The sequence below is a fragment of the Microbacterium sp. Au-Mic1 genome, assembly GCF_021341785.1.
Classification (GTDB): Bacteria; Actinomycetota; Actinomycetes; order Actinomycetales; family Microbacteriaceae; genus Microbacterium.
On sequence record NZ_JAJTTF010000016.1, the window covers coordinates 57,672 to 102,540 of the forward strand.

Consider the following 44,869-nt stretch of genomic DNA (forward strand, 5'->3'; position numbering starts at 1 on the left):
GTGCCGCCCACAGGGGCGACGTTGTTGAAGGTGACCTTGACCTGGTTGCTCGTCGTGGCCGTCACCTGGAAGATGACGGGGCCGCCGGTGGCCGGGTCGCCGCTGACGAACGTCAGGCCGGAGAGCCCGGAGTACGACGCCGCCGCCGCACCGTTCGCGAAGATGAAGGTGACCAGCGTGCCAGCCTTGAGGGCACCGTCCACGTAGTTGGCGCCGTCGGTGTACTGGCCCTGGATCTTGAAGTTCGGGTTGGTGCCGACCTTGGGATTGGCGGTGGCCGTGACTTCCGCGTAGTTCGCCTCCGGTGCCGTCTCGCTCGCGGCCGCGAGCGGCGCCGCCGCCGCCGCGGCGATGACCGGCAGCGACCACGCGGCGCCCTTGACGATCGTGCGGCGAGGGAAGCCGCGCTCGGAACGGATCTCGGTCATGGGGATGCTCCAGTTCGTTATCGCCTCACGCATACGGACATGCGGGAGCCGTTGAGACCGCTCCCGCGGGTTCGGGGCGGTGGTCCTCCGGTATCCAATCGACCCCGCTCCGCGCTCCCGCCCGCGTTCCCCGACCCGGTCGACCCACGTGCGAATCCGGTCGCGTCAGGTATGAAGACCGTCGGCGACTCCCCCACGTCTTCCGCCGGCCCGCAGGCGCGAGGGCGACGCGAGGCCCTCCGCCGAGATCGCCCGGGCGAGGCTCGAGCCGTTGCTGAATCCGACCCGCGCGGCGATCGCGTCGACGGTCTGCGCCGTGGAGGCGGATTCCTGCAGCAGCGCCACGGCGGCGGCGACGCGGATGCGGCGGATCTCCTGGCGGATCGTCCGACCCGACGGCTGGAACTCGCGTTCGAGGTGACGCAGCGAGACGCTCATCTCGGTGGCCACCGCGGATGGGGTGAGGGCCGCCTCGGTGTACCGCCGCTGGAGGATCGCCAGGGCGCGCAGATGCAGGGAGTGCACTGACGCCACTCCCGCTCTGCCGACCCCTCGCCGGATGGCGACGAGGATCATGTCGCGCAGGATCGGGGCGAAGCGCTCCCGGGAGAGGAGGTCGAGCGGGCCTCCGCTGTGGAGCGTGTGCACGAACGCGGCGATCGGGCCCAGCAGCACCGCGTCCTCGAGGAGGATCGCCGAGTTCCGCGGCAGCGACAGCTCGGGAAACGCGTCCACCGGCATGCCGACGGCGATCACGTCGCTTTCGTGCGATGTCGATATCCGCACCGATGCGGTGCCGGTCACGAGGACGCCCTGGGCGTCGCCGATCTCGACGGGCCCGCTCCTGGACGGGATCCGCACGGGTCCGCCGCGCACCAGAAGCAGCCGCATGCGACCGGCGGCGACGCCCGATGTGCGGTCGGCACCAGGAGGGAGCGCGTGCGCGGCGATGGTGATGTCGCCGAGGATCAGGCGAGGCGGAGATCCGGTGGGAGCGGACCGGGTCGGCTGATCGCCGGGTTCCGCGGCCCACGCCGCATCGCTCTTCGCCCCCGCGGAGCGCAGCCACGCGACGGCGTCGCCGGACGGCGATCGCTGCACCAGCATCTCGCCTCCCCAGGCTCCCCAGCGCCGGTCCGGATCCGCCGCAGACGTGCGTTCGCATCGTGCGGATCGACTCGACCGGTCGGTCTTCGACTCCCTGCAGACGTCGCGTGCGGAGCTTCGGGTCGCTCGTCGACGCATCGTCACATCGAAGGAGCGACCCGCGGGTGAGAAGTGACGCGGACCTGAGGCGGCGCGTCAGGGCACGTGGATCGTGTCGGTGCCGGGGTTCGACTCGTGGACCGTGCCACGGCCGGATCGGATGCGGCGGGCGGCGAGCGCGAGGTCGATCAGGAACACGGCGATCGCGACCCACACGATCGCGAAGCCGATCCACCGTTCGGTCGGCATCGGCTCGTGCATGACGAGCACGCCGACCAGGAACTGCATGATCGGGGTGATGAACTGGATCATGCCGATCACGGTCAGCCCGATCCGGCGGGTTCCCGCGGCGAACAGCAGCAACGGCACCGCGGTGGCGACACCCGCGAAGGCGAGCAGGCTCGCATGCAGCGCACCGTTCGCGCCCATCGTGATCCCCGTGGTGAGACCCACCGCGATCAGCTGCACGACAGCGACCGGCAGCAGCCAGAACGACTCCAGGGTGAGTCCGCTCACGGCGTCGACCGAGGGGCCGATCTTCTTCTTGACGAGCCCGTAGATGCCGAATGAGGCGGTCAGCGAGAGCGCGATCCACGGGAACGTGCCGTGGGCGAAGACGATCACCAGCACCGCGACGGTCGCGATCCCGATCGCGACCCACTGCAGCCGGCGCAGCTTCTCCTTCAGCACGAAGACGCCCAGCAGCATGGTGCCGATCGGGTTGATGAAGTAGCCGAGGCTGGTCTCGACGATCTCGCCGTTCAGGGTGGCGAGGACGAACACCTGCCAGTTGATGTAGATCAGAACCCCGGCGAGCGCCGTCAGCGCGAGCAGCCGCGGCTGCCGGACGATCGCCATCAACGGCTTCCAGCCGCGGGTGATCGCCAGCAGGATGAGGCAGAACACGAAGGAGAGCGCGACCCGCCAGGCGACCAGCTCCCAGGGGCCGGTCGGCGCCAGCAGCAGGAAGTAGAGCGGCAGCACGCCCCACAGCAGGTATGCGCCGATCGCGGAGGCGACGCCCACGGTCTGGGCGCTGCGCGGGGTGGTGGTCACCGGTCAACCCTATTGCCGCAGGAAGGACGCGCGGCCTGCCGAATCCGATCCGCACGCGGATCCGCCTCCGGTCCCCGCCCACGACGAAGGCCCGGATGCACAGGGCATCCGGGCCTTCGAGACGTCAGTGGGCGCTCAGCGCACCACGACGGCGAGCACGTCGCGCGCGGACAGCACGAGGAACTCCTCGGCGCCGAACTTCACCTCGGTGCCGCCGTACTTGCTGTAGAGCACGCGGTCGCCGACGGCGACGTCGAGCGGAACGCGGTTGCCGTTGTCGTCGATGCGACCGGGACCCACGGCCACGACCTCGCCCTCCTGGGGCTTCTCCTTGGCAGTGTCGGGGATGACCAGGCCACTCGCGGTGGTCTGCTCGGCCTCGACCTGCTTGATGACGATGCGGTCCTCGAGCGGCTTGATGGAAACCGACACGGTCTACCTCTTTCTTGACGGTTCAAGACTGATTAGCACCCTCAGCCCGAGAGTGCTAACGACAGTCTAGGCGCATCGCTGGCACTCATGCAATCAGAGTGCCAGTCGCGTGACGTCTCGAGGGGGCAGACGCCGGTCCGCCCACGGCGGACGGATAGCCTGGACCGCGTGGATATGAGCGAACTGCGAACGCTGCTGACGCCCGAGGCGCTGCGGGCGATCGACGAGCTCGGCGAGATCGGATCCACGGATGCGGCCGCCCGCGCTGTCATGCGCCTGCGGTCCGAGGGGCACTCCCCGGAATTCGTGTCCGCCGTGGTCGGCCAGGCGCGGCTGCGCACGAAGGCGGCGGCGAAATTCGGCGAGTTCGCGGACCGGATGCTGTTCACGCGCGCCGGCCTGGAGCAGGCGACCAGGCTCGCGGTCGCCGCACGTCATGCCGGTCGGATGCGCGCCGCCGGGGTCGCGCACGTTTCCGACCTCGGCTGCGGGATCGGCGGCGACGCGCTCGCCTTCGCCGGCGCAGGACTGCGGGTCACGGCCGTGGACGCCGACGAGGTCACGGCCGCGCTGGCGGCGTACAACCTGGCGCCGTTCGGATCCGACGCCGAGGTGCGGCACGGATTCGCGGAGGATCACGCGCCCTCCGAGGGCACCGAGTCGGCGGCGGTGTGGCTGGATCCGGCCCGGCGCACGGCGGGGCATTCCGAGACCCGTCGCGTGGCCGCAGACGACTACTCCCCCTCGCTGGACTGGGCGTTCGCGCTCGCCGCGCACATCCCCACCGGCATCAAGCTCGGGCCCGCCCACGACCGCGACGCGATCCCCGCCGATGTCGAGGCGCAGTGGGTGAGCGCGGACGGCGACGTCGTGGAGCTCGTGCTGTGGTCGGGCGTGCTGGCACGCGAGGGCGTCCGGCGGGCGGCCCTCGTGATCCGCGGCGACCGGGCGCACGAACTGACCGCCCCGGCCGACACCGAGGACGCGGAGGTGCGCGAGCTCGGCGCGTATGTGCACGAGCCCGACGGCGCCGTGATCCGCGCACGCCTGATCGGCGACCTCGCGCGCAGCATCGACGCCGGCATGCTGGATCCGCACATCGCGTATCTGACGTCCGACGCTCCAGCCGACAGCCCGTTCGCGGCGTCGTTCCGGGTGCGCGAGGTGCTGCCGATGAACCCGAAGGCGATCGGGGCCGCCCTCAAGACAGCCGGAATCGGACGCCTGGAGATCAAGAAGCGCGGCGTGGACGTGGATCCGGCCGCGTTCCGCAAGAAGCTGAACCTGCGCGGGGCCGCCGAGGCGACCCTGATCCTCGTGCGCATCGGCGACAGACGGCACGCGATCCTCGCAGACCGGGTCTGACTCAGTTCGCGGCGCCCGCGTTCATCCAGAAGCCCCGGTCCTCCGGGGTGACCACCAGATACTGGCCCGCATAGGGCGGCGCCCAGAATTCGAGGCGCACTGCCGGATGCGCTGCGGTCTGCCCCAGGCTCATGCTGAGCGACGGCTGCTCCTCGCCTGAGAACGGATCCACGGTCACGTCGCTGCTCGGCGCGCAGGTCTTCTGCATGCCGCCGTCCTCCACGACGAGGCATCGGCCGCCGGTCCCGTCGTCGCCGAGCCACACCGGGATCTTTCCGACCCGTCCGACGATCTGCGCATAGACGAGATGGTTCGCCGAGACGACCCTCTTCATCATCGCGCGCTCATCCGCGCTCATTCCCGAGGCGCCGTCGTACATCATCTGGTAGCGGTTCAGCACGGCGAGCGGCTGACCACGCGCGGTCAGGATGATCGTGCCTGCGTAGCCGTCTCCGGATGTGACTCCGGTCAGCTGAGGGGACGCTCCGTCCTGCTGACTGGAGACGTAGAGTGGACGCTCGCCGACCTGCTCGCGGGTCTGGCACTGCTTCTGAGAAGGCGCACCGCTCACATCGAGGATCCCGCAGATCAGGTTCCCGTTCGCCTGCGAGGCGTACCACAGCAGGCCCTCGTGCTCTCGGGCGAGCAGGAGCAGCGACCCGGGGTCGAAGTCGTCGTTCGCAGCCGCGACAGCCGCCTCGCGCGCCCCCTCCCCCTCCCGCAGGGCAAGCCCGATGTCGGGGGGCCTCGGGATCGCGACGCCGATCAGCACGCCGACGAGGAGCAGCCCGGCCAGGCCGCCGACGAGGTAGCGCGGACGCTTCCAGCGGCCCGTCGCGAGCCAGGCCCGGATCCCGGCACGACCCGTCTCGAACAGCCGACGTTGTCCCGTTTCACCGACGACATCGCCGGATCCGTCGGAGGAACGGGACATCATCGGCGGAGCGGGGGCGGCGTGCGGGGGTCCCTCGTTCCGCTGCGTTTCGTCTCGGTCGGCTTCGCCGTCCTCGCTCAACGACCCCGTGGGGAGGGACACAGCGGCCTGCCGCTGCACCGACCCTGTGGGGAGGGGAAGGGCGGCTCGCCGCAGCGCCGTCAAGCGCGCGGCCTCGTCCCGGCTCAGCCCGGAACCGTCCCGGCCGAAGGCACGGCGTTCCAGTTCGCGCCGTTCCTCCTCCTGCGCCGGATCCGTCATGGCGCTATCCGAACCAGCCGAACCGGTAGGCGGCCCAGAGCAGCCATCCCGCGCTGTACAGCGTGGCCACGCACCCGAGCACGAGCGCCCAGACCGCGATGACACGGTTCTCCTCCGGCCGGCGCAGCGACATGATCGCGGCGATGACCGAGACGATCGCGACGGGGATCCCCCAGCCGACGAACAGCGCGGCGAACAGCGCGACGATCGCGGACAGCAGCGCCCACGGCGCGAGCCGGGGCTCGGCGGGCGCCGGCACGGGTGCTTCGGTGCCGTCCGTGGGGTGCCACTCCTCGTGCGCCACCGCCGCACCGTCGCGGTCGAGTTCCATTTCCTCGGGCTCGATCCCGCCGTCCAGCTGGGGCCCGCTCTCCACGCCCACGGGCACGGGAGCCGTCGGCAGCCGCGTGTAGCGCTGCGGATCCTTGCCGTCCGCGGTCGCCATCATCCGACCTCGGCGCCCGCGCGGACGAGTGCGTCCTCCGCGCCGGAGGAGTCCTCGGCGACCTGGATCTCGGTCACCGGCAGCGTCGAGTCGGCGCCGAACGCGAGCGTCGAGGGGCGCCGGCCGGAGACGATCAGCTCGGCCGCGAGCCCCGCGATCATGGCGCCGTTGTCGGTGCAGAGCGGGAGCGGAGGAATGCGCACCGTGACGCCCGCCTCTGCCGCCCGGGCGAGGGCGACCTCGCGCAGTCGACGGTTCGCGATCACGCCGCCGCCCAGCAGCAGCCGGGGCACGCCCCGGTCGGCGCAGGCCGCCAGTGCCTTGGTCACGAGCACGTCCACCACGGCCTCGCGGAAGCTCGCGGCGACGTCGGCGACGGGGATCGGGTTGCCCGCGGCCTCCTCCCGCTCGATCCAACGGGCGACCGCGGTCTTCAGCCCGGAGAACGAGAAGTCGTAGCGGTGCCTGTCCAGATCCGACGCTCGGGACAGTCCGCGCGGGAACCGGATCGCGGCCGGATCCCCTCCCACGGCCGCCCGGTCGATCTCGGGCCCCCCGGGATACGGCAGGCCGAGGATGCGGGCGACCTTGTCGAAGGCCTCGCCGGCGGCGTCGTCGACGGTCTCGCCGAGCAGCTCGACGTCGGTGGTGAGGTCGCGCACGTGCAGCAGCGAGGTGTGCCCGCCCGAGACGAGCAGCGCGATCGTCGGGTACTCGAGGGGCACGGAGTCGGGGGTCAGGATGTCGGCGGCGATGTGTCCGACCAGGTGGTTCACGGCGTAGAGCGGCTTGCCGAGCGACACCGCCAGGCCCTTCGCCGCGCCGATGCCGACCATGAGCGCGCCGGCGAGGCCCGGCCCGCTGGTCACGGCGACGGCGTCGAGGTCCTCCAACCGCACCTGCGCCTCGGCGAGAGCCCGCTCGATCGCCGGCTGCATCTCCTCGAGATGCGCCCGTGCGGCGACCTCGGGCACGACGCCGCCGTAGCGGGCGTGCTCGTCCATGCTCGACGCGATCGTGTTGGACAACAGGGTGCGACCGCGGACGATCCCGATCCCGGTCTCGTCGCAGCTCGTCTCGATACCGAGCACGAGGGGCTGGTCAGTCATCGGATCCCTTCCCGTTCTCAGGATCATTTCGCGAATCTTCGGCGGACCCGTCCGATTCGCGCGGATCGGCGGAATCCGTCCTGAAAACGGACACGGCGCGTGCGGTCAGGTCGAGCTTCATGATCACGGCGTCCACGTCGTCGGGCTGGTAGTAGCCGGCGCGCCGGCCGATCTCCGCGAACCCCTCGGAGAGGTACAGCCCCTGGGCGACCGGGTTGTCGGCGCGCACCTCGAGGAACACCTCCCGAGCACCGCGCTCCGCGGCCTCCGCGAGGAGCGTGCGCAGCAGCGCCCTGCCCCGACCGGATCCGCGGTGCTCGGCGTCGAGGGCGATGGTCTGGATGTCACTGTCGGCGGATCCGCGCAGCGCGCGCACTCCCCCGTATCCGACGATCACCTCGGCACCAGCGCTCTGCGCGGCGGAACCGGTGGCCGGCTCGACGTCGACGAAGTATCGGCCGTGCGGGCTCGCGAGCTCGGCCGCCATCATCTCCGCGCTCCATGCGTCGGTCGGGAACGAGCGCTGTTCGATGAGCATGATCGCGTCGAGGTCGGCCGTCGTCGCGGCGCGGATCACGGCCCGACCCGCTTGGGCGCAGCGGGCACGCGGGCATCCGGCGGACGCAGGTACAACGGCTCGGATCCGGTGAGGGTGCGCCCGGCCGCGACGGCGCGACGAGCGACGCGCGCGACGGCGGCGCCGGAGATCGCGGCGACCTCGAAACGGCGCAGCGCCCCGAGCTTGCGATCCACGTCGGCCTGCGGCACGAGCACGGTGTCGACGACGGCGTGCGGGATGCCGTCGACGTCGATCCCCTCGTACACGGTCACCGCGGTCTCGCGGCGCCGGGCGTCGGTGAGGATCGCGAACGGCTCAGCGGGAGCGCCCGCCTCGATGATCGCGAGGGCGGCGGCATGATGGCTCGGCACGGCGATCACGGGGACGCCCCGTCCCAGGGCGAATGCACGCGCGGCGGCGATTCCGATCCGCAGCCCGGTGAACGGCCCCGGCCCCATGCCCGCCGCGACATGCGTGAGCGGATCCGGATCCGACGCCGGCGCGGCGGCGATCACCTGCTCCAGCAGAAAACCGATGGCCTCGGCGTGTCCCAGGTGTCCCTCCCGCGCCACGTCGGCGACAGTGCGCCCGTCGCGGCCGATCAGGCCGACGGCCGAGCCGAGTGAGGTGTCCACGCCGAGAATCACCCTTCCAGGGTAGCCGCCGCGGCCCTCGGCCGGTCCCTGCACGCGGCCCGCCCCGGATCCGCCCGTCAGCGCGCGGAGACCCCGGCGCGCTCCCAGCGGTCGCCGCCGCGGTCCTGCGCGAGGGTCGCCGCATCGGCCGCGACGGCCGACAGCGCATCGAGGTCGTAGTCCGCGGCTGCGGCACCCGCCCAGCCGACGCTCGCCGAGACGCGCACCGACGCCCGGGGCCCGGAGTCCTCGATCGTGGAGACCCGCTGCAGCAGCACACACAGCTCGCGTCGTACGGCGTCCTCGGCGCCGGGCAGCAGGGCCAGCGCACGCACGTCCGAGATCCGCTCGACGTCGGCCGCGGCGGGCAGCGCGTCGAGCACGTGCGCATGGAACGCATCCACGATGCTGGCGAACACGGCCGGCCCCGAGGCCTCCGCCAGATCCGCGGGATCGTCCAGCCGGATGTCCAGCAGCGACCAGGCCGGCTCCTGCACCTGCCGGGCCCGGGCGAGACGTGCCCGCAGCGCTGCGCGGCTGTCCGCGCTGCTGCGCCCGCCGCCGCGCAGCAGCGCCTCGCCGCGGGCGAGCAGGACGATCGTGACGGCCGCGCACTGGCTGGTCAGCAGTATTCCGACGCCGTTGATGTCACGCAGCATGCGCAGTTCGTCGCCGGGAGCGGATCCGATGCCCGTGATGCCGGCGATGACGCCGAACACGGCCACCACGACGAACGCCGATGACACCAGCGCCAGGGGCAGCACCACGTCCCGGGCGCTGATCCGCAGCCGGAACAGCTCCCACGCCGCGAGCCCCGCGAACACCGCCGCCGCGGAGAACACGACGCGGAACACGGTCGGATACGCGGCGGTGGTGCTGCTCGCCATGAGCAGCGTCGGCGCGATGAGGACGAACGCCGCCGCCGCAGGCCAGAGCAGCCGCTTCCCCGCATAGGCGCGGATACCGAGCCATAGCAGCGGCTCGAAGCACACGATCAGCCCCGACGACAGGGCTCGCAGCGGAGCGCTGTCGAACTGGTTCGCCGCCACCCACACGTAGGTCGCGAGCATGGCGATGCCGAAACCCACCGACCAGGTCACGGTGGCTCTGCTCGGACGCGGCATGAGAGCCAGTCCGAACACCAGCGCGGCGGACAGCGTCACCATCGCCACGAGCGTGACGGATGTGTTCACGGTGATGCCGACGGGGGCGGTGAGGGTGGTCATGCGTCGTTCCTCTCGGGGCGCCGAGGCAGCAGCACGCGCATGCGCGTGCCTTCGCCGAGCCGGCTGCTGACGTCGATGGTGCCGTGATGCGCGGTCACGATGTCGCGCGCGGCGACGAGGCCCAGGCCGGTCCCCGGCACTCCGCTGCGCTCGGCCCGTTCGCCGCGGAAGTACGGCTGGAAGAGCTGGTCCACGTCCGCGGGCGCCATGCCGGATCCGGTGTCGGCGACGACCAGCTCCGCGCGCGTGTCGTCGGTGACGCCCAGCGAGAGCAGGATGGAGCCGCCGGCCGCGGTGTACTTGACGGCGTTGCTGAGCAGGTTGTCGATCACCTGCCGCAGCCGGAACGCGTCCCCGTAGATGAGCAGGGTCGGCTCGCCCGTCACCTCGACCCGCAGCCTGTTTGCCGTCGCCGTCGGCAGGAACGACGACACCGAGGCCTGCACCAGGGCATGCAGATCGACCGGCTCCGACAGCACCCTGGAGCGGGGACGGGAGGAGTCCAGTGCCGTCGTGACCAGATCCTGCATGCGCTCGGCGGCCCCGGCGACCACACCCAGCTGATCGGCGGCACGGGCCGGCAGATCCTCGCGCTCGAGCAACAGATCGACGTGCCCGACGATCGCGGTGAGCGGGTTGCGTAGCTCGTGCGTGAGGATGGCCGACATCAGGCGGCGTTCCTCGGCCGCGGCGAGCCGGGCGGTGACGTCGTCGATCTTGACCAGCACGACGGCGCCCTGATCGGCGTCGCTGGCGATCGGCTGCGTGTCGACCTCGAGCGCCCGCCACTCGCCGTCCGCGCCGTAGAGCCACACCCGCTCTCCCGCGAGGTGCTCGCCGCGGGCGGCCCGGGCGAGCACCGTGCGCTGCACCGGAATCGGCTCGCCCTCGCGGTCGTCGTACTCCACCGCGAGCGCGGGCAGCGCGATGCCGTCGGCGTCGCGGCCGTACAGCCGGCGATAGGCGTCGTTCATCTTGAGGATCTCGCCGTCGTCGCCGACGGCGACGAGTGCCGTGTCCAGTGCATCGATGATCTGGGTGACCCGGCGCTCGTGCGTCTCGGCCCGCCGCGCCACCCGGTCGATCTGCTCGGATCGGCGTCGCAGCAGTCTTCGGGACGCCCGGGAGCGCCGCACGCCGATCCGGATCGTGGTGCCCAGGAAACCCAGCCCGAACGCGGTGATGAGCACGCGCAGCACCACATCCGAGATCAGTCCGGTCTGGTTCGCGACCGTGAACAGGAAGGCCGTGATGAGGGCGATGCCACCGAACACCGCGATCATCGAGTAGTACGTGGCGATCCACGTGATCGGGATCACCCAGAGGAACCCGAGCCGGATGTCCGGCGCCTGCGTCGTGAGGCCGATCGCGCAGATGTCGATCATCGGGACGGCGAGGATCCCCGCGGGCGGGATGCGATCCCACGGCAGCACCAGCACCACGGCCGTGGTCAGCACCGACAGCGCGAGCCCGGCGGTGAACAGCGGCGTCGCGAACACGGTCGGCTTGAGCGCCGCGACGAGCACGGCGATCGCAACCGTGGTGCTGACGAAGATGAGCTGCCAACGCCAGATCGACGCCCTGCGGGACATGCCGATCCTCTCTCCGCGTCGGCACGGAGCCGCCGCGGGACGCGTCGCGCGCACCGGGGGAAACCCTGACGCTCAACGCTTCCGCAAGGTTATCCAAAGAAGCGCCCAAGGCCCTTCAACGGATATATCGCCCCGCCTAGCATCGCAGCATCGAAGGTCCCCACCCGACCGGATCCGCCGCCCGCGCATCGGATCCGTCCACCGCCATCGACGGGCAGAAAGCGAGCGTGCTGCGATGACCGGCCCCTCTGCACCCCCGTCCGGCGGACGCCTGTCCGCCTGGCGCGTGCTGGTGGGCGTGCTCGTGGCCCTCACCGTGGTGGCCGGCATCGTCGTGGTGCCGTGGTTCCTGCTCCGCGATGAGGCGGCTCCCGGAGCGGCGCCCGGTCCGCGCTGGTTCGGCGGCTACTACGACATCACCGCGACGGATCCGCCGAAGGACGTGCTGTCCGGATCCGGCTCGGATGCGGTCGTCCTGGCGTTCGTCACCGCCGGCCCCGGCGACACCTGCCGTCCGACCTGGGGCGGCGTGTACTCGCTCGCCGAGGCGGGCGACGCGCTCGACCTGGACCGCAGGATCGCGCAGAAGAGGCAGGACGGCGCGCCGGTGACGGTATCCTTCGGCGGCACCAGGGGCGCGGAGCTCGCCACCGCCTGCGCGTCGATCGGCGACCTGATGAACGCCTACGCGGCGGTGCTGGAGCGCTACACGGTCACCGCGATCGATCTCGACCTCGAGCACCCCGCCCTCAGCGATGTGGTCGCCGGCGACCGGCGCGCGGAGGCCGTGGCCCGGCTGCAGGAGCGGCAGCGTGCGAAGGGCTCGGAGCTGTCGGTCTGGCTCACGCTGCCGGCGGGACAGGACGGGCTCGGCACCGACGGGCTGCGCTCAATCCGCCAGCTGCTGCAGGCGGGCGTACAGCTCTCCGGGGTCAACGCGATGACGATGGACGACAGCGCACCGCTCGCCGGCCGATCGATGGCGGCGGCCACGATCACGGCGCTGACGGCCGTGCACGACCAGCTCGGCCGCCTCTATGACGACCTGCATCTGGCGCTCCCCGCGGGCGGCGCGTGGGCGGTCATGGGTGCGACGCCGATGATCGGCCGCAACGACGTGCACGACGAGGTGTTCGCCCTCGACGACGCCGCGACGCTGAACGCCTTCGCCCAGAAGCAGCGGCTCGCCCGCCTCTCGATGTGGTCACTCAACCGCGACCGCGCCTGCGATGCGGATCAGCAGGATCCGGCCTCCGCCTCCTGCAGCGGCGTCGCGCAGGGCGACTCCGCGTTCGCAGCGGTGCTGGGCCGCGGCTTCGCCGTCGCGCCCACGACCGCGGCCGAGCCCGGCCCGACCGCTTCCACCTCCGGCAGCGCGGCGGCGCCGTACACCGGTTCGCCGGCACCGCCGCCGGCTTCGACTCCCACTCCGACCAGGGACCCGTAATCCGGGACGGAGTGGGCGGCGCCCCGGGGACAGGGCGCCATCCCGCTCCCGGGACCCTGCCCGGGAGCGGGAACCCGACACCGATGGGGACTCGGTGGCGGGTCGCGGAGTCCGGGGGCCGATGGGGATCGGCACCCGGGGCTCCGCGGAAGGCGCGGGTTCGGACCCGCGCTGCACGGGGCGATCAACGGGATCGCCGACGGGGCGCCGACATCGGGATCGGCGCCTCCGTCTGCCGCTCGCCGCTCGCCGAGACTGGCTTCACCGATTTCGGGGAGCGATGTTTGCTCGGTCATCCCGGATCCGAGAGCAGACATTGCTCCCTGAAGCGCGATCTTGACGGCTCCCGTGCGGCGTCCTCGCTTGATGCCGCCGAGACCAGCTGACCGGTCAGACCTCGGCGGACGCCTCGTCCGCATGCGCGGTGAGACGGTAGCCCACCCCGCGCACCGTCTCGATGTAGCGGGGATCGGCCGTGCTGTCGCCGATCTTGCGCCGGAGGTTCGCCATGTGCGCCTCGATCGCCCGCTTGTCGGGTTCGCCCACATAGGACGCGGATCCGAACGCCTCACCGCGCAGCACGAGTGCCAGATCCGCCTTGCTGCGCACCCGGCGCTTCGACTCGAGCAGGGTCGCGAGCAGATCGAACTCGGTCGGTGTCAGCTCGACCTCGCGCTGCGCGACGACCACCGTGTGCGTGACCGGATCGAGGCTGATGTCGCGGTGCACCCGCCAATGCCCCGCCGTGCCGGGCAGGGCGACCGCCGGCGCGACCGAGGGGTTGCGGGCCGGGGTCTGCTGCCCGTCGGCCGAAGCCCCCGTCGCGGATCCCGCATGTGCTGCACGCGCGGGCTGCGGCGCCCGGTCCGTCTCAGCTGCACCCGCGGCAGCCGGGTGCGCGTTGCGCGGCCGACGCAGCAGTGCCTCGATGCGCGCGCGGAGCTCACGGGGGCGGAACGGCTTGACGAGGTACTCGTCGGCGCCGGAGGTGAGGCCGAGCACGACGTCGGACTCCTCGCCGAGGGCGGACAGCATGATGATGAACGTCGCGCTGACGGCGCGGATCCGTCGTGCCGCCTCGAAGCCGTCGATGCCGGGCAGGTTGATGTCGAGCGTCGTGATGATCGGCTCGTGGGCGACGACCGCGGCGACGCCCTCCAGACCGGTGCCGGCGAGCACCGTGCGGAATCCGGCGGCGCGGAACACCTCGTCGAGCAGGGACCGGACGTCGGGATCATCCTCGATGATGACGGCGGTCTTCGTGTCGTCTTCGCTCATGCTCTTCCCTGCGCTCGGTCGTCAGCATCATATCGATATGCCCGCGACGCCCATCCGAGCGCGGATCCTCGGCCGGTCCGACGATCGGAGATCGGCAGCGACCCGGAGCCTGCGATGGATGCAAGGGCCGCGCGACGTCTGCAGGCAGAATTCGGCGTCGCGCGCCTGCATCCGTCGCGCGCGCCCTGCAGGCGTCGCGGCTCAGCGGGCGGTCTTGCGCGTGATCGTGACGACGCGGGGTGCGTCGGCGTCGAGCTCCTCCGCGGAGAGCTCGTCGGCGACGGCGCCGACCGGACGCTCCAGCTCGATGTCCCACCAGGCGTCGGCGAGCTCCTCCGCCATGCCGCGCCCCCACTCCACCACGACGACGGATCCGGGCACGTCGACGTCGAGATCGTCCAGTTCGGCCGCAGATCCGAGCCGGTACGCATCCATGTGCACGAGCGGCGCACGGCCGACCAGCGACGGGTGCGTCCGGGCGATCACGAATGTCGGGCTCTGCACCGGGCCGCGCACGCCGAGTCCCTCGGCCAGCCCGCGCGTGAACGTGGTCTTGCCCGCGCCGAGCGGGCCGGTGAGGATCAGCACGTCGCCGGCGACGAGGTCGGCCCCGATCCGGCGGCCGAGCTGCTCCATGGCCTCAGCGGTGCGGATCTCCAGCCGGCCCGCGAGGTCGTCCAGCGCAGTCACGACACGCTCCGGCGCGGCACGCGGGGGCCGATCCTGGTCACGATCTCGTAGTCGATGGTGTCCGCTGCATCGGCCCAGTCCCGGGCTGACGGCACCCCGAGCGTCGGATCGCCGAACAGCACGACCTCGTCGCCCACGGCGACCTCCTCGTCACCCACGTCGACGAGGAACTGATCCATCGCGATGCGGCCGGCGACCGTGTACCGACGGCCGCCGATCTGCACGGGACCGCGTCCGGAGGCATGCCGCGGCACGCCGTCCGCGTAGCCCAGCGGCACCAGAGCGAGCGTCGTCTCCGCCGCAGTGCGGTGCGTGTAGCCGTACGAGACGCCCGTGCCCGCCGGCACCCGGCGCACGGCGGCGATCGCGCCGCGCAACGTCATCGCGGGGCGCAGTCCGAGATCGCTCGGGCTGCGGTCGTCGAACGGGCTGACGCCGTACAGGCCGATCCCGATGCGCACCGCGTCGAGCCGGGTCTGCGGCAGGTCGATGGCCGCGGCTGTCGCGGCGAGGTGGCGCACCTCGGGGTGGATCCCCAGCGAGGCCGCCTCCGCGCACGCGGTCTCGAACGCGGCGAGCGCGGCGAGGTCGTCCTCGGGCGAGGTGTTGGACACATGACTGAACAGGCCGACGATGCGCACGCGGCCGATCCGCTCGAGGCGTGCGGCCTCGGCGAGCAGGCGGGAGCGGTCGCCCGGCGCGATGCCGTTGCGGCTCAGGCCCGTCTCGAACTTGAGGTGCACCCGCACCGGATCCGCACCCCGGCTGGCGTCGGCGGCGGCGAGCAGCTGCTCGAGACTCGAGATGCCCAGGTCGAGCCCGGCCTCGGCGGCATCGTCGAAGCGACGTCCGGGCGCGTGCAGCCAGGCCAGGATTCGAGCGTTGATCCCCTGGCGGCGCAGCTCGAGCCCTTCCTCGACCGTGGCGACGCCGAGGCTGGTCACCCCGCCCGCGAGCGCGGCGACAGCCGCATCCGCCGCACCGTGTCCGTAGGCGTTCGCCTTGACGACGCCGATCACGTCGACCCCGGTCAGCCGGCGCAGGTGCCGGGCGTTGTCGCTGATCGCGTCGAGGTCGATCGTCGCCTCGCGGAACGGGGCGGTCATCCCTGGTCCTCTCTCATCCCCCGCGCCTCGGCCACGACGTAGGCGGCGGCGAGCCCCGCATCGTGCGTGAGGGAGAGGTGCAGCGTGGTGATGCCGCGCTCGGCGACGGCGGCCTCGGTGCTGCCGCTGAGCACGAAGTACGGCCGGCCCGACGGCTCCGACGCGATCTCGATCTCGGTCCAGTGCACCCCGTCGGATCCGCCCAGCGCCTTGATCAGCGCCTCCTTCGCCGCATACCGCGCGGCCAGCGACGGCAGCCGCAACCCCTGCTCGGACGGCGCGAAGAGCCGATGCATGAGACGGGGGGTGCGGGCCATGGTCCGCTCGAATCGCGGGATGTCCACGAGGTCGATGCCGGTGCCGATGATCACCGATTCAGCCTACCGGGCGGGATCCGCGGGGCCGGATCCGCCGGCGGTCCGCCCGGGCGCCGGTGGACTGGCCCGGTCCGGCCCGGGCGCCGGTGGACTGGCCCGGTCCCGCCCGAGCGCGTCGACAAGCCGTGCGCTCGGCGACATGTCTCCCGACTGCACCGGATCCTGTCGAGTGCACGGCTTCTTCATGTCAACGACCCGTGCACTCGGCGACGACCCGTGCACTCGGCGACGACCCGTGCACTCGGCGACGACCCGTGCACTCGGCGAAACCACACCCCGGGCCACGCCGAAGCCCGGACGCCGGGCACCCCGCTCGGGGCCCTCGTCTCGCTCGCTCGCCGACCGGCCAGGCCCGAATGGCCCGGTCCCGCCTCGGCTCACTCCACGGTGACGGACTTGGCCAGGTTGCGGGGCTGGTCGACGTCGAGGCCCTTCGCCGTGGCGAGCGCCATGGCGAAGATCTGCAGCGGCACGACCGCGAGGATCGGCTCGAACAGGGCGCCGGCGAGCGGGATGCGGATGACCTCGTCGGCGAACGGCAGCACGGCCGCATCGCCCTCCTCGGCGATCACGATCACGCGGGCGCCGCGGGCGCGGATCTCCTGGATGTTGGAGACGACCTTCGCGTGCAGCAGCGCGGAATGCCGCGGCGACGGCACGAGCACGAACACCGGCTGGCCGGGCTCGATCAGCGCGATCGGGCCGTGCTTGAGCTCTCCGGCGGCGAACCCCTCAGCGTGGATGTAGGAGATCTCCTTGAGCTTGAGCGCGCCCTCGAGCGCGATCGGATAGCCCACGTGGCGACCGAGGAACAGCACCGAGCGCGTGTCGGCCATCCAGCCGGCGAGCTGCGTGACGTGCGCCTGCTCCTCGGCGAGCACCTCGGCGATCTTGGCGGGCAGGCTCTCCAGCTCGGCGACGGCGGCCGCGCCGTCGGCGGCGGAGAGCGTCCCGCGCACCCGGCCCGTGTGCAGGCCGAGCAGCAGCAGCGCGGTGATCTGCGCGACGAACGCCTTGGTCGACGCGACGGCGACCTCGGGGCCGGCGTGCGTGTAGACGACAGCATCCGACTCGCGCGGGATCGTCGCGCCCTGCGTGTTGCAGATCGACAGCGTGCGCGCACCGCGCTCGCGGGCGTACTTGACCGCCATGAGCGTGTCCATGGTCTCGCCGGACTGGCTGATCGAGACGACCAGGGTGTTCGCGCCGATCACCGGGTCGCGGTAGCGGAACTCGTGCGCGAGCTCGACGTCGACGGGCACGCGCGCCCACTGCTCCAGCGCATACTTGCCGACCATGCCCGCGTACGACGCGGTGCCGCACGCGGTGATGATGATGCGGTCGATGTCGCGGAACAGCTCATCGGATCCGTCCAGTTCCGGGATCGCCACGGCACCGTCCTGCACGCGACCGCGGATCGTGTTCGCGACGGCGTCGGGCTCTTCGGCGACCTCCTTGGCCATGAAGCTCGGCCAGCCGCCCTTCTCGGCGGACGTGGCGTCCCAGGAGACCTCGAACGGCTCGGGGGTCACGGTGTTGCCCGCGAAGTCGGTGACGGTGACCTCGGACGGCGTGATCGCGACGATCTCGTCCTGACCGATCGCGAGTGCACGGCGGGTGTGCTCGACGAAGGCGGCGACGTCCGAGCCGAGGAAGTTCTCGCCCTCGCCGAGGCCGATCACGAGAGGCGAGTTGCGGCGCGCGGCGACGACGAGTCCCGGCTCGTCCTGATGCACGGCGAGCAGGGTGAAGGCGCCCTCGAGGCGGTTCACGACGGTGCGGAACGCCTCCGTGAGGTCTCCGGTGCGGCGGTACTCGCGGCCGACGAGGGCGGCGGCGACCTCGGTATCGGTCTCGCTGCGGAACGTCACGCCCTCCGCCTCGAGCTCGGCGCGAAGGGCGGCGAAGTTCTCGATGATGCCGTTGTGGATCAGCGCGAGCTTGTCGTCGTCGGCCAGATGCGGGTGCGCGTTCGCGTCGGTCGGGCCGCCATGCGTGGCCCAGCGGGTGTGCCCGATGCCGGTGCTACCGTCGGCGAGCGCGGCGTCGGCCAGGGAATCGCGCAGCATCTGCAGCTTGCCGGCCTTCTTGCGCATGCCGAGAGATCCGGCCTCATCGATGACGGCGATGCCGGCCGAGTCGTATCCGCGGTACTCCAGGCGCGCGAGACCCGCGAGCAGGATGTCCTGGCTGGGGCGCGGCCCCACGTATCCGACGATTCCACACATGGATTCCAGGGTAGAGCGGCTGTTTTGCGCGGGTCCCGAACGAATCCTTCGAGACCTCGGGACGGTCAGAATGCGCCCGATTCCTGCGAGCGCCTTCCGACCCCAGCTCGCACTTAGCACTGCGTGCTTGACTGCGCGTATGGGGACTGAGCAACCTCTCGTGCTCGGCCGACCGGGGCCGGTCGCATGAGCCGCCGTGGTCGGCGAGGCAACGACCGGGACTACCGGACACCGTGGATCCTTCGGGAGATCTACGGTGCGCCGGTGTGGGCGATGATCGCGTTCGGCGTCGTCATCGTCGGGATCGGGGCCTTCGCCCTCCTGCACCGGTAGCGCCACCGCGGTACAGCGCGTTCAGGTCAACCGCACGATGCGGTCAGGCCCGGACCGCGCGTCGCACGATCCGCGGCGAGGGCAGCCCTGCGAGCGAGAACGCGCGGCGGAGCCCGGCGGCGTCCGCGAAGCCGGAGTGCTCCGCGATCTCCGCGATGCCGAGCGGCGCGTAGTCCGCGTCGCCCATGAGCTCCCGGGCGAGTTCGACGCGGATCCGGCGCAGCTCCTCCGCAGGGGCGCTGCCCTCCGCCGCGAACAGCCGCTGCAGCTGCCGCACCGACATGTGCATGTCGCGAGCGAGCGCCGCGACATCGAAGTCGCGTTCCCCGCGTCGCACCAGCATGAGCGAGCGCGCCCGATCGATCCCTGAGCCCTTGCGTCCCTCGACGGCGACGCGCGGGGCGGCCTCGACGAGCACGCTGAACACCATCTCGACGATCAGCCGCTCGACCAGGTAGTCGGTGTAGACGGTCGGATCCGACGGCTGCGTGAGCAGCGAGGTGAGGAACGCCTGCAGGCCGCGACCCAGCACGCTGCTGGCGACGACGTCGCTCGGTGCGCCCACCCCCGACTGGATCTCGTCGACCGCGTACCACGGCACCCAGGCGCACATCGCCGTGCCGGACCCGGCCGCGACCACCTTCGTGTCGCGGTGCGGATGCAGGAAGCACAGCGATCCCGCCGGAGCCTCCTTCGTCTCGCCGTCGCTGCCGAGGATCGTGAGCGGGACCGCGGCGATCAGCATCACCGCGACCTCGTCGCCGTCGGCCGGCTGCGCGGACCAGGTCCACGGCGCCGCGGCCTCCAGGGCGTGCTGGGTCGCCAGAACACTGCGATATCGGCGGGCGACGAGCGGATGCTCGTGCCTCTCCCCCAGCAGTCGCATGGCGGTGCGAGCGTCGATGACGATCCCCATGGACGACCTCCCCAAAAAGGCCTCACGGGTGCAGCTCCCCAGCCGCATGAGCCCGCTTGACGGTCAGCATACGCGATGAAACGCGTCATGGTGAGCATCGGATTCGCGACATCTTCCGCCCGTGCGTCGCCGTGACCCGGGCGGTCCTTCGTCGCCCGCCGCGGCGCCCGGGAAGCGGACCCAGCACACGCGGCCCACGCGCCCTCGCGCGGGCCTTGCGAGCGCTCAGCGTGCGGGCGGGCGCTCCCCGTGCAGGCTCTCGTAGATGTCGTCCACGAACTCGTCGATCGAGGACCGCCCCGCCACGGGGCCGCCGGCGAGCAGCCCGTCGGCGCCGAGCAGGACGGCGGTCGGCGTGAACCAGTGGTCCGCGAGCGACGGCCCGACATACCGGTTCGGGTCGTGCAGGGTCTGCGGCTCCTCCGTCGAGGCGAGGCGGCTGTCCCCCGGCGCGCTCTGCAGCAGGAACCGCACCGACACCTCGGGCAGCAGTGCGCGGTACTCGTCGATGCTCTCGATCACCGGAGTGCAGGAACCGCAGGTCTCCGAGACCGCCAGCAGCAGCACCGGCTGACGCTCGGACAGCATGCGCAGCGTGGTCGTCTGCCCGTCGGCGAGCTGCACCGGGACGGCGGGGGTGCGCGAGCGCAGGTAGTCCTCGAGTTCGTCCTCGCCACCCGCGGCCGGAGCGCCCGCGGAGGCGCGATCGCCGACCTCTGCGGATCCGCTCTCCTGGACCAGCACGAACGTCACGGCGACAGCCGCGAGAGCGAGCGTCCACGGCCAGAGCACGACGGCGAGCGTCGCGACGCCGCCCCACAGCGGCAGGGCGCCGATGGTGACCGCGGAGACCACGGCCATCAGCACCAGCCAGCCGTTGCGCAGCAGCGTACGGCCGGTGATCCGGCGGCGTTCCCCGAAACAGGCACACGAGGCGTCCGGCGTCTGCCGCTTCGCACGCCAGACCATGACGAGGTAGGCCGCGAACAGCAGCACGGCCACGACCGCCGCGGCGATGCCGAGCACGCCGCCGAGCAGCAGCAGTGCGGCGGCGAGCACGAGCTCGGCGATCGGGTGCAGGCGGATCAGCCAGTCCCGGCGCAGAGCCGCGGGGATCCCCAGGGCCTCCCAGCCGGCGGCGTCATCGGGCGTGCGGAGCTTGGCGATCGCGCTCGCGACGAGCACCCCGACCAGGATGAGCGTCGACGCCATGGCCGTCGCCGGGAGAAGAAAGGCGATGAGAGCGGTCCCCATGCTGTCAGTATCCCAGTCGCTGCGCGGCACGGCTCCGGGCCGTGTCAGAGCTTGCGCAGCAGCACCGACTCCACGGCGTGCGAGGCGCCCTTGTTCAGCACGAGGGTGGCGCGGTGCTTCGTCGGCATCACGTTCTCGATGAGGTTCGGCAGGTTGATCTCGTTCCAGTACCCCATGGCCGTGGTGACGGCCTCCTCGTCGGTGAGGTGCGCGAACACGCTGAAGTATGACGAAGGGTTCGTGAACGCGCCCTGCCGCAGGGCGAGGAAGCGGTCCACGTACCACTGCGCGATGTGGTCGAGCTCGGCGTCGACGTAGATCGAGAAGTCGAACAGGTCGCTCACTGCGACGTCGTTCGGAGCGGGCGGCGGCTGCAGCACGTTCAGGCCCTCGACGATGACGACGTCGGGACGACGCACCACGACATGCGCGTCGGGCACGATGTCGTAGCGGATGTGCGAGTAGAACGGCGCGCGCACCTCGGCGGCGCCGCTCTTCACCTTGGTGAGGAACTCGATCAGCGCACGCCGGTCATACGACTCCGGGAAGCCCTTGCGGTCCATGATGCCGCGGCGCTCGAGCTCCGCGTTCGGGTACAGGAAACCGTCCGTGGTGACCAGCTCGACCCGCGGGGTGCCGGGCCAGCGGCTCATGAGCTCCCGCAGCAGGCGGGCGATCGTCGACTTGCCGACCGCGACGGATCCGGCCACGCCGACGACGAAGGGCGTGGTGTCGTCGTCCTCGCGGAGGAACTGGTTCGTCGCCTCGCCGAGTCGCTTGGTGGATGTGGCGTACAGGCTCAGCAGCCGGCTGAGCGGCAGGTAGACCTCTTTGACCTCGGTGGGATCGAGCCGATCGCCGATGCCGCGGATTTCGACGACCTCGGTCTCGCTGAGCGGCTGGTCGAGGTCGGCGGCGAGGCGCGCCCAGTCCGCACGGTCGATGCGACGGTAGGGCGACAGCGACGGCAGCGTCTGCGATGCGAGGGGATCGGGGCTCACGGATCCCATCGTATCGGCGTGCTGCGGCGGAGTCCGTGACGTCGGAGTCTCCACCGAGAGGGAAGCTCCTGATCGGATCACGACCACCGTGGATCATTTGGCGACCGCGTCGTCCCGCGTCGTCCTGCGCGCCGCCAGTCTGACGCTAGCAACAACCGGCCGCACCCGCCATCCCCGCGGGTCGGTCCTGCTGCCTGAGGAGGCCTCTCCTCAGTGAAGTCCCGCATCAAGACACCGGAGTTATGCATGGAAGACACCACCTCGTCCCCCGCCCGCAGCGTCAGCCGCCGTAGCCTCGTCAAGGGCGCCGCCTGGTCCGTCCCCGTGATCGCCGTCGCCGCTGCCACCCCGCTCGCCGCGGCCTCGACCGCCACCAACGTCGGCAACTTCGCCCTCAACGGAACCTGTGGCGTCCTCGGCGTCCTCGGCCCCGGCTTCACCCTGACCGCCGGCGCGGCTCCGCTCCCCGTGGGCACCATCATCAACATCACCGGCACGGGAATCGCCAACATCGGCGTCTTCTCGGTCACCGGCGGTACGGCGACCGTCAACGTCCTGTCGCCGACCTCGCGCCAGGTCACCCTGACCGCCCCGCTCGCCGCGGGCGCCACGATCGACTTCCGCACGACGCTGTCGATCTCCGTCGCGTTCCAGCTGTCGGCCGCCACCACGCTGCCCTCCGGCTTCGTCGCCGGCGCCGGTGCCAAGCAGAGCGGTGGCGTCAACGCCACCCTCGTGCTCTGCAGCGCCAGCTGAGCGAAACCACTGCGCCGGCTCCCGCCGGCCGAGGGGGCCGGGTCTCGCACCCGGCCCCCTTCCCTTTTCCACCCGAGCCCTCGTAGGAGGGGTTCACACGCACCGGGTATTCTTCGTCCGTGCGTCTCGGAGTGCTCGACATCGGATCCAACACCGTCCACCTGCTCGCCGCCGACGTGCACCCGGGCGGCCGGCCGCTCGCGACCACGAGCGATCGCACGGTCCTGCGGCTTATGCGGTTCCTCACGCCGTCCGGAGCGATCAGCGAGGAGGGCGTGCAGGCGCTCGAGGCCGCCGTGACTCAGGCTCGGACGGTCGCCGCGCAGCAGCGGGTCGACGCGCTGCTCGCCACGGCGACGAGCGCCGTCCGTGAGGCCGCGAACGGCGTCGAGGTGATCGCCCGGGTCGAAGCCGCGCTCGGGCAGCCGCTGCAGGTGCTCGACGGCGAGACCGAGGCACGGCTGACATTCCTCGCGGTGCGACGCTGGTTCGGCTGGGCGGCCGGGCAGATCCTGCTGTTCGACATCGGCGGCGGATCCTTCGAGATGGCGGCCGGATCCGAGGAGCTCCCCGACATCGCCGCCTCGGTGCCGCTCGGTGCCGGACGCTCCACGCTGATGTTCCTGCCCGACGACCCGCCCGGCGAAGACGCCGTGGAGCGCCTCCGCGAGCACGCGGCCGACGTGTTCGCGCCCGTCGCGGCCCGGTTCTCGACGCTCCCCCGCCCGGAGCATGTGGTCGGCTCGTCCAAGGCGATCCGGTCGCTCGCCCGCCTCGTCGGCTATCAGGCACCGGGCTGGTCGGGATCCGAGCGGATGCTGCTGCCGCGTCAGGCGCTGGGATCCTGGATCCCACGTCTCGCGCGCCTGCCCGCGTCCGCGCGGCAGGAGCTGCCTGGTATCACCCCGGACCGCACGTTCCAGATCGTGGCAGCCGCGGTCGTGCTGCACACCGCGATGACGGCGATGCAGGTCGACGAGCTCGAGGTCTCCCCGTGGGCCCTGCGCGAGGGCGTGCTGCTGCGCTACATCGAGGATCGCGCCCGCGACGGCGACGCCTGAGAAGCCGGTCCCCGACGGATCCGGATCCCCTACCCTGGTGTCATGAACGACGCGAGTGATCTGGGGACACCGCGCGGCGAATCGCCGATGCCGCTCTCCCGAAAAGAGCTGCGACAGCGCCGCGAGGCCGCCGCCATCGCCGGGGCGTCCGGCCCGCACGTCGATCAGGCGGCGGATGGAGCCGGGCAGTCTCCGACACCGCACGCCGCAGGATCCCTCGCGGTACCGGCCTCGACGGAACCCACCCCGACCGAGGATCCCACGAGCCCCCCGGGCGGTGTCTCATTCGGATCGCTCGCCGGCATGTTCGCCGCCCCGGCCGAGGAGTCGTCGCCGCGGCCCACCGTCCTCACCGTCTGCACGGGGAACATCTGCCGCTCGCCGCTCGCCGAGTCGCTGCTGCGCACCCGGCTCGCCGAGCTCGATCTGCGCGTGCACAGCGCCGGCACGCACGGCATGGTCGGGCACGCGATGACCGACCCCGCCCAGAAGCTCGCGCACGATCGCGGCGTCGACGCCGGCGTCACCGCCGCGCATCGCGCCAGGCTGCTCACCGAACCGCTGCTCGACGACGCCGATCTGGTGCTCACGATGACCTCGGAGCAGCGCGACTACGCGGTGCAGATGCTGCCCCGCCGCCTGCACCGTGTCTTCCCGGTGCGCGAGTTCGCCCGTCTCGCACAGGGAGTCACCGATGCACAGGTGCGAACCATCGCCGATCGTGCCGGATCGGATCCGCGTCGAAGACTGGTCGCGGTCGTCGAGACGATCTCCGATCGCCGGGGCGGATCCGCGCCGAAGGACGAGGACGTGATCGACCCTTACCGGCGCTCGACCGAGGTGTACGAGGAGTCGGCCGCGCAGCTGACGCCCGCCCTCGCCGAGGTGGAGCGCGTCATCCGGGCGGCGCTGGCGTAGGCGCGGACGAGGCCGGCCGGCGGATCCTGCGGGCGCGGGAGCCTCCGGGCGATTCGAACTCGGGTCACGGCTGACCGCTGCCCCCGCCGACCGACTCGGGCCGCGCCGGTTCGACGCCGAATGTGCCGACCCGTCATACTGGTCTACTGGGGGCGGTACTATGTCGGCACTTTCACGTTCGAAAGGGCACCTCTCCCCTGTGTCATCTTCTCCCCGCCTGCTCGAGTCGCACCTGGGCCTCACCTCGCACCACGCGGGATTGATCAGCACGCGCACCTTCCGCTCGATCTATGTCACCGTGCATCGCCCGCAGCGCCTGCACTGGACGTGGTCGGCCGTCGAGCCGGCGGATCCGCACGCCGTCGTGCTCTTCCCGAGCGGCGAGGGACCCGATGGATCCGCGCTGCCGGTCGGCCGCTTCGTTCCTCCGCAGGCGGACGAGACGATCGAGTGGAACGCCTCGAACGACGTCGTCGCGGTGTGGGTGCCCGTCGAAACCTTGCGGGACTTCGTGCACGATGCCCCCCTGCGACCGCTCGTGCTGCAGCCGACGCCGATGGTCCTGGCGTTCCGCGCGTTCACTCTGGCGATCGCACGCAATGCGGAGGACACCACGTCGATCTCGCGGTACGCGATCGAGCGGCTGCTCGCCGAGATGGTGTTCGGCACGCTGCTGGAGCTGTACTCCTCGGATCTGCCCGAGCGCGGACAGCCTCCGCTCACGGACCGGGCGCGCTCGGCGATGCTGCTGCACCGGGAGGATCCGCAGTTCACGATCGCGGAGCTCGCGGCCGAACTGCATGTGTCGCTGCGGCACCTGCAGCGGGCCTTCGCCAAGGTCGGCACCACGCCGGGGGACGCCCTGCGCCGGATGCGCGTGGAGTTCGCGGAGTCGCTGCTGCGCAACTCGGACTACACCGTGCTCACGATCGAGGAGATCGCGGCGCACTCGGGATTCTCCAGCGCGCTGCAGCTGCGCCGCGCCCTGCGCGCCGAGGGCATGCCGTCACCGACGATGATCCGACCGTCCCGCTGAGGCTGACTCAGGCCTTGCGGCTCAGCACTCCGGAGTCGACCAGCTGGTCGATGGCGGCGAGGACCAGCTCCCGCGGATCCCCCTTGTCCGGCCGGCCGAACTCGGCGATGACGTCCTCGACGATCCGGTCGAGACCTCGCCCCGCACGCAGCGAGTCCCAGATGGTCGGGGCGATGCCGTCGAGCACGTGCACCCAGCGCTGAGCGAGCACGACCACACGGTCGCCGCAGCGGATGGCGTCGGACACCGCGGACAGGTCGTACTCGGGGTTCTCCCCGTCCACGGCAGCCGGCTCCCACTCCTCGTGCACCCGGGTGTGGTCGAGCAGCTGCGGCACGATCGGCGGCACGGTGGACGCATCGGGGTAGGTCAGCCGCACGACGCCGCCGATGCGGTCGCACAGCGCGGCGACGGTCTGCAGCGGGCGCGGCAACTCGGCGAGGTAGCTCATCTGCGGAGCCAGCTCGGCGATCGCGTCGGGGAACGACACCTGCTCGATGCTCGGCGACGGGTGCTCCGCATCCCGTGTGATCAGCACGAGCGCCGTGAGGACGAGGGGCGCGTCCGGCACGGGCTTGAGGCCCGCGGCGTCCGGTGAGAGCTGCTCCTTGGGGCGCCCTTGCCGCACCACGGACAGCGGCTTGCGGTAGGGCTCGACGGAGAGGTCGGTGCTCAGCGCGATCGTCTCGTCCGAGACGTAGCCGTGCTCGGCGCCCAACGCCCGGCTGAGCGTGGTCTTGCCGCGACCGGAGGGACCGACGAAGGCCGCGACACGACCGGCCGGATCCGCGACGCCGCAGGCGTGGAACATGAGCATCTCGCCACTGCGCCGGCCCAGGGCGGCGAGCGTCACGCTGACGGTCAGCGTCTCGGCGAGCTGGTCGGGATCGAGCGTGGCCGAGACGGGCACCGTGTCATCCGGCTCGATCGTCTCGTCGAACGGCAGCCGCGCACCCTGCCACGAGGCGCGGATCGCGTCGACCGTCGCGTCGTCCAGGTCGTCCGCGAAGGTCACCCTGATGCGGGCACCGAGGGCGCTGACGTCGAGCGGGGTGCGAGCGGCGCCGTCCTGCGCGCTCGCCGCCGACACGGTCACGCCGCCTCCGCGTCCCCCCGGCGACGGGGCTTGTCTCCGCGCACAGCGCCGGCCGGCAGCTCCTGGTCGTCGTTGCGGTAGTACTCGCCGTGGTACTGGTAGCCGTAGTACGCCGCACCGCTGCCGCGGCGCGGCACGCGGTTCAGCACGAGGCCGAGCGTGCGGGCGCCGGCGCGCTCGAGGTTGCCGATCGCCTTGCCGAGCACCTCGTAGGTGGTCTTGCCGACCGTGCCGACGATGACCGCGCCGTCAGCGCTGTGCGCGAGCACGGCGGCATCGGTGACGGGGATGAGCGGGGGCGCGTCGATGATGACGATGGCCTCGCGGGCGATCGACTTCAGCAGTTCGCGCATACGGGCGGATCCGAGCACCTCGCTCGGGTTCGGCGGCACCTTGCCCGCCGCGACGACGAGCAGCTGGCCGTTGCCGAAGCGCTGCGCGACTTCGGCGATCGTGGCGCGGCCGGCGAGCACATCGGAGATGCCTGCCCCCTTGGGCAGGCCGAAGACGGTGTCGATCATGGGCCGGCGCAGGTCGCCGTCGATGAGGACGACCGGCTGTCCGCTGGAGGCCAGGGTGACCGCGAGGTTGGAGGAGATCGTCGACTTGCCGTCACCGGGCAGCGGGCTCGTGACCACGATGATGCGCGGCGGGTTGTCGACGTCCATGTACTGCAGGTTGGTGCGCAGCTCGCGCATGGCCTCGCCGATGCCGAACAGGTGCGCGTTGTCGCTGGCGCTGCTCGTGCCACCGTCGAACGGCAGCAGGCGGTTGTCGGCCGTGAACGTCTTCTCTTCGGGGATCGTGCCGACGACGGGCTTCCCGGTCTCGCGCTCGACCTGCTCGACCGAGCGGACGCGGCGATCGAGGGTGTACCGCAGCAGACCGTAGCCGACGGCCAGGGCGAGGCCGATCAGGCCGCCGAGGGCGAGCGCGAGCTTGGTGTTCGGCGACGAGGGCGAATCCGGCAGACGCGCGGAGTCGATCGGGCTGAGGAAGACGGCGCCCTTCTTGGCGGGGTCGGCGGTCTCGAGCCTGTTGACCTCCGCGCCCATCGAGCGCACCCAGGCCTCGGCGATGTCACGGGCCTTCTCGGGGGTGGCCGCGTTCGCGCTGACCTTGAGCGTGGTCGTGTCGACGGTGTTGGTGACGGTGACCTGCTTCACGAGCTGATCGGCGCTCGTGTCGAGGCTCAGATCCTTGATCACGCCGTCCGCGACCGCGCGCGACGCACCGAGCGCCACGTAGGTCTTCACGCGACCGGAGGTGAGGGAATTGCCGAGCATGGCGGAGCTGAGGCTGCTGTCGCCCGAGTCGCCGGCAGTGTTCGCCTGCACGATGGCGGAGGCGTCGGCCGTGTAGACCTTGGGCTGCAGCAGGGTCCATCCGAAGGCGACGGCAACCCCGAGGAGCGTGATGAGGACCATCCCGAGCCAGTGCGCGCGGAAGACCCGAAGATACTCACGCAGATCCATACGGACTGTTCCCCCTCGCTCCGCTCACCCGGCGAGGGCGATAAATCAACGGCCTTTCGATGCTACCGGAAGCGCATTCCCAGGCGCGACATGGTGATGGGCCACCCGCGCGACGCGGATGGCCCATCATCAAAGCTGTCAGGCCGGGGTCGCCGTGCCCGTGAAATTGACTGTTCCCGCCCCGAGGACGACGGTTCCGGTGCCGACTCCGTGGAGATCCCAGTCGAAGCACAGGGAGCACGTGACGGTGCCTCCCGGCGAGCCCGCGCCGAGGTCGATCGTGAGGAAGACGTCCATGCAGATCTGCAGATGGGTCGGCGCCGGCGAGTAGTCGCCGAGGCTGATCAGCTTGTTCGGCATCGACACGTTCAGGAACGCGGGAATCGCCGTCAGGACGTTCACCAGACCCAGCGTGCCTGCACCGACCAGGTTCGTCAGAGTCTGCGTGTACGTCGTCTGGGGCACGTTGTTTCCGGCGCTCATCGTCAGCGCCGCACTCCTGAAGGTGTAGGTGTACGCCGAGAGGAATCCGGTGGTGCCGCAGTGGGAGGTGTCGATCCCGAAGGCCGGCACGAGAAGGATCGCCGCCTTGTTGTTGAGGACGACGGCCTGGGAGGTCCACGCTCCGATGATCGGAAGGCCCAGCACCTGGACGATCCCGGCCGTCATGCACGTCGGACACTGCGGGTTGTTGCTGGCCGCAGCGAGCGGCATCGCAGCGGCAGCCGCCACGACCGGCACGGACCAGGCGGCGCCCTTCAGAACAGTGCGACGGCCGACCTGCTTGGTGGTCTCGATCTCGGACATGCGTCCCCCCAGGAGTGACGAGTAGATTCGGAGCGGACCGAGGCATCTGCGCCTTCTCGTGCACTGCTTCGTGACCGCACTTCGAGACTGTCGACTCCCTCAGGGTTCTCGCAGGTTGACGTCGCGAGAACGTGCAAAGGCGTCGTCGGAGCGACGAAACGGAAGCCGGCCGGCCTCTGCGCTCCGGATGCGGCGTCGCACGCCGGGCATGATGGACGCATGGCATCCGACACCGCGGCGCCCGCGCCCGAAGCTGCGCACGTGACGCGGCGTCCGCTCTGGCGACGGATCACCGGCAGCTTCCTGTTCCAGCTGTGCGCGGCGTTCGTCGTCTTCGGGCTCATCCTGTCGTTCGTCGCGAAGCCCTACTGGGTCCCGTCCGGATCCATGGAGGAGACCCTCCAGGTCGGCGATCGCGTACTGGTGAACCGGCTCGCCTACCTCGGCGGGGCGACACCGCACACGGGCGACATCGTCGTGTTCGACGCCGACGAGGCCTGGGACGGCGGCGTCCGTGCACCCGGGAATCCGATCAAGGCCGCGCTGAGCTGGATCGGCGAGGTGACGGGGTTCGGACCCTCGGGCCCGCACACGCTCATCAAGCGCGTGATCGCCGGCCCCGGGCAGACCGTGAAGTGCTGCACCGCCGACGGGCGGCTCATCGTCGACGGCAAGCCGCTGGACGAGCCCTACGTCTTCCAGGACTTCCCGTTCCAGGCAGGTTCGCTCGACTGCACGACGACCCCGGCATCGACGCGCTGTCTTCCCGAGGTGACCGTGCCGAAGGACTCCTACCTCGTGATGGGAGACCACCGCTCGAACTCGTCCGACGGCGCGATCCGTTGCCGTGGCCGCACCGCTCCGGATGCGGGCTGCTGGCGATGGGCCCGCTCCGAGGACATCGTCGGCAGGGCCGCCGTCATCCTCTGGCCGGTAGGCCGGTGGTCGGGGCTGTAGCCTGCGCGCGCCGACCCGCGAGCAGCGGCTTGGGCCGGCCCGAGACGGCGCCCATGATCCACTCGACCGGACCTGTCCCGACGAAGCGTCCCCACAACCACGCGACGACGAGAGGGAGGACGACAATCGTCACCCAGCCGATCGGCACGTTCTGCGCGGGGTAGCCCCCGATCCCCCGCGCCCACAGCGACACGATCCACACATGCAGCAGATACAGGCTGAGCGCGAGCCCGCCCCAGACGCGCAGGGGGGCGAAGATCGCCTCGACGACGGGCTGCCGAGCCGGAAGCGTCGCCAGGATCACGACGATCGCGTACGTCACGAAGACGAGCCCGACATCATGAAGCGTGTCCGGATACGTCCCTGAGACGAAGCCCGTCAGATGCAGCCCCTTCTCGAGCACAGGGAGAACGACGTATGCGAGCGGCGCGACCGCGAGCATGATCCACATCGTGCGGTCGCGGCGCAGCCCACCGCGCAGCAGCAGGGCGCCGAGCAGGAAGAACGGCAGCAGGTTCGTGAGCCGATAGGAGTGCCCGAGCACCGTCCAGTCGGCCAGCCACTGCACCAGGACGTTCTGCGTCAGGATCTGGGCGACCTGCTCCCGTGCGAACTCGTTCAGCGGTGCGCCGACCGCGACGATCACCGCAAGCACGACGACGAGCGCGCGCGAACGGAGCAGCAGCATCGGCACCCCGACGATGAGCAGCAGCCCGAGCTGGGGCAGCACGATCACCACCCAGGATCCCCACGTCAGCATCCACAATCCCAGCGCGATGAGCACGATGCCGCGGATCGCCTGCTGCAGCAGGGTCGCACCGACCCGTCGGGATCCGTTCCAGATCAGCTGCGCCGACATACCCATCACCAACGCGAACAACGGCGACGCGACGTCGTTGACGTTGCCGATCACGAACCGCACCGCGAGCGGGAGCTGAGGCAGGAGCGGGTTGGCGTGCGCGATCAGCATGGCCACGATCGCGACGCCACGCAGCACGTCGGGAACGATCAGCCGTTCGGACCGAGTCACAGGCATCGCGTCTTCTCCTCCGACGGCACGCTATCGCATCGTCGGAGCGGAGGTCCGATCCGACGATGCGGGCCGAGCGGTTCGGGCGTCCCCTATCGAGCGTCCTCCTGCGCGTCGAGACCCTCTTCGTCCATCTCCGCCGCCGCGGCGAGGATCACGGGCAGGCGCCATGCGGCACCGAGCCGCACTCTGCGCGGAGGCAGCTCCTCATCGGGCTGCTCCTCGTCGGACTGCCCTTCTTCGGACTGCTCTCGACCGGCATCCGGATCCGACTCGTCGTTCGTTCGCGCCGGTTCGGCGTCCTCGGGCCCCAGTTCGTCGGCGCGACGATCGTCCCAGTTCATCTTCATCAGCAACGCAGACTTCCCCTCAACAGCTTCCCCTCCCCAGGGGATCCACCGCGGCCCGCCGGGTGACCGGTGCACGCGCGATGAAATCGATGCCGACGACTTCGGGTCGCCGCCGACGATTCATTCAACGCACGAAATCTGGGAGCTTGCCCTGATCCAGAAGAATTCACCCTCCGCGTCACCCGAAGCGCGCGATGCGGATCCCGCGGCTCAGAGGTACCCGGCCTCCGTCGCGAGGCGCACCGCGTCCGCCGCGGCGGACACGCCGAGCTTGCGGTAGAGCGAGGCCTGATGGCTCTTCACCGTGTTGGGCGAGCGGAACAGCGCCTTCGCGATCTGGTCCCTGGTCTCGCCCTGGGCCAGCCGGACCAGCACGGCGAGCTCGCTCTCCGTGAGGGACGGCGTGTCGAGGACGCCCCTGTCGCCGCGGGTCTTCACCTCCGGCAGCAGTTCGGGGATCCGCTCGGCGACCAGCTCCAGCAGACTCGGAGCGAGTATTCGCATCACCGCGATCTCATGCGGCCCCGATCGACGGTTGAGCTCTTCGAGCTGGTCCACGGCGGCCCTCGCCGCCGCGGAGTCGCCGCTGAGGTAGTGCGCGAGCCCGAGGACGAGACTGCGCTGCCGTTCGGCCTGCCGCAGCCCCTCGGTCATCGGGCGGGCGGCATTGAGCTCACGGATCGCCGCCTTGGGTGCGCCGCTGGCGATGCCGATCATGCATCCCACGATGACGGCGGGCCAGCTGCGATCCTCCACGGCCTTCATCTGATTCTTGGCGCCGGGCACGTTCCCGTTGAGCAGCGCCTCGAACGCGAGCGCCACGTGCGGGACGGAAGAGTTGAGGGCGGTGCCGTTGGTGCCCATGCCGGCGGCGACGAGCGCCTCGATGCGCTCCCTGGCCTCGAGACGGCGCCCGGCGAGCACCCCTTGGCGTTGCAGCCCGAGAAGATACAGCGGCCACAGCTCTCCCATGGATCCGTACGTCAGCTGCAGGATCCGGGTGAAGGCCCCGACCGGATCCTGCTCGGAGATGAGCGCCTCGACGAGAACCTGCTCCGGGTCGAGCTGCGACTCCATCCAGCTCTGGGTGCGGGGCGTGCTGCGTGCCTCGGCCAGATGCGCGCGCGCCGCCGCCGGATCTCCGTACAGGACGTGGATGAGCGCCGAACGCAGGTGCGCCTCGCGCAGATAGAACCGCAGCGCCGCAGGCGTCGGCACGCACAGCGTCCGCCCGTACAGCGAGAGCGCCTCGCGGAACCGTCCGAGCAGCAGCGCGGTGACGGCCGCCTGGGTGAGGAACAGACTGCGGATGCCGTTGGTCGGATCCAGCACCGAGGGGACCGCGGCTTCGATCTCGGGCAGCCGGATCAGCACCTCATAGGCGCGGGCGACATCGCCGTGCAGCCGGGCGTGCCACGCATCGGTCACGACCAGCCAGCGCCGCAGATGCGCGGGCAGATGCGGTGAGCGCGACAGCGCCCGATCCTCGGTGAGCGCCTCGGCACCCTCCGGAGCGAGCATGCGGGCGACGAGCGCCACCTCCGCGCTCGCACGGACGGCGTCAGCGGGGAGCCCCACGATGATCGCGGTGAGCTCTTCGGTCGGCAGCGTGAACCAGGCCTCCACCGGGCGAGTGGCGAGCAGGTGGACGACCGCAGCGTGGTCGCCCGCCGCTTCGGCATCGCGAATCCTCTGCGCGATATCCGGCATCTGACACCATCCCCGCTGGCTATCCCCGTGCGACGAGCATACGATCCAGACCTCGGATCGACGGCAGGAAGGCGCGCTATGACGCGGATACTCAGGGATCCCGCTCAGATGGTGCAGCAATAGGGTCGTCCTGCGCTCGTCGGAGCAGTCCTCGAGCCACCAGATCGGCGACGAACCCGTCCACGGCGTCGGTGATCGCCGCACTGTCCCGGTCGACGCTGCCGGCGGCGCGATGAGCGACCGTGCCCGCCCCCGCGTCACACGCGGCGCGCCAGATCACGGCCGCGGTTCCCGCCAGCACCACGATGGGCCCCTGCGGAAGCCGGGCCACGTACACGGCGTCGTCCTGGTCGATCACGCCGACGTCGGCCGCCGGCCGATAGCGGTTCACGCCTCGCCCCCGTTCGACGACCGATCCGTCGGCGTCGGATCCGTGGCGGGTGCTCGCGGCGCCGACCTCTCACCGGGTGCCGCCCCGCCGCGGAACCGGGTCGCGACAGCGAGGGTCACCTCGCGCGCACCCTGCGACGTGCGCACCAGGAACTCGCGTGCGATCTCCGCGGGCCGGGGCCGGCGTCCGAGCTTGTGCGTGAGGCGCTCGGTGTTCACGAGCGGCGCCCGCAGCACCAGCCCGATCCTGTCCCGCAGGGTGCGGCCGGCGCGCACCCTCCCCATCCAGTCCTGCGTGCGCGTCCCTCCCTGCGAGGCCACCTTCCACAACAGGTACTCGCGCCGGTGGGCGTAGCGCTCGAGCTCGCCGTGCGCGGCGGCGAAGGCCACGGCGGCGTCCAGTCGCTCGACCAGCGCAAGGCAGTCGCGACGCGCGGGCTCGTCGAGCGCGTCCCATACTCGCGCCGCCGTGTCCCCCATGCCCCCGGCGCGTGCCGCGTTCAACGTGAGCAGCATCGCCTGCGCCGTGATCGAGGGCACCGCGCAGGGCAGCCCGGCCGCCCTCGCCTCGGCACGGTCGGCCCAGAGCACCTCGAACGCCCGGTCATCGGCGATCCCGACGCCGGGGAAGCGCCGGTGCAGGTCGAGGTGCCCCCAGTCCGGGTGGAAGTAGGTCTGCGCGTGCTCGAACGAGGAGTTGTTGCGGAAGGTGCTGTACACCGTCCACCCCTGGGCGAGCAGTGCTCGATGCAGCGCGGGGATCCCGGCCGGTTCGACGAGCACGTCGACGTCGGTGCCCACGAAGCGCGGGCCGAGCAGTGCGGGGTCGGTCATGCTCCCCTTGATGTGCAGCAGGCGTGCGCCGACGCGCTCGGCGATCACCTGCACTCCGGCGCGCGACATCTCCAATCGCACCCCCGGCGGGATCCGCTCGACGATCTCCGCTGACACGGCGCCAGCCTACGGCACCCCGGACGGCGGCGCGCTGGTGGGCGCGGAGCGATCGGCGCGAAGCAGCGGTGCCTCCCCCGCCGCACGATCTCGGGCTGCAGCGGATGGGCCGACCGACGGCGGCTCCGAGCTCCGGAATCGGATTCTCGTCGCTCGCGTCACTTTCGCCGCCGCCCGCACTCCTTCACTCATGGGGACGGTGGCAACCCGGCCACCGCGGAATCTGGGGAGTAACAAAGCATGGAACAGCTCGACAACGAGCAGGGCCCGAAGAAGGTCATCTCACGGCGCACGATCGTCAAAGGGGCGGCATGGTCCCTGCCCGTCGTCGCCGCAGCGGTCGCCGTGCCGGCACACGCCGCGTCCAACGGCGTCGTGATCAACCCGAGTGCTCAGCCGGTGCCGACGGGCGTCTGCACGCCGCTCGGCAACATCAGCTTCACCATCACGAACAACGGCGCGCCCGTCGCCGGCCAGGCCATCATCGTCACGCTCCCTCCCGCCGCACCCGCGGGTCAGTCGTCCTTCCACTGGGACGACAACACCACCGGGCCGAAGACCTTCACCTCGGATGCGAACGGTGTGGTCGACCTCACGAACCACATCGTCACGAGCTCGACCCCCGGCACCTACACCGTGCTCGGTCAGGTCGCTCCGAACGGCGCCACGTCGAGCATCCAGGTCATGGTCTCCGGGATGTGGATGAGCGGCCTCCAGCAGGGATACGGCGGAACCGGGATCCACGGGGTGTACAACAGCACGCCGGCGGACCCGAGCAACCCCGGCACCCCGGACTACTACTCGTACTGCGTGGAGCACAACGTCTCGGCGAAGTCGAACATGGCGGCGACGGCCGGGGGCCTGAGCACTTTCCTGGGCAGCAACTATCTCACCGGCAGCGCAGACATCTACAGCAAGGTGCTGTGGATCATCCAGAACAGCTACCCGGGGATCACCCTGAGCGCGTTCTCGGCGACGGTCCAGGCGGCGTCCGCCGCAGCCAACCCGGCGCGCCCCTTCACTGCGCCGCTCAGCGCGAACGATGCGATCGAGGCGACCCAGTACGCCATCTGGCGCTACACCGACCTGGACTTCGACGCGAGCTGGAACTTCCAGACGCCGAACTCGGAGGCCGCGTACTGGTATCTCATCGATCAGATCAACGCCGGGCAGCGCGGCACGCAGTCCGGCACCACGGGCCTGATCACCGCGGAGGCGACGACGGTGTGCGGCAGCCCGACCGGCGGCAGCCACGCCCAGTGCCAGATCCTGGTCGTCCCGGCCTGATCGACACAGGAATCGGATCCGCCGCCGGTCCTGGGAGCGCAGCTCCCGGGCCCGGCGGCTCTCGCATTTTCCGTGCACTCTCGCGGATCGATCCGATAGCCTGACCAGATCCTGCGTTCACCCGAAGCGCAGAACAGCTATCGGCGTTGCGGGACCGGCGCCGGTCGAGCCAGGTTCCTTTGGGAGGAGTCGCGGTGGACGTACGCACCGATGCAGAACTCCTGCGCGCGCTCCGCGACGGAGACAAGCGCGCCTATGCGGCGCTCTGGGAACGCCACTCCCCCGCCGCGCAGCGCTACGCGCAGCGGCTCACGTCCGCGCGCGCGGACGATCTGGTCTCGGAGTCGTTCCTGGCGATCTACCAGCAGGTGACGCTGACCGATGCGGGACCGCAGTTCGCCTTCCGGTCGTATCTGAAGACCGTGATGCGCAACACCGCGATCCGCTGGTCCAAGGAGTCGGATCAGCTCATCCTCACCGACGAGCTCGACGTGGTCGACGAGCGCGATGCGCTCAGCATCGCCGAGACCGACAGCGACGCCGGCGACGTCCTCACCGCGCTCCAGGCTCTGCCCGAGCGGTGGCAGCGGGTCCTGTGGCTCGCGGAGGTGGCGGAGGCGGGGCGCCCCGAGATCGCCCGCGAACTGCAGATCAAGCCCAACGCGGTGTCCGCCCTGCAGCGCAGAGCCAGGACCGGTCTGAAGTTCCAATGGCTGACCCTCCAGGTGCCCCCCGCACTTCGCGACGACGAATCGCACGTCGCACGACTCTTCCCGCAGTATCTGACCGAGCCCGCCAACGTCGCGGTCTCGACCGAGGTGAATCTCCACATCGCCGACTGCACTCCGTGCCGGGCGCTGCTGCACGACACCCGCGGCGCTGCCTCCCGCATGGGCGGCAGCACGCTCGCCGTCCTGCTGGGCACCGCCGGCATCGGCACCGCCACGGCGACGCTCTCGTCGGCCACGACCGCCACCGCGATCGCGGTCGCCGTGGGCGCGGGAGCCGTCACCTGGCTGATCGGCGGAGGGGTCGCCGCTGTCACGGCCGGCAGCCTCGTCATCACCTCCCTGTTCACGGTGGGGCCCGCCGCAGCCGTGCCGGAGCCGGCGCCGACGCAGGTGCTGGTGCAGGCGTCGCCGAGCATCCCGCCGCCCCTCATTCCCGCCGTCGGCGACTCGGCGCAGCCACCCGGACCGTCCACGCCGGTCGCAGCGCCAGGTCAGGTCGATCCGGCGGATCAGGGCATCTCCGACCGGTACACCCTGGAGTATCAGCCGCGGCCCTCTCCCGCGAGCAACGTCCCCGACCCTGCGCCCACCTCCGAGCCGGGTACACCCGCAGACCCGACCGCGACACCCGGCCCGACGCCGACACCGACCGCAACACCCACGCCGACGACCGGCACCCCTGTGCCGTCCCCCGGCGTCACCACTCCGTCCAGCACCTCCGGCTACATCTCCCCGATCATCGCCGGCAAGACGGCGCCGGGTGCCAATGTGGCCGTTCAGCTCGACACCCGGCGGTTCACGCCCACCGTCGCGGCGGACGGGTCGTGGACGTTCGACACCCGGGGGCTGGAGCTGACTGCGGGCGACTACAGGTACCAGACCTGGGCCTACACCGGCACGACGTCATCGCCCGCCACTCAGGGCACGTTCACCGTGCTCCCCATCCAGGTGCGCGGATTCGAGGACATCACGGGGTTCGAGGACCTGACCGCCGATGAGGCCAGGACGACGGGACTCATCGTTGAGTTCCAAGGGCCCGCGAACGGCACCATCTACGTCAGCACGATGGAGGGCCACACCGGATTCGTGGCGCTCGACGCCAACGGCTACGCGAAGCGGCGCCTGCTGGTGAACTCGTACGGCTGGTACTGGTTCACCATGCGCTACATCGATGGCGACGGCTACTGGGGCCCCATCTGGGAGCACAATCTCGACGTCTACGACCCGACCTCGGTGTACGACCCGATGGGTCCGAACCCGGACGACATGACCTTCCAGTTCGTCGTTCCCTGATCACGCGCCCGGCATCCGACGAGCACGCCTGATCACGCGTCCGCTGGATCCTCCCGTCGCTGCACCCGCACCGTCTCGACGACGAAGGTGATGCCGACGACGAGCACCGCCGTGACCAGCCAGAACCACGGCGTGAACGTGCTCGCCAGCATCAGTCCGATGAGCACGAGCACGAGCGCCGACGCCCGCGCCGGCAGGGTGCGACGCAGGATCAGCACCCACGTCGCGGCGAAGTAGGCGGCGACCGGCACGGTGAGCGTCGCGGCGAGCGCGACGCTCGGCGCCCCGTGCCCCTCTTCGAGAACGGCGAGCACATTCTCGATGCCGACGGAGAACGCCCCCGCGGCGGCGAAGACGACGAAGTGGCCGTAGCCGAACCCCATGGTGGCCCGCAGGCCGCCGACCAGTTCGTCGCGAGGCAGCGCGAAGTAGCACCACCACATCCCGGCGAGCACGGCAAGGGCGGTCGCTGCGACGCCGATGTAGGTGAGCGCACCGTGGTGCTCGATCGCGACGAGCATGGCGGCGGTGGAGCCGACGACGGACTCCCCGAGCAGGATCAGGGTGAACGCCCCGAACCGCTCCGCGATGTGATGGGGGTGCCACGGCGTCGAACGGGCGCGTTCGGCGAACACCGGCACGAGCAGTTCCAGTGCCACCATGACGAGGAAGCTCGGCAGCTGCAGTGACGTCGGCAGCAGCGGCTGACGCAGGACCCAGAGCACCTGCACCACGGTGATCGCGACCGCATAGCGGAGCGCGGTCACCCGGTATGCGGGGCTGGCGTACGCGACCCGGATCCACTGCGCGACCGAGCACAGCCGCAGCACGACGTAGCCGTAGACGACCCACGTGAAGTCGCCCTCCAGGATGCCGGTCCGCGAGCCCGCGGCGATCGTGATGGCGCCGCCCATCTGCACGATCACCAGGACGCGGTAGAGCCAGTCGTCGGTGTCGAAGCTGGTGCCGAACCAGGTCACGTTCATCCACGCCCACCAGATGGCGAAGAACACCATGAGGTACGCGCCCACGCCGCCGAGGAGGTCGCCCTCGACCGCGAGCTGATGCATCGCGCCGGACGAGATCCCGACCGCGGCGGCGAAGACGAGGTCGAACAGCAGCTCGAGGTTGCTGACGCCCCGGTCCGCCTCGCCCACGGCGCGCGGACGCATGGGCACCAGCCCGAATCGTGACAGGGACCCCCGCCGGTCTCCGCGGCCCGAAGCCCGTGCGCTCATGCGGCCCGGATCGTCATCGACGAGATCAGCCCGTCCACCACCAGGAACTCGAATCGGCTCGGGCCGTTCGCGAACGAGGACCGCCAGTCGCCCGTGACGACCACCAGAGCCTGACCGGATCCGGGATCCTGCGCCGGCGTCCCCTCTTCCACGTGCGTGACCGTGAGCACGCCCTGGGCGCCGATCAGTTCTCTGCTGCTCCAGGTGTCGATCTCCTGCCGCCCCCGGTAGATCGTCCCCCAGTCGTCCACGAAGCCGCTCGCCGCGAACGCATCGAGGAATCCGACCTCGTCGAGCGCGGCCAGCCGGTCCAGCGCCATCTTCACCGTCGTGTTCTGCACCTCGGCCATGCGGAGCTCCTCCCCAGATCTCGGGCTCACAGCGTGTTCGCCCTCTGCATAGAAGGAGACCTGTCGCCCTGATTGGTGATGGAGAGCCGCACGGATCGGCATGAGGACGCGTGGATCCAGCGCTCCGCATCACTTCCCGGGGGTCGGTGACAGCATGACACCCGGGGCGCCTGAGCGGCCCCGGGTGTCATGGGTTGGGTGCGTGCGTTACGCGCGAGCGCGGCGCAGCAGCGTCAGCGTCAGCCCGATGGCCACCAGCGCGACAGCGGCGACGCCGAGACCGACCGGGACGTCGCCACCGGTGGTGGCGAGGGCACCCTTGGCCGGCACGGGCGAGGCGGTCGGCTGCGGCGTCTCGGTGACCGGCGGGATGACCTTGGTGTCGATGCTCGCCGCGGCGGAGGCACCGAGCTCGGTGCCCGCGGGCGACAGTGCGGTCGCGGAGGCCACGTTCTTCAACGGGGTTCCGGTGATGTCACCCGCGGCCGTGACGTAGTCGGCGGTGCAGGTGAGGGTCTCGTCCACGTCGAGCGCCTCGACCTCAGGGCAGTCGATCGCACCCATCGTGCCCGTGCCGCCCACCGGCCCCGGGTCCGCGATGGCGATGTCGTGCAGCGGCAGCTCACCCGTGTTGGCCACGACGAAGGTGTAGGTCACGTGCTCGCCGGCCTTCGTGACGACGGACGGGCTCACGGACTTCGTCAGCTCGAACGCCGGGACGAGCGCCCGGACCGTGGCGGTGGGGGCGCCGATCAGGCCCGACGCGCCCTCGATGACGTTGGTGTAGGAACCGCCCTCTCCGATGACGACATCGACGGAGATCGTGCACGAGGTCGCGCCCTGCGCGAGCTTTCCGCCCGAGACCTCGACCGCCCCGTCCTCGGCGTTCACCTCGGCGCCGCAGTCGTTCGCGATGTTCGGAGTGGGGGCGACGACGATCCCGGCGGGAAGGTTGTCGGTGAAGGACCAGCCGCTCTTGGCGCCGAGTTCGCTCGTGTTCGTCACGGTGAGGTTCAGCGTGACGGGCTGTCCGGCCTCGACCGTGTCCTGCGAGAACGACTTCGAGAGCGTCGGGGTCACGTCGTAGAAGCGGATGTTGTCGTACGCGAAGTCGTTGCCGCCTCCGCTGGTCTGCAGGTTGCGGACCACCAGCTCGGCAGCACCGGCGGCGTCGGCCTGGAAGGCGGAGCTGCGGAACGTGCCGGTGCGCACCTCGCGACCGCCGACGTCGACGGAGTGCCCGGTATCGCAGGCGACCGACGGCGCACCGGCGAAGACGACCTCGCCGGACGGCAGCTGCAGCCCGAACTGGATCGTGGAGTGGGCCGAAGCGATCGCGCAGTTCACCTCGGCGATGTCGATGCTCGCCGCGTAGTAGTGGTCCTTCTTCAGGACGATGCCGCTGTCAGCGGACTTGCTCAGCAGGTTCGCCCCGGCAGGTCCGTTCGCGTCGGTATACGCAGCGACGACGTGGTTGGTGCCGGATCCGTCTCCGAGCACCTGAGCAAGCTCGGACAGCCGGGCTTGCGAGGGCGGGTTGCTGCAGGCCGCGCCGGCGCCGGTGAACGGAACACTGCCGTCGTGCTGAACGACCAGGCCGTTGCAGGCGGCGGCGTCGAGCCAGAACGGATCCGCCGTGTAGGTCGCACCGCTCGCGCCGACATAGTCGGTCAGCGAAGTGACCGCGGATCCGACGTTGTTCTCGAACGTCTCCTCGAACACGAGGCTCGGCGCGGCCGGAGCCGCGGGAGCCGGGGGTGCGGCGAACGCCGCGGCGGGCACGGCGAGGGCGCCGAGGGCGACCGCTGCTGCGGGCAGCAGGAGTCCGATCGCGGCGCGCTTCGTGCGCAGGTCGAGCATCTTCACTGGGTTCTCTCCCTTGGGGAAGGTGCCCGGAGATCGGGTGCCGCGCTCCTACGTATCGAGCACGTCGTTCCCACTCCCGGGCAAGGGGGCTGTTGCATCTTCACAAGCAAGGAGTCGCGCGAGGCGTCGAGGTGACGCGAATCTGATGATCTGTTGTGAGATTTCTTGCGATGAGGTGTGAGCGCCGGTAGCGGCGCCGGCGCCCTGGGACTGCACCGGGCGTCCCCGGCGTCACTTCCTCCGCAGGGATGACTCCTTAGTGGTGAGGATGCTGAGAACCTCCCCGTCTTCAGTACTCCGACCCGGTGCGGTCCGGACGTGGTGGAGCGTCAGGACTGGGGACCTGCGGCGCTCGTTGGGCCCGAGGCCGGACCGCACCGCTCTCCGCACATGCGAGCCCGAGGCGCATCGTCGGCGGCGGCTCGGGGTGCGAGGTCCCGTGGCGGATCCGGCGGTCGCGGCTCGGGTCCGAGGTCCCGCGGCGGATCCGGCGGTCACGAAGCCCGCGGCCTGCGGGTCTCAGCGGCGGTGCGCGAGCACGCGACGGTATGCCTCCGCATGCGACTCGGCGACCGCATGGTCGGTGGCGAGCCCGGGCGTCCTCGGCGCGGCCTCGCTCAGGCGCGCACGCAGCGCGCCATCGGCGCCGAGTCGGCGCAGCGCCGCGGCGAGCGCCTCGGGGTCGCGGGGGGCGAACGAGAGCCCGTTGACGCCGTCGTGCACCCACTCGGCGGGTCCGCCCTCCGCCGCGACCACCGTGGCCAGGCCCGCGTCGAGATACTCCAGCACGTTGAATCCGAGCGGCTCCGCGCGCATCGACGCCTGCACGCCCACGTCCCACCGTCGCAGTAGCGACGCGACGTCGTCGACGTGACCGAGCAGGCGCACCCGGCCGGCCAGTCCCAGCGCCTCGGCGCGACCGCGCAGCTCGTCGGCGTAGTCCGCGTGCCCGAACGGCGCACCCCCGGCGAACTCGAGGATCTCGTCGCCGTCGGGGAACGCACGTGCGAAGGCGTCCAGCAGCAGCAGCTGTCCCTTCCACGGGTCGATGCGCGCGAGCATGCCCACGCGCAGCGGTCCCGGAGCCCGGGTGCCGCGGGGGCGTCCGGTCAGGCCGGATGCCCCGGCCATCACCTCTCGCACCGCGTTTCGGCGCAGGTGGGGTTCGGCGCTCGCGAGCGTGGCCTGCGAGTTCGCGATGACGCCATCGGCACGCGGGAGCACGACCTTCGTCATCATCCGCAGCCCGAAGCCGCCCAGCGTCTCCCGGTCCATGATGTCGTGCAGGTAGACGAGGAACGGCGTGCGCGAACCGGTCGCGGCGAGCGCGCCGTACGCCGCGGCACGGGTGCTGTTCGCGACCACCAGATCCGCCTGGCGGAAGGCCCGGTGCGTTCGCGTCGCCACCGCCTGGGCCAGGAGCCGCGCCCCCATCGCGACCGCGCCGACCGACGATGCGCCACTGGCGCCGTACGGCTGTGCGACGCCGATCCGATGGATCGGGATCGACCCGGGGAGATCCGCGAAGACACCGTCCTCCGCCGGCTCCGGGGGAAGCAGCAGACTCGCCGTCCAGGGCGGATCCGCACGCAGCATGCGCGCGAGTCCGAGTTCGGCGCCTCCCGCCACCGTCGTGTGCGCCAGGTGGGCGACCCTCGGTGCGGATGTCATCGGGCCCTCGGGAACGGACAGCGGATCTCTCCCCTCCTGAACGCGGCGCCCGCGCCGCGATGCCGGACGTCGCGGCCCCGCAGGCGCCGATGCTCGCGGGCTATCGTTAACTGACCACGATACAGGGGGTGCCATGCGGGTGCTGCGGATCTCCCACAGCGCGAACGTGCGCGCGTGGCGGGGGCGCGAGCGGGCACTGCAGGAGCGCGGGCTCGAGGTGCGTCTGCTGACCGCGAATCGCGGCGACGCCGGCGGTGTTCCGGTCGCGCTCGATGCCGATCCCGACGAGGACGTCGTCGGCGTGGGCACGTGGGGCACGCACCCGGCTCTCTTGGTCTACGACCCGCGGCCGCTCTGGCGTGCTCTCGGCGAGCGCTGGGATCTCATCGACATCCATGAGGAGCCGTTCGCGCTCAGTACCGCGGAGACGCTCGTGATGCGGGCGCTGCGCCGTCAGCGCGCCCCGTACACGCTGTACACCGCGCAGAACCTGCACAAGCGGTACCCCTTCCCGTTCGGCTGGTTCGAGCGCCTGTCGCTGCGCCGTGCCGGAGGGATCTCCGCCTGCAACGCCGAGGCGGCCGCGATCACCGAGCTCAAGGGGTTCCCCGGGCGCGCGCGGGTGATCCCCCTCGGCGTCGATCCGGCGCCGCCGCTCACACCGTCGGCCTCCCCGAGCGACTCCCGATCCGGCACGGTGCCCGGATCCGTCGCAGCGCGAGAACCCGGATCCGCCGATCGCGTCGTCGTCGGCCTGCTCGGCAGGCTCGTGCCGGAGAAGGGCGTGCTGCTGCTGCTCGACGCGCTCGTCGACGCCCCGGCGCTGCACGCCCGGATCGCGGGAACCGGCCCCCTGGCCACCGCGCTCCTTCAGGAGGCGGCCAGGCGCGGAGTCGCAGACCGGGTGGACTTCCTCGGCGGAGTGGATCCCGAGGAGATCGCCGGGTTCTACGCGTCGATCGACGTGCTCGCCGTGCCCTCGCTGCCCACGCCCCGCTGGACCGAGCAGTTCGGCCGCGTCGCGGTGGAGGCGATGGCCGCGGGCGTGCCCGTGGTGTCGAGCGATGCCGGCGCCCTTCCCGACGTCGTCGGCGGCGCCGGGATCGTCGTCTCCCGGGGCGACGCGCACGCCCTCGCGGACGCGGTGCAGCAGGCTGCGGGGCCCCGCCGCGAGGAGCTCGTCGCGGCAGGGCTGGTGCGCGCCGCCGAATGCTCCTGGCCCGCGGTCGCGGAGCAGTACCAGCGGATGTACGACGCCGCCCTGGCCCCGGGACGATCCGCGAATGAGGAGACCTCCGACGACCCCGAGATCGTCGTCGTCGCCTACGGCGCGCCCGACCTGCTGCGGCGCGCGCTGGAGCCGGTGCGGCACCTGTCCGTCACCGTGGTCGACAACTCCTCGATGCCGGAGATCGCTTCCCTGTGCGCGGCGCTCGGCGTGCGGTATCTCGACCCGGGCGCGAATCTGGGCTTCGGGGCCGGGGTGAACCGGGCCCTCCGCGACCGACTGCTTCCCGCCGCGGACGTGCTGCTGCTGAACCCCGACGCGGTGATCGCGCCAGAGGGCATCCGCGCCCTGCGGCACGGCCTCGCCGCCGACCCGACGCTCGCGAGCGTGGGGCCGGTGCAGCACGACGAGCAGGGCGTCGCCGCGCGGGCGGAGTGGGTGTTCCCCTCCCCCGGCCGCGCCTGGTTGGAGGCGGTGGGACTCGGCCGCCTCATCCGCGGGCCGCGGTTCGTGATCGGATCCGTGCTGCTGCTGCGTGCGGAGGCGCTGGACCACGTCGGCGGCTTCGACGAGCGCTTCTTCCTGTACGCCGAGGAGACCGACTGGGCCTATCGCGCGCACCTGCTCGGCTGGCGGCATGCCGTGGTGCCCGAGGCCGTCGCGACGCACGCGGGCGGCGGGACCAGCACGGATCCGGCCCGCCGCGAACGGCACTTCCACGCCAGCCAGGAGCGCTACTACCGCAAGCACTTCGGTGCGGCGGGCTGGGCGCTCGCCCGCACCGCGCAGC

Annotated in this window: 42 protein-coding genes (1 of these 42 running past the window's edge); 11 read left to right on the forward strand and 31 right to left on the reverse strand. The window is 71.2% G+C overall.

Going from position 1 to position 44,869, the window contains the following annotated elements; genetic code table 11:
• The 4 genes from LXM50_RS17575 to groES form a co-directional block, all read right to left on the reverse strand.
• On the reverse strand, nucleotides 1-428 hold the 5' portion of the coding sequence (locus LXM50_RS17575) for a hypothetical protein (protein WP_233312776.1). The gene continues 52 nt to the left of window position 1, outside the view; only the first 428 of its 480 coding nucleotides appear in the window; its start codon is at nucleotides 426-428; its stop codon lies beyond the left edge, outside the window.
• 165 nt (nucleotides 429-593) lie between these two features.
• Nucleotides 594-1,535 carry a helix-turn-helix domain-containing protein gene (locus LXM50_RS17580; protein WP_233312777.1) on the reverse strand — a complete coding sequence of 314 codons (942 nt, stop codon included), beginning with the start codon at nucleotides 1,533-1,535 and terminating at the stop codon, nucleotides 594-596.
• Nucleotides 1,536-1,730: 195 nt separating this feature from the next.
• Nucleotides 1,731-2,690 carry an EamA family transporter RarD gene (gene rarD / locus LXM50_RS17585; RefSeq protein WP_233312778.1) on the reverse strand — a complete coding sequence of 320 codons (960 nt, stop codon included), beginning with the start codon at nucleotides 2,688-2,690 and terminating at the stop codon, nucleotides 1,731-1,733.
• A gap of 135 nt (nucleotides 2,691-2,825) precedes the next feature.
• Nucleotides 2,826-3,122 carry a co-chaperone GroES gene (gene groES / locus LXM50_RS17590; RefSeq protein WP_231090549.1) on the reverse strand — a complete coding sequence of 99 codons (297 nt, stop codon included), beginning with the start codon at nucleotides 3,120-3,122 and terminating at the stop codon, nucleotides 2,826-2,828.
• A gap of 168 nt (nucleotides 3,123-3,290) precedes the next feature.
• On the opposite strand from groES, the gene LXM50_RS17595 reads away from it, so the two are divergent.
• Nucleotides 3,291-4,487, forward strand: a complete 1,197-nt coding sequence (locus tag LXM50_RS17595) for a class I SAM-dependent methyltransferase (protein ID WP_233312779.1) — start codon at nucleotides 3,291-3,293, stop codon at nucleotides 4,485-4,487.
• A gap of 1 nt (nucleotide 4,488) precedes the next feature.
• Here the strand turns inward: LXM50_RS17595 and LXM50_RS17600 are convergent, their stop codons facing one another.
• The 7 genes from LXM50_RS17600 to LXM50_RS17630 form a co-directional block, all read right to left on the reverse strand.
• Nucleotides 4,489-5,682: a hypothetical protein gene (locus LXM50_RS17600; RefSeq protein WP_233312780.1), complete on the reverse strand. Its 1,194-nt coding sequence runs from the start codon at nucleotides 5,680-5,682 to the stop codon at nucleotides 4,489-4,491.
• Between the two features lie 4 nt (nucleotides 5,683-5,686).
• The gene (locus LXM50_RS17605) at nucleotides 5,687-6,127 is read right to left on the reverse strand and encodes a hypothetical protein (protein WP_233312781.1); all 441 of its coding nucleotides are present in this window, start codon (nucleotides 6,125-6,127) and stop codon (nucleotides 5,687-5,689) included.
• Nucleotides 6,127-7,236 carry a tRNA (adenosine(37)-N6)-threonylcarbamoyltransferase complex transferase subunit TsaD gene (gene tsaD / locus LXM50_RS17610; protein WP_233312782.1) on the reverse strand — a complete coding sequence of 370 codons (1,110 nt, stop codon included), beginning with the start codon at nucleotides 7,234-7,236 and terminating at the stop codon, nucleotides 6,127-6,129. The genes LXM50_RS17605 and tsaD overlap by 1 nt, the downstream gene beginning before the upstream one ends.
• Nucleotides 7,229-7,813, reverse strand: a complete 585-nt coding sequence (rimI, locus tag LXM50_RS17615) for a ribosomal protein S18-alanine N-acetyltransferase (protein ID WP_233312783.1) — start codon at nucleotides 7,811-7,813, stop codon at nucleotides 7,229-7,231. Before rimI ends, tsaD begins: the two co-directional genes overlap by 8 nt.
• Nucleotides 7,810-8,442 carry a tRNA (adenosine(37)-N6)-threonylcarbamoyltransferase complex dimerization subunit type 1 TsaB gene (gene tsaB, locus LXM50_RS17620; RefSeq protein WP_233312784.1) on the reverse strand — a complete coding sequence of 211 codons (633 nt, stop codon included), beginning with the start codon at nucleotides 8,440-8,442 and terminating at the stop codon, nucleotides 7,810-7,812. Before tsaB ends, rimI begins: the two co-directional genes overlap by 4 nt.
• Nucleotides 8,443-8,507: 65 nt before the next feature.
• A complete protein-coding gene (locus tag LXM50_RS17625) occupies nucleotides 8,508-9,656 on the reverse strand; it encodes a hypothetical protein (RefSeq protein ID WP_233312785.1) in 1,149 nt (382 codons plus the stop codon).
• Complete coding sequence (locus tag LXM50_RS17630) at nucleotides 9,653-11,248, reverse strand: ATP-binding protein (protein WP_233312786.1); 1,596 nt, start codon at nucleotides 11,246-11,248, stop codon at nucleotides 9,653-9,655. The genes LXM50_RS17625 and LXM50_RS17630 overlap by 4 nt, the downstream gene beginning before the upstream one ends.
• A 235-nt stretch (nucleotides 11,249-11,483) precedes the next feature.
• Here LXM50_RS17630 and LXM50_RS17635 point away from each other — a divergent pair, with 235 nt between their 5' ends.
• Nucleotides 11,484-12,695, forward strand: a complete 1,212-nt coding sequence (locus LXM50_RS17635) for a chitinase (RefSeq protein WP_233312787.1) — start codon at nucleotides 11,484-11,486, stop codon at nucleotides 12,693-12,695.
• Nucleotides 12,696-13,085: 390 nt separating this feature from the next.
• Here the strand turns inward: LXM50_RS17635 and LXM50_RS17640 are convergent, their stop codons facing one another.
• The 5 genes from LXM50_RS17640 to glmS form a co-directional block, all read right to left on the reverse strand.
• On the reverse strand, nucleotides 13,086-13,973 hold the full coding sequence (locus LXM50_RS17640; RefSeq protein WP_233312788.1) for a response regulator transcription factor: 888 nt from the start codon (nucleotides 13,971-13,973) through the stop codon (nucleotides 13,086-13,088).
• Nucleotides 13,974-14,174: 201 nt separating this feature from the next.
• Nucleotides 14,175-14,663, reverse strand: coding sequence for a tRNA (adenosine(37)-N6)-threonylcarbamoyltransferase complex ATPase subunit type 1 TsaE (gene tsaE, locus LXM50_RS17645; RefSeq protein ID WP_308192541.1), 489 nt, complete (start codon nucleotides 14,661-14,663; stop codon nucleotides 14,175-14,177).
• Nucleotides 14,660-15,769: an alanine racemase gene (gene alr, locus LXM50_RS17650; protein ID WP_233312789.1), complete on the reverse strand. Its 1,110-nt coding sequence runs from the start codon at nucleotides 15,767-15,769 to the stop codon at nucleotides 14,660-14,662. The genes tsaE and alr overlap by 4 nt, the downstream gene beginning before the upstream one ends.
• Nucleotides 15,766-16,140, reverse strand: a complete 375-nt coding sequence (locus LXM50_RS17655; protein ID WP_233312790.1) for a holo-ACP synthase — start codon at nucleotides 16,138-16,140, stop codon at nucleotides 15,766-15,768. Before LXM50_RS17655 ends, alr begins: the two co-directional genes overlap by 4 nt.
• 383 nt (nucleotides 16,141-16,523) lie before the next feature.
• A complete protein-coding gene (gene glmS, locus LXM50_RS17660; protein WP_233312791.1) occupies nucleotides 16,524-18,374 on the reverse strand; it encodes a glutamine--fructose-6-phosphate transaminase (isomerizing) in 1,851 nt (616 codons plus the stop codon).
• A gap of 186 nt (nucleotides 18,375-18,560) precedes the next feature.
• Here glmS and LXM50_RS17665 point away from each other — a divergent pair, with 186 nt between their 5' ends.
• Nucleotides 18,561-18,707: a hypothetical protein gene (locus tag LXM50_RS17665; protein WP_233312792.1), complete on the forward strand. Its 147-nt coding sequence runs from the start codon at nucleotides 18,561-18,563 to the stop codon at nucleotides 18,705-18,707.
• Between the two features lie 43 nt (nucleotides 18,708-18,750).
• Here LXM50_RS17665 and LXM50_RS17670 read toward each other — a convergent pair whose 3' ends face one another.
• The 3 genes from LXM50_RS17670 to coaA all read right to left on the reverse strand — a co-directional run bounded on the left by LXM50_RS17670 (nucleotide 18,751) and on the right by coaA (nucleotide 21,887).
• Complete coding sequence (locus LXM50_RS17670; protein ID WP_233312793.1) at nucleotides 18,751-19,623, reverse strand: helix-turn-helix domain-containing protein; 873 nt, start codon at nucleotides 19,621-19,623, stop codon at nucleotides 18,751-18,753.
• A gap of 225 nt (nucleotides 19,624-19,848) precedes the next feature.
• Nucleotides 19,849-20,877 (reverse strand): MauE/DoxX family redox-associated membrane protein, encoded by a 1,029-nt coding sequence (locus tag LXM50_RS17675; protein ID WP_233312794.1) that lies wholly within the window; start codon nucleotides 20,875-20,877, stop codon nucleotides 19,849-19,851.
• Between the two features lie 44 nt (nucleotides 20,878-20,921).
• Complete coding sequence (gene coaA / locus LXM50_RS17680; protein WP_233312795.1) at nucleotides 20,922-21,887, reverse strand: type I pantothenate kinase; 966 nt, start codon at nucleotides 21,885-21,887, stop codon at nucleotides 20,922-20,924.
• A gap of 237 nt (nucleotides 21,888-22,124) precedes the next feature.
• Here coaA and LXM50_RS17685 point away from each other — a divergent pair, with 237 nt between their 5' ends.
• The 4 genes from LXM50_RS17685 to LXM50_RS18795 all read left to right on the forward strand — a co-directional run bounded on the left by LXM50_RS17685 (nucleotide 22,125) and on the right by LXM50_RS18795 (nucleotide 25,649).
• Nucleotides 22,125-22,634: a hypothetical protein gene (locus LXM50_RS17685; RefSeq protein WP_233312796.1), complete on the forward strand. Its 510-nt coding sequence runs from the start codon at nucleotides 22,125-22,127 to the stop codon at nucleotides 22,632-22,634.
• 119 nt (nucleotides 22,635-22,753) lie between these two features.
• On the forward strand, nucleotides 22,754-23,695 hold the full coding sequence (locus LXM50_RS17690) for a Ppx/GppA phosphatase family protein (RefSeq protein ID WP_233312797.1): 942 nt from the start codon (nucleotides 22,754-22,756) through the stop codon (nucleotides 23,693-23,695).
• 42 nt (nucleotides 23,696-23,737) lie between these two features.
• The gene (locus LXM50_RS17695; protein ID WP_308192542.1) at nucleotides 23,738-24,613 is read left to right on the forward strand and encodes a hypothetical protein; all 876 of its coding nucleotides are present in this window, start codon (nucleotides 23,738-23,740) and stop codon (nucleotides 24,611-24,613) included.
• 199 nt (nucleotides 24,614-24,812) lie between these two features.
• Nucleotides 24,813-25,649 (forward strand): AraC family transcriptional regulator, encoded by an 837-nt coding sequence (locus LXM50_RS18795; protein ID WP_233312798.1) that lies wholly within the window; start codon nucleotides 24,813-24,815, stop codon nucleotides 25,647-25,649.
• 7 nt (nucleotides 25,650-25,656) lie between these two features.
• Here LXM50_RS18795 and LXM50_RS17705 read toward each other — a convergent pair whose 3' ends face one another.
• The 3 genes from LXM50_RS17705 to LXM50_RS17715 all read right to left on the reverse strand — a co-directional run bounded on the left by LXM50_RS17705 (nucleotide 25,657) and on the right by LXM50_RS17715 (nucleotide 29,027).
• Nucleotides 25,657-26,745, reverse strand: a complete 1,089-nt coding sequence (locus LXM50_RS17705) for a hypothetical protein (RefSeq protein WP_233312799.1) — start codon at nucleotides 26,743-26,745, stop codon at nucleotides 25,657-25,659.
• The gene (locus tag LXM50_RS17710; protein ID WP_233312800.1) at nucleotides 26,742-28,220 is read right to left on the reverse strand and encodes a polysaccharide biosynthesis tyrosine autokinase; all 1,479 of its coding nucleotides are present in this window, start codon (nucleotides 28,218-28,220) and stop codon (nucleotides 26,742-26,744) included. Before LXM50_RS17710 ends, LXM50_RS17705 begins: the two co-directional genes overlap by 4 nt.
• Before the next feature lie 138 nt (nucleotides 28,221-28,358).
• A complete protein-coding gene (locus LXM50_RS17715; protein ID WP_233312801.1) occupies nucleotides 28,359-29,027 on the reverse strand; it encodes a hypothetical protein in 669 nt (222 codons plus the stop codon).
• A gap of 219 nt (nucleotides 29,028-29,246) precedes the next feature.
• Here LXM50_RS17715 and lepB point away from each other — a divergent pair, with 219 nt between their 5' ends.
• Nucleotides 29,247-29,984, forward strand: coding sequence for a signal peptidase I (gene lepB, locus LXM50_RS17720; RefSeq protein ID WP_233312802.1), 738 nt, complete (start codon nucleotides 29,247-29,249; stop codon nucleotides 29,982-29,984).
• Here the strand turns inward: lepB and LXM50_RS17725 are convergent.
• The 5 genes from LXM50_RS17725 to LXM50_RS17745 form a co-directional block, all read right to left on the reverse strand.
• Nucleotides 29,947-31,020: a DUF418 domain-containing protein gene (locus tag LXM50_RS17725; protein WP_233312803.1), complete on the reverse strand. Its 1,074-nt coding sequence runs from the start codon at nucleotides 31,018-31,020 to the stop codon at nucleotides 29,947-29,949. The two genes, lepB and LXM50_RS17725, sit on opposite strands and share 38 nt — an antisense overlap.
• Nucleotides 31,021-31,106: 86 nt before the next feature.
• The gene (locus LXM50_RS17730) at nucleotides 31,107-31,364 is read right to left on the reverse strand and encodes a hypothetical protein (protein ID WP_233312804.1); all 258 of its coding nucleotides are present in this window, start codon (nucleotides 31,362-31,364) and stop codon (nucleotides 31,107-31,109) included.
• A 210-nt stretch (nucleotides 31,365-31,574) separates the two neighbouring features.
• Nucleotides 31,575-33,074 carry a LuxR C-terminal-related transcriptional regulator gene (locus tag LXM50_RS17735; RefSeq protein ID WP_233312805.1) on the reverse strand — a complete coding sequence of 500 codons (1,500 nt, stop codon included), beginning with the start codon at nucleotides 33,072-33,074 and terminating at the stop codon, nucleotides 31,575-31,577.
• A 91-nt stretch (nucleotides 33,075-33,165) separates the two neighbouring features.
• The gene (locus LXM50_RS17740; protein ID WP_233312806.1) at nucleotides 33,166-33,465 is read right to left on the reverse strand and encodes a hypothetical protein; all 300 of its coding nucleotides are present in this window, start codon (nucleotides 33,463-33,465) and stop codon (nucleotides 33,166-33,168) included.
• Nucleotides 33,462-34,415, reverse strand: coding sequence for a nucleotidyltransferase family protein (locus LXM50_RS17745; RefSeq protein WP_233312807.1), 954 nt, complete (start codon nucleotides 34,413-34,415; stop codon nucleotides 33,462-33,464). The genes LXM50_RS17740 and LXM50_RS17745 overlap by 4 nt, the downstream gene beginning before the upstream one ends.
• A 240-nt stretch (nucleotides 34,416-34,655) precedes the next feature.
• Here LXM50_RS17745 and LXM50_RS17750 point away from each other — a divergent pair, with 240 nt between their 5' ends.
• Together LXM50_RS17750 and LXM50_RS17755 are read left to right on the forward strand one after the other, a co-directional pair.
• Nucleotides 34,656-35,702 (forward strand): Cys-Gln thioester bond-forming surface protein, encoded by a 1,047-nt coding sequence (locus LXM50_RS17750; RefSeq protein ID WP_233312808.1) that lies wholly within the window; start codon nucleotides 34,656-34,658, stop codon nucleotides 35,700-35,702.
• 194 nt (nucleotides 35,703-35,896) lie between these two features.
• Nucleotides 35,897-37,726: an RNA polymerase sigma factor gene (locus LXM50_RS17755; protein WP_233312809.1), complete on the forward strand. Its 1,830-nt coding sequence runs from the start codon at nucleotides 35,897-35,899 to the stop codon at nucleotides 37,724-37,726.
• A gap of 32 nt (nucleotides 37,727-37,758) precedes the next feature.
• Here the strand turns inward: LXM50_RS17755 and LXM50_RS17760 are convergent, their stop codons facing one another.
• The 4 genes from LXM50_RS17760 to LXM50_RS17775 form a co-directional block, all read right to left on the reverse strand.
• A complete protein-coding gene (locus LXM50_RS17760) occupies nucleotides 37,759-38,898 on the reverse strand; it encodes a low temperature requirement protein A (RefSeq protein ID WP_233312816.1) in 1,140 nt (379 codons plus the stop codon).
• Between the two features lie 62 nt (nucleotides 38,899-38,960).
• Nucleotides 38,961-39,314, reverse strand: coding sequence for a nuclear transport factor 2 family protein (locus tag LXM50_RS17765; RefSeq protein WP_233312810.1), 354 nt, complete (start codon nucleotides 39,312-39,314; stop codon nucleotides 38,961-38,963).
• 207 nt (nucleotides 39,315-39,521) lie between these two features.
• Nucleotides 39,522-41,174, reverse strand: a complete 1,653-nt coding sequence (locus LXM50_RS17770; RefSeq protein WP_233312817.1) for a hypothetical protein — start codon at nucleotides 41,172-41,174, stop codon at nucleotides 39,522-39,524.
• 525 nt (nucleotides 41,175-41,699) lie between these two features.
• Nucleotides 41,700-42,851 carry a glycosyltransferase family 4 protein gene (locus LXM50_RS17775; protein ID WP_233312811.1) on the reverse strand — a complete coding sequence of 384 codons (1,152 nt, stop codon included), beginning with the start codon at nucleotides 42,849-42,851 and terminating at the stop codon, nucleotides 41,700-41,702.
• Between the two features lie 133 nt (nucleotides 42,852-42,984).
• Between LXM50_RS17775 and LXM50_RS17780 the strand changes: the two genes are divergently transcribed.
• Nucleotides 42,985-44,869: glycosyltransferase (locus tag LXM50_RS17780; RefSeq protein WP_233312812.1), on the forward strand; the 1,885-nt coding region annotated here is incomplete at its 3' end.

Excerpts from the sequence above, each read along its gene's own strand:
- LXM50_RS17580 (WP_233312777.1), bottom strand. The coding sequence starts at position 1,535 with ATGCTGGTGCAGCGATCGCCGTCCGGCGACGCCGTCGCGTGGCTGCGC.
- LXM50_RS17600 (WP_233312780.1), bottom strand. The coding sequence starts at position 5,682 with ATGACGGATCCGGCGCAGGAGGAGGAACGGCGCGAACTGGAACGCCGT.
- LXM50_RS17605 (WP_233312781.1), bottom strand. The coding sequence starts at position 6,127 with ATGGCGACCGCGGACGGCAAGGATCCGCAGCGCTACACGCGGCTGCCG.
- tsaD (WP_233312782.1), bottom strand. The coding sequence starts at position 7,236 with ATGACTGACCAGCCCCTCGTGCTCGGTATCGAGACGAGCTGCGACGAG.
- LXM50_RS17625 (WP_233312785.1), bottom strand. The coding sequence starts at position 9,656 with ATGACCACCCTCACCGCCCCCGTCGGCATCACCGTGAACACATCCGTC.
- LXM50_RS17630 (WP_233312786.1), bottom strand. The coding sequence starts at position 11,248 with ATGTCCCGCAGGGCGTCGATCTGGCGTTGGCAGCTCATCTTCGTCAGC.
- LXM50_RS17635 (WP_233312787.1), top strand. The coding sequence starts at position 11,484 with ATGACCGGCCCCTCTGCACCCCCGTCCGGCGGACGCCTGTCCGCCTGG.
- LXM50_RS17640 (WP_233312788.1), bottom strand. The coding sequence starts at position 13,973 with ATGAGCGAAGACGACACGAAGACCGCCGTCATCATCGAGGATGATCCC.
- alr (WP_233312789.1), bottom strand. The coding sequence starts at position 15,769 with ATGACCGCCCCGTTCCGCGAGGCGACGATCGACCTCGACGCGATCAGC.
- glmS (WP_233312791.1), bottom strand. The coding sequence starts at position 18,374 with ATGTGTGGAATCGTCGGATACGTGGGGCCGCGCCCCAGCCAGGACATC.
- LXM50_RS17665 (WP_233312792.1), top strand. The coding sequence starts at position 18,561 with ATGAGCCGCCGTGGTCGGCGAGGCAACGACCGGGACTACCGGACACCG.
- LXM50_RS17670 (WP_233312793.1), bottom strand. The coding sequence starts at position 19,623 with ATGGGGATCGTCATCGACGCTCGCACCGCCATGCGACTGCTGGGGGAG.
- LXM50_RS17675 (WP_233312794.1), bottom strand. The coding sequence starts at position 20,877 with ATGGGGACCGCTCTCATCGCCTTTCTTCTCCCGGCGACGGCCATGGCG.
- coaA (WP_233312795.1), bottom strand. The coding sequence starts at position 21,887 with ATGGGATCCGTGAGCCCCGATCCCCTCGCATCGCAGACGCTGCCGTCG.
- LXM50_RS17685 (WP_233312796.1), top strand. The coding sequence starts at position 22,125 with ATGGAAGACACCACCTCGTCCCCCGCCCGCAGCGTCAGCCGCCGTAGC.
- LXM50_RS17695 (WP_308192542.1), top strand. The coding sequence starts at position 23,738 with ATGAACGACGCGAGTGATCTGGGGACACCGCGCGGCGAATCGCCGATG.
- LXM50_RS17710 (WP_233312800.1), bottom strand. The coding sequence starts at position 28,220 with ATGGATCTGCGTGAGTATCTTCGGGTCTTCCGCGCGCACTGGCTCGGG.
- LXM50_RS17715 (WP_233312801.1), bottom strand. The coding sequence starts at position 29,027 with ATGTCCGAGATCGAGACCACCAAGCAGGTCGGCCGTCGCACTGTTCTG.
- lepB (WP_233312802.1), top strand. The coding sequence starts at position 29,247 with ATGGCATCCGACACCGCGGCGCCCGCGCCCGAAGCTGCGCACGTGACG.
- LXM50_RS17725 (WP_233312803.1), bottom strand. The coding sequence starts at position 31,020 with ATGCCTGTGACTCGGTCCGAACGGCTGATCGTTCCCGACGTGCTGCGT.
- LXM50_RS17730 (WP_233312804.1), bottom strand. The coding sequence starts at position 31,364 with ATGAAGATGAACTGGGACGATCGTCGCGCCGACGAACTGGGGCCCGAG.
- LXM50_RS17735 (WP_233312805.1), bottom strand. The coding sequence starts at position 33,074 with ATGCCGGATATCGCGCAGAGGATTCGCGATGCCGAAGCGGCGGGCGAC.
- LXM50_RS17750 (WP_233312808.1), top strand. The coding sequence starts at position 34,656 with ATGGAACAGCTCGACAACGAGCAGGGCCCGAAGAAGGTCATCTCACGG.
- LXM50_RS17760 (WP_233312816.1), bottom strand. The coding sequence starts at position 38,898 with ATGCGTCCGCGCGCCGTGGGCGAGGCGGACCGGGGCGTCAGCAACCTC.
- LXM50_RS17765 (WP_233312810.1), bottom strand. The coding sequence starts at position 39,314 with ATGGCCGAGGTGCAGAACACGACGGTGAAGATGGCGCTGGACCGGCTG.
- LXM50_RS17770 (WP_233312817.1), bottom strand. The coding sequence starts at position 41,174 with ATGCTCGACCTGCGCACGAAGCGCGCCGCGATCGGACTCCTGCTGCCC.
- LXM50_RS17775 (WP_233312811.1), bottom strand. The coding sequence starts at position 42,851 with ATGACATCCGCACCGAGGGTCGCCCACCTGGCGCACACGACGGTGGCG.